The following is a 57671-nucleotide window of genomic DNA, read 5'->3' as shown; positions in this document are numbered from 1 at the left end:
CTGTCCGACCCGCAGCTCGTCGAGGCGCTGCGGGCCAGCCACGCCGCGCTGGGCTTCCACACCGGGGTCAGCCACACCGAGTTCCGGCTCACCGCCGACGGCCCGCGCCTGATGGAGGTCAACGCCCGCCTCGGCGGCGACATGATCCCCTACCTCGGCGAGCTGGCCACCGGCGTCGACATCGCGATGGCGGCGGCCGACGTCGCGGCGGGCCGGCGCCCCGAGACCACGCCGACCCGGCGGCGGGCCGCGGCGATCACGTTCCTGTACCCCGAGCGGGACACCGAGATCGAGTCGGTGACCGTCCACGAGGACCGCTTCCCGGCCGGGATCCACGGCGCCGACCCCATGGCCGACCCGGGGGCCGTGCTGCGGCTGCCGCCGCGCGGTTACATCTCCCGGTACGCCCGGGTCATCGCCCTCGCCGACGCGATGGAGCAGGCACGGGCGGCCCTGCTGAAGGCACCGGAGATCGTGGAACTCGCGGGCCGCCCGGTGGAGGAGCCGCCCCGATGACGACCGGACAGACGTCCGCCGGGCCGGGCGGGGCGGGACGGCCGTCGGTCCTGGAGACCCTGCGGGGGATCCCGGGCCCCATCTGGCTCGTGCTCGTCGGCATGCTGGTCAACCGGCTCGGCAACTTCCTCCAGATCTACCTGGTGCTCTATCTGACCGCCAAGGGGTTCTCCGCGACCGAGGCCGGGTTCGCGCTCGGCGCCTACGGCGTGGGCTCGGTGGTCGGCGTGCTGATGGGCGGCGCGGCCTCCGACCGCATCGGCTACGCGTGGACCATCGTCGGGTCCATGGCGCTCGCCGGACTGGGCACGCTGAGCCTGCCCCACCTCGGCAGCCTGCCCCTGGTGATCGCGGTCGCCGCGGTCATCGGCCTGCTGGCGCAGATGTACCGGCCGGCCTCCTCGGCCCTGCTGGTGGAGCGCACCCCCGAGAGCCACCACGTGATGGTGTTCGCCGTCTACCGCATGGCGTTCAACCTCGGCACCACGGTGGGCCCGCTGCTCGGCGCGCTGCTCATCAGCCACTCGTACAACCTGATCTTCTATCTGGAGGCGGGGGCGCAGCTCGGCTTCGCCGCGTTCGCCCTGGTCCTGGCGCGCTCCGGGGGCATGGCCAAGCAGGCCGAGCGGCACGCCGACGCCCCGGCCCGGTCGTACACCGCCGTGCTGCGGGACACCCGGTACGTGCTGTTCCTGCTGGCGCTCTTCCTCAACGCCGTCGTCTACATCCAGCACACCTCCGCGCTGCCGCTCCAGATCAAGGCCGACGGACACAGCGTGGCGTTCTACTCCAGCCTGCTGTCGCTGAACGCCGTCATGGTCATCTGCCTGGAGCTGCTGTTCACCAAGTACGTGCAGCACCTGCCCGGCAAGCTCGCCGTGGCGCTCGGCGTCGGCCTGGTCGGCGTCGGGATGAACCTGTACGTGGCCGGGCCCGGCATGGCCATGTACGTCGTGGCGACCGTGGTGTGGACGGCCGGCGAGATGATCGGCACGCCGACCGCCTCGGCCTGGCCGGGCAAGGTCGCCCCCGAGCACCTGCGGGGCCGCTACATCGCCGCCGCCGCCTTCCCCATGCAGATCGGCTACGCGGTCGGCCCCGTGCTCGGCGTCGCCGCCTGGCAGCTGTCGCACGCGTCCGTGTGGTGGCTGTCCGGGCTGCTGACCGTGGGTGCCGTGGCGGCGGCCCTGGCCGGCATGAGCGAGCGCCGCGCGGATCCCGGTGCCGACCCCGCCCCGGCCGGCGAGGAGCCGGCCGGGCGCGGCGGACCGGTCGCCGCCGACACTCCCTGACCCGCCCCCACCGCACCCCCTGGATTCGGAAGCGAGCGAGCTGCGCATGGCCTACGCAGAAGGCATAGAGAAGTTCGTGGAGACGGTCAACGGCGCGTTGCCGCCGGACTTCTACACCTACCCCGTCGAACGGCAGCGGGTCCTGTACGACGCGCTGACCGAGGTCCTCCCCATCCCCGTGCCCGAGGGCGTCCGGCACCGGGACGCCACCGTGGAGCACGAGGGCCGCACGGCCCGGATCCGCGTCTACGAACCGGCCGCACGCACCGGCGACGCCGTGCTGTTCTACATCCGCGGCGGCGGCTTCGTCATCGGCTCGCTGCACAGCCACCACAGCCTGGTCGCCGAACTGGCCGACCGCACCGGCCTGGTGACGGTCGCGCTGGACTTCGGCATGGCCCCGGAGAACCCGTTCCCCGGCCCGCTGGAGGACTGCTACGCCGGACTGTGCGGCACCCTCGCCGCCCTGCCCGCGCTGGGCCTCGGCGACCTCGACCCGGACGGCGCGGTGATCTGCGGGGAGAGTTCGGGGGCCAACATGGCGGTGGTGCTGTCGATGATCGCCCGCGACCGCGGCGGCCCCCGGCTGCGCGGCCAGGCGGTGATCAGCCCGGTGCTGGACTTCACCCGCTGGCGCGACGGCGGCGAGGACGCGCCCCTGCTGTCCGGCGGCGAGATGGAGTTCTACACCGCCTGCTACTGCCCGAAGCCGGAACAGGCCGCGGACCCCTACGTCTCGCCGCTGCTCGGCGGGGCCTTCCACGACCTGCCGCCGGCCTACGTCGTCGGCTGCGCGATGGACTCCCTGTGCGTGGACGCGGAGAAGTACACCGCCCTGCTCAAGGAGCACGGCACGCCGGTCGCCTATGTGCGCGAGGAGGGCATGGTGCACGCCCCGGTGCGCGCCCGGCGGGTCAGCGAGCCCGCGGCGGACTTCTTCGCCCGCTACTGCGCCGCCGTCGCGGCGCTCGCCCGGAAGGAAACCGTCGATGGCGGGCGCTGACCCGCGCACCGGACCGGGGAACGGCCCCTGCGTCGTCGTCGACCCCTACTCCTCCGGTGCCCTCTTCGCCGACGCCCTGCGCGAGCGGGGCGTCCCGGTCGCGGCGGTGGTCAGCAGCGCCCGCCCGCCCGAGGCGTTCGCCTCCTCCTACCGGCCCGCGGACTTCCCCGGCGTCATCACCTACGACGGCGACCTGGACGAGGTCGTGGAGCGGGTGCGGGCGCTGGACCCGCGCTGCGTCATCGCCGGCTGCGAGTCCGGCGTGGAACTGGCCGAACGGCTCTCCCCCCGGGTACTGCCCGCCCTGAGCAACGTACCCGCCCTGGCCGGGGCCCGCCGGGACAAGAGCCGGATGGCCGACGCCGTGCGGGCCGCCGGGCTGCCGGTCATCCCGCAGCTGTGCACCGCCGACGTCGAGGAGGCGGCCGCCTGGCTGGAGAGCGAGGGCCTGGCCGGGGCCGACCTCGTGATCAAGCCGCCCAAGAGCGCCAGCACCGACGGCGTGACCAAAGTGCCGGGCGGGGCGGACTGGCGGGCCGTGTTCGAGCGGCAGATCGGCCGGGTGAACCAGTTCGGCGAGGTGGACGACCGGCTCATCGTGCAGAAGTTCGTCACCGGCACCGAGTACGTGGTGGACACCTTCAGCCACGACGGCAAGCACTCCCTGGTGGACGTGTGCGCCTACGGCAAGGTCGACAACGGCCCGCACATGGCCGTCTACGACACCATGCGCTGGCTGCCCCCGGACGACCCGGCCGTAACCGTCCTGGCGGAGTACGTCTTCGGCGTCCTGGACGCGGTGGGCATCCGCTTCGGCTCCGCCCACGTCGAGGTGATGGGCACCGCCGACGGCCCGCTGCTCATCGAGCTGGGCGCCCGCCCGCACGGCGGCGGCCAGCCGCGGTTCAACCGCAACGCCACCGGCGACAGCCAGATCGACCGGACGGTGCGCTGGCTCACCGGCGGCGAACTGCCGCAGAGCTACGAACTGCTGACCCACCAGATGTGCGTCTTCCACATGGCCCGCCGCTCCGGGACGGTGCGCGGCACCGCCGTCCTGGACGAGATCCGGACCTTGCCGAGCCACCACTTCTCGGTGCGGAACCTGTCCGACGGCGACCGGGTCCCCGTCACCAAGGACCTGGTCGACAGCCTCAACTTCGGGTTCGTGATCCTCGCCCACCCGGACGCGGAGCAGATCGAGCGGGACTACCGGGCCGTGCGCGCCCTGGAGCAGCGGCTGGCCATCACGGAGCCATGATCCACGCGCTCGCCTTCCTGACGAGTTCCCTGGTGGTGATCATGGCGCCGGGCCCCGACCTGGCCCTGATCACCCGCCTGGTGCTCACCGGCTCCCCGCGCACCGCGACTCCCGCCGCGCTCGGCATGATCACGGCGGGAGCCCTCCAGGCGGCCCTGGGCGCCCTCGGCCTGAGCGCGCTGCTCGCCGCCCGCCCCGATCTGTTCGCCGCCTTCCGCTGGGCGGGCGCCGCCGTCCTGCTCGTCTGGGGCTACCGGGCGCTGCGGGCGGCCCTCACCGCACCGGCCGCCACGGCGTCCGGCACGGCGGCGCGGGCGGGTGAGACCCCGCACGGCAGGGGGCGGGCCTTCGCGCTGGGGCTGCTGTGCACCGGCTCCAACCCCAAGGTCGGCATCTTCCTGATGGCGTTCCTGCCCCAGTTCGTGCCGGCCGGCGTGCACCCGGCCACCGGGGTGGCGGTCCTGGCCTGCTGTTACCTGGCCCTCGTCCTGGCCTGGCTGCTGGCGTGGACCAGGCTGGTGCACCGGCTGTCCCGGCACCTGCACTCGGCGCGGGCCCAGCGTCTGGCCAACGGGCTGACCGCCGTCGTCTTCGGCGTCTTCGCGGTGCGTCTGGCCGTGGGCGGATGAGCACGCCCGGCGGCCGGACCGGTGCCGGACCCCCGGCCCACCGCTCAGGCCGTCCGGACCGGCTCCGCCCCCTCCCGGCCGTGCAGCGCCCTGGCGTACCGCAGCAGCGGGGCGGGCACGTCGAACCGGCCGAGCGCGTGCTCGCGCACCATGCTCGCGTCGGCCAGCCGGCACAGGGCCCACCGGGCGTCGCCCGGTGTCAGGCCGGACAGCTCCGCCATGGTGTACGCGGTGACGTCGGTGCCCCTGGTCCGGCCGAGCAGCCGGAACACCCGGCGGGCCGGCTCGGGCAGCGCGGTGTAGGACGGCTCGAAGGCCCCCTGGACCGAGCACAGCAGGCTGTCCCGTGCGTCGGAGGGCTGCCGGAACAGCCCTTCGGCCTGCAACTCCGCGTAGTACTGGGCGATGCCGAGACCGGGGTGCTGCACCAGCCGTGTCGACAGGATCCGCAGTACCAGCGGCAGACCGCCGCAGTACTTGCCCAGCGCCAGGGCGGCCAGGGGTTCCCGGCCGACGCGTTCCGGCCCCAGCAGCCGGCCGAGCAGCGCCAGCGCCTCGTCGTCGTCCAGCCCGTCGACGGCGACCCGCTGGACGCCCTCCCGGGCCGTCAGGTCGGGCAGGGTGTTGCGGCTGGTGACGAGCACGGCGCAGCCCGCGTCCCCGGGGATCAGGGGCCGGATCTGGTCCTCGTCCCACGCGTCGTCGAGCACGACCAGGACGCGCCGGCCGGACAGCCGGGTGCGGTAGAGGCTCGTCGCCTCGCCGAGGGTGCCGGGGATCCGGTCCCCGGGAACGCCGAGGGCCCGCAGGAACGAGGCCATCGCCTCCAGGGTGTCCGGGGGGCGCTGCCGGGCGTGGCCGTGCAGGTCGGCGTAGAGCTGGCCGTCCGGGAAGCGGCCGAGCACCCGGTGCGCCCAGCGCAGCGCGATCGCCGACTTGCCCACCCCGGGCGGCCCGGTGATCAGCGCCGCCGGGACCTGACCGTCCCGCTCACCGGGGGCTAGGAGCAACCGGTCCAGCTCCCGGAGCTGGGCGGTGCGCCCCACGAAGTGACGATTCAGCCCCGGGAGTTGGGACGGCCGGACCTCGGACTGCCCGGGCGGGGCCGGCGGCGCGGTCTCCCGGCGGACCGGCGCCGGCCGCCGGGGCGGCGCCTCGCCCGCAGGACCGGTCAACTGCTGTTGCAGGACCTGCACATGGGCCTCGCGCAGCTCCAGGCCGGGCTGGAGGCCGAGTTCGGCGTCGAGGCGCCGGCCGACCTCGGCGAACACCCGCAGCGCCTCGGACTGTTCGCCGCAGCAGGCCAGCGCCAGCATCAGCCGGGCCTGGAGCCGCTCGTTCAGCGGCTCGTCCTCCGCGGCGATGTACAGCGCGGGCACCACCAGCTCCGGCTGCCCGAACCGCAGCGCGAGGTCCGCGTACAGCAGCAGGTTCTCGGTCCGCTGCCGGGTCGCGGCCGTGGCCGCCGGGTGCAGCGCCAGCTGGGGTTCCTCGGTCAGGATCGGGCCGCGCCAGCAGTGGTGGGCCCGGCTCGCGAACTCGTAGGCGGCCGTGGGGTCGCCGTCGGCGTGGGACCGCCGCGCCATGTCCGCCAGGTCCTGGAAGCGGGTCAGGTCCACCTGGTCGCGCCCGAGCGACAGCGCGTAGCCGACGGGGGTGCGGATCAGGGACGTGGACACCTGGTCCGCCGGGCCGGAACCGGGGGAGCGCAGCAGCCCGCGCGCCTGGCTCACATAGGTGTGGATCAGGTTCTGGTACGAGCGGGGCGGCTCCTTCGGCCAGAGTGTACGGCCTATTTCGTCCAGGCTGGCGGACTCCGGATGACACAGCGCCAACAGGGACAATAACCTCCGCAGCTTGCAGGCGCGCACTTCGGTCACCGCACCGCCGCGGTCGATGGTGAGGGCGCCGAGAATACCGATACGCAGGCCCGATTCGCCCTGGGCCAGGGGTTTCCGGCTCCGTGACACGGAATGCCGGATGTCGTCGACCTCGAGCCCGAGGACGCCGGCCAGCCGCCGCAGGGTGCGGGCCTGGGGCTGTTCCACCCGGCCGCTCTCGATGTCGCGCAGGGCCCGCACGCTGATCCCGGCCAGTTCGGCGAACTCCCGCTGGGTCAGGCCCGTCCGCTCCCGGAACGTCCGGACCTGGATGCGGAAGGGAAGCGATGGCCTCGGGTGGATCGGACGGTCTGTGACGATTCCGGTGCTGCGAAGGTCCGGCATGCCCCCCCCGGTGCCGAGTGGTGATTCAGCCCCCTGGCAGTGCTCGATTGCAGGCGATCGTAAGTCGAATGGCCCGGTGGCGCAATTTACGCGGCGTGAACTCCGAATAGCGCCACCGCATATTCCCTGTGGCGCAAAACTATGCACGGAAGTCGTTGACCGAAAAGCGCTGTTGACAGGTGCGGGCCGGGCGGGATGCGAAGGGGCACGGACGAGGGACGGAACTCCGGCCCGCCGGCCCCCGCCCACCGGCCCCGGCCGACCGTGCCGGAGGGCCGGTTTCCGTCATCCTGGTGGTGTGCGGGGGCGGCCGGATCCGGGGTGCCGGGGCCGGTTGGGGTCTGTCCGGCCGGTGGCACGGTCCCTACCGTGGGGGGAACCCGCGCGCCGACCGGTTCCGGGAAGGAGAACGGCCGTATGACATCCACCCCCAGGGCCGCAGGCGGTTCGCCGGGCGACCCCGCCCCGTCCCGGCCGACGGCCACCGCCACCGCCGGGCCGGCCCTGCTCGAGGAGGCGTGCCGGCTGGCCCCCGGGGCGGTCGCCCTGCGCCGCGCCCTGCACCGGGGCCCCGAGCTGGGCCTCGACCTGCCGGCCACCCAGCGCCTGGTCCTGGACGCGCTCGACGGCCTCGGCCTGGACATCCGCGCCGGGCGCGCCCTGTCCTCCGTGACCGCGACCCTCACCGGGGCGGACGACGGCCCGGCGATCCTGCTGCGCGCCGACATGGACGCGCTGCCGGTCACCGAGGCCACCGGGCTGCCGTTCGCCTCGCGCGGCGCCGGGCTGATGCACGCCTGCGGGCACGACGCCCACATGGCGATGCTCGTAGGGGCGGCGCGGCTGCTCGCCGGGCGGCGCGACACCCTTCCCGGGCGCGTGGTGTTCATGTTCCAGCCCGGCGAGGAAGGTCACCACGGAGCCCGCCTGATGATCGAGGAAGGGGTGCTGGAGGCGGCCGGGAGCCGGGTCGGCGCCGCCTTCGCCCTGCATGTGCACCCCAATCTGCCGGCCGGCGCGGTGCGGCTGCGGCCGGGACCCCAGATGGCGGCCTCCGACCTGTTCCGCGTCGTGGTCCGGGGGCGCGGCGGGCACGCCTCGGCGCCGCACACCGCCTGCGACCCGGTGCCGGTGGCCTGCGAGATCGTGCTCGCCCTGCAGACCGCCGTCACCCGGGGCGTGGCCGCCGACGACAGCGCCGTGCTCAGCGTGACCCGGCTGACCTCGGGCACCGCGACCGGTGTCATCCCCGACACCGCCGAACTCTCCGGCACCCTGCGCACGCTCACCGAGCCGACCCGGAGCCGCCTGCACGAGGCCGTCGCCCGGGTCGCCCACGGGGTGGCCGCCGCGCACGGCGCCACGGCGGAGGCGACCGTCGTCCCCGGCTACCCGGTCACCGCCAACGACCCCGGCTTCACCGCCCTGGCCCACCGGGCCGCCGCCGACGCGCTCGGCACCGGCGCGGTGGACGTCCTGCCCGCCCCGCAGATGACGGCGGAGGACTTCTCCTACGTGCTGCGGGCCGTCCCCGGCGCCCTGGCCTTCCTCGGCGCCTGCCCGCCGGACCTGGCCCCGCACGAGGCCCCGGCGCTGCACTCGCCCCGCATGACCGTCGACGAGGGCGTGATCGCCACCGGCATCGCCTGCCACGCCGCGGTGGCCCTCGCCTTCCTGGCCGGCCGCGGACGCGCGTCCCGCTGACTCCGGAGCGGGACGGCTGGGGGAGGGGCGGCGGGGTGTGCTCCGTGTACTCCCGGGAGGTCAACGCCCGCTGCCCGGCGGGCGGAGCGCGCGTAACGATGCCATGAAGTGTGCCCGTCCAGGCGTGAACAGGTCAGGTCCTGGGCACGGACCCTCTACCGGTGTGCCGGACCGGTCGATGCCGGCAGGAGGAGGGCGTCATGGACCGTCGCATCCGGGTACGTGTCAGCCGGCGGCCCGCCGCCCCGCGCGGGCAGGAGATCGACCGGAGGACTCCCTCGGGGCGCGTGCTGCCGTACTGAACCGGCGTACCGCGGCGGCCAGCGCGGACCCCAGCGGCTCCGGCGGCGGCGTGCCGTCCGGCGCCGCGCTCGCCGTGACCGCCGCCGCGACCTGCCGCAGCTTGGTGTTGGTCCGCTGGGACGCCTCCCGCAGGATCTCCCACGCCTGCTCCGCGGTGCAGGCGTGGGCCGCCATCAGGACGCCCCGGGCCTGGTCGATGACCGGACGGGAGTCGATCGCGTGACGCAGCTGCGCTATCTCCAGGCGCAGCACGTCCAGTTGCTCGGCGCGCTCCCGGGCCACCGCCGAGGCCGCGCCGCCGGGGCGGGCGGCGGGGGGACCGCCGCCGAGCGGGTCCACGGGGTCCAGGCCCATCAGCTCCAGCACCCGGCGCGGCTGCCCGCGCCAGCCGGTGGCACCGACCGGCACGTGGTGCCGGCGGCCGTACTCGCTCAGGGCACGCAGGGCCGTGAGCCCCGCCGTGTCCAGGAAGACCACCTCGCCGGCGTCCAGCTCGACCCGCGAGACCCCCGGCGGCAACGCGGCCAGGGCCTCGGCGAGGGCGTCGGCGCAGCCCTGGACCAGCTCGCCGCGGGCCCGGAGCAGGGCCCGGTCGCCCTCCGCCCGGACGCCGACGGTCAGGGGTGCCGGCCGCCCGCCGTGGGGTGCGCGCGCCGCTGTGGTCATGTCTCCCCTCCCGGGCCGCTCGGTCCTCCGTGATTCCCCGCCTGCCCCCCGCGCCGCGCCCTACACCCGCCGCGCGGGCCCGGCCCCCGTCCCCGCCTGCGCCCGTGCGGCACGAACGGTGGGCGCCGGGCGGGGAGCGGAGGGCGCATACTGGGCAGCTGTGTATCTGTGCGACTGGGAGATGGCATGAGCGCGGCCGAGCCGGTCCGATTGCCGCAAGCCGCCGCCGTTCCCGAACAGGCGGCGCCGCGGCTCGACGTGTACCCGCTGACCGGGCGGAGCGGATTCCGTGCGGTGGGTGAGGTGATCCTGCCCACGCGTGACATATGGGAGCGCGCGCTGGAGCGGGTCGTGCGCGAGGCCGAGGACGTCGGGGGCGAGGACGTGTATTACTTGGAGCTATCCGCGGTGACCTTCGTCGATGTGGCGGGAGCCGGCGTGCTGGCGGACACCGCCCGGAGCCTGGACGGGCGGCGCCGGCTGGTGCTCGACCGGCCGCCGGACACGCTGCCGCGGATGCTGGGGCTGCTGTGGCCCGGCCTTCCCGGGATCGAGGTGTCGGCGTCATGACCACGGTGAGCGAATCCGCGGAGCCGTTCGTGCACCCGGCGCTGTTCTACGGCGACACGGACCAGTACCTGTCCGGCACCGTCCCCTTCGTCCGCGAGGGCCTCGCGGCGGGCGATCCGGTCGCGGTCGCCGTACCGACGGAGAACCTGCGGCTGATCCAGGACGCGCTGGGCGCCGACGGCGACGGCGTGCGGTTCCTGGACATGCGCGAGGCCGGACGCAACCCCGGCCGGATCATCCCCGGCGTGCTGCGCGCCTTCGCCGACCGGCAGCCCCCCGGCCGGCGGGTCCGGATCATCGGCGAGCCGATCTGGGCGGGCCGCAGCGCCGACGAGTACCCGGCCTGCGCCCAGCACGAGGCGCTGATCAACGCGGCGTTCCGGGGCCGCGAGGTCACCATCCTGTGCCCCTACGACACCTCCCGGCTGGACGAGCGGGTGCTCGCCGACGCCCACGCCACCCACCCGGTCGTCATCCCGGGCGGCTCGGCCGACGGGCTGACCAGCCCGGAGTACGACCCCGACGGTGTCGTCGCCCGCTACAACCTGCCGCTGCCGCCCGCCCCCGGCGCCGGTTCCGAGGTGCTCGCCACCGCCTTCACCGAGGACTCCCTCTCCGCGGTCCGGCACCTGGCCACCGGCCACGGTGCCCGGCTCGGCCTGGCGGGGACGGCGCTGGAGAACCTGGCGCTGATCACCGCCGAGCTGACCACGAACAGCGTGGTGCACGGCGGTGGCACGGGCACGCTGACGGTGTGGGCGGAGCACGGGCACGTGCTGTGCGAGGTCCGCGACAAGGGCCGCCTGGCCGACCCGCTGGCCGGCCGCCGCCCCGCCGCCCGCGACCAGCGCGGCGGACGCGGACTGCTGCTGGTCAACCTGCTGTCCGACCTCGTACGCGTGCGCACCGGGCCGGAGGGCACCACCATCCGCTGCTACCTGGGCCGCTGAGCCTCGGGACCCGGCGCCGGCCTCCGGGGCGGCCCCGCGCGAAAGCGCGGGGCGCCCCCGGCCCGGAGTGCCGGCGGCCGGACGGCGGCGTGCCGTTCGTCAGGCGGCCAGCGGGTCCAGCTGGAGCGGCTCGATCCGCCCCTCCAGCATCGCGCCGAGCCCCTGTGCCACGCACACGTCCGGGCGTTCGGCGATGTGCACCGGCATCCTCGTGGCCCGGCGCAGCATCTGGTCGAAGCCGGGCAGCAGGGCCGAGCCGCCGACCATCACTATCCCGCGGTCGGCGAGGTCGGCCACCAGGTCGGGCGGGCAGTCGCGCAGCACCTTCCCGATGCCGTCCAGGACGGCCGTCAGCGGGGTCTGGATCGCGTCGCGCACGGCCGCCGTGTCCACCCGTACGCTGCGGGCGAGCCCCGTGGCCACGTCCCGGCCGTGGATCTCGGCCGACTCCGGGCCCCCGGAGGTGAGGCCGTTGCCGGACAGGGCCAGGTGCAGCGGCCGTACCGACTGGGTGGGCAGCATCAGTTCGTGCCGGTGCCGCAGGTGCTGCACGATCGCGTGGTCCACGGCCTCGCCGCCCACCGGGATCCGCTCGGCGGCGACGATGGAGCCCAGCGAGAGCACCGCGACCTGGGTCGCCGCCGCCCCGCACACCATCACCATGGTGGCCTCCGGCCGCTCCACCGGCAGCCCGCACCCCACCGCGGCGGCGATCAGCGTGTCCACCAGCTCCACCCGGCGCGCCCCCAGCCCGGCCAGCGTCTCGACGGTCGCCCGCTGCGCCAGCGGGTCGGCGTCGTGCGGGGCGCAGGCCGCCGCCCGCAGCCGGGGCTTGCGGCGCAGCATGCGGCGCATCTTGTCGCCCAGCAGATGCCGCAGCATGCGCTGGGCCATCTCGATGTCCACCACCGTGCCGCCGGAGACGGGCCGTACGACCTTGATGTAGTCGGGGGTGCGGCCCGTCATCCGCTCCGCGAACTCGCCCACGGCGATGAGCGCGCCGCTGCGGGTGTTCACGGCGGCGGCCGAGGGCTGGTCCACGACCAGACCGGCGCCCTTCACGTACACCCGGGTACGCGCCGCGCCCAGGTCGACGGCGAAGTGGCAGCGGCGCAACTGCTCCAGGCTGACGGTCACGGCGGATCCTCCCGAGTGCACGGACCTTGGGGCGCCCGGCCGACCGCCGGGCCCACTGGCATCCTGACGCGCCGCCGGGAGCGGGCGCCCGCTGGGCGCGGCCGGGCGGGGCGCCGCCGAACGGGCGTAATTCCCGGCCGCACCGGTGTGTCGCCGGGTCACAGGGCGTGCGCGGCCTCCAGCAGCGGTTCCAGGGAGGCGACGGTGACCTCGCTGCCCTCCCCGCGCAGCCGCCGCCGCCCGGCCGCGGTGGGCGCGTAGCCGATGAAGCGGACGCCGAGCTGCTGGGCGGCGGTGAGTTCGGCGACCGAGGAGCTGATCAGCACCCCGCTGCGGGCGGGCGTGGAGCGGGCGTCCAGGGCGCGCAGCAGGCAGTCGGGGTGCGGCGTCAGCAGGCCGAGGTCGTCGCGGCGGCCGTGGACGCCCGCCAGCGGCAGCCGGTGGGGCCGCAGGCAGTGGTGGACGGCCGCGGTCGACACGTCCGTCACCACGCTGACCCGGCGCCCGGAGCGGTACAGGGCGCGCACCAGCGACAGGGAGCGGTGCGTCAGGGGCGCGTCCGGGACGGCGGCCAGCTCCAGGTCGTCGAGGCGGGCCCGCAGCAGGGGCCCGAGCCGGTCGTGCGCGAAGGCCCGCAGCAGGTCCAGCGGATGGGTGAACGCCTCCCTTCCGGCGGCGCTCGCCACCGGCAGCGACCGGCCCGACAGCGCGTCGTGCGGATCGCGGTGGTCGGCCACCACCGCCAGCAGGTCGAGCACCGCCTCCCGCGCCGAGTGCGCCGTGAACAGCCGGGCGAGCGGCCCCTCGAAGCCGATCAGCACCGTCTCGGCGTCGTCGAGCAGGGCGGACAGCCGCCGCCGGGACGGCACGGGCGGCTCCGCCGCCGGGACCGGCGCCCACTCGGGGACCAGCTGCACGGTGTACGTCACCGCGAGCCCCGGCACCGGCCAGTCGGCCACCCCCGCGTTCACCGCCCGCTGGGCCGCGCCCGCCCGGCGCAGCGGATGCCGGCGGGTGAGGGGGGCCGCCGCGGCGCACAGGTGGCGCAGCAGCCGCCCGGGGACGCCGGTGGCCTCGGCGCGGACGAAGGCGACCGGGTCGGCCACCCGCCAGGACAGCATCACGGCGGCCTGGAACGCGCCCTTGCCGGAGCTGGGCAGGGACACGATCCGGCGCGTCTCGTGCGGGGTGAGGTCGACCGAGTAGTACGTCTCCGGGCGCGGCGGGCGCGTGCCGTAGGGCTGGATCGGGTCGAGCAGTCGCAGCGGGCCGTCGGGGCGGGTGTGCACGACGGCCGTGCGGCCCGGGGTGGGGACGCCCAGCTCGCGCAGGTCGGGCGTGATGAACGGGCCCTGGACCAGGTCGCGTTCGCCGGGGGCGGCGGCCTTCGGCCCGAGCAGGCAGTACCAGGCGGCCGGCGGGCTGTCCGGGGCGCTGTCGGCGAACAGGGGCCTGAAGCGCTGGGCGCGCTGGGCCGCGGAGCTGGCGGCGAACTCGTCGTACAGCGCGGGCGGCACGACGACCGTGACGTCCGCGGCCGTCTTGGGCGGGGCGGCGGACGGCCGTCCGAACGTCACCGTGAGCCGTGGCGGATCGGTCAGCCGGCCGAGCGCGTGGGGGAGTTCGCGCAGGGCGGCGGCGAGGACGGGCAGCAGGTAGGCACTGGGTCCGGTCCGCACCAGGTAGCCGTCCGGGCGGACGGTCACCTCGTACTGGCGGGGACTGACGAAGCCGCGCGCGAGGATCTCGTGCACCGCGGCCTCCAGGGCGACCCGGGCCTCCGGGCGCCCGGTCAGCTCGTCGGCCGCGAAATGGATCCCGGGGTGGTCCTCGGCCGCCTCGCCGGCCAGGACCGTGAGCGTACGGCGCAGCGTCTCCAGGTCGGCCCGGGCCGCCTCGGCGGCCGGGCCCGGGATCCCGCGCAGCGGCTCGCCCCGCCACAGCGCCAGTGCCTGCCGGGCCGCCTGCCGGCCGCCGTCCGGGTCCCCGGCGGCCCGGGCCCGTTCGGCCTCGGCGGCCAGCCGGCGGGCGCGGAGGACGTCGACGCCGTCGTCGGCGAAGCCGCCGCCGGGGCGCAGGGCGTGGCCGTCGGGGGTGGTGGACAGGCCCGGGCCGAGGAGCCGGCCGAGGCGGTCGAGACCGCGCCGCAGGAGCGGACGGCCGGACGCGGCGTCGTCCGCGAGCCCGGCGGCCAGTTCCTCCTCGGTGGCGGGCGCGCCCCCGCGCAGCGCCAGCATGCACAGCACGGCCCGGTCGTGGGGGTCCTCGATGTCGAGGGGGCGGCCGTCGCGGGTGACCCGGAGCGGGCCGAGGAGGGAGAAACGGAGCGGGCCGTGGCGTTCGGCCAGGCGCAGGAGCCGCTCGACGCCGTCGCGCCGGCCCTCCGGGGTGCCGGAGAGCAGACCGCCGGCGGCGGTGTCCAGTTCCGCCCGCAGCGCGTCCGAGCCGGAGTACAGGGAGCGCGCGATGTCGCCGAGTGCCCGCAGCGAGCGCTCGCGGTCCCCGGGGACCAGGGGTGCGGCGTCCAGACAGGTCAGGACCGGCCCGTCCGGGCCGAGGACGACGGCCCCGGCGTCCGGCACCCCGCGGGGCCCCTCCTGCGCGTGCAGGGCGAGGACCGCCTCGGTCAGCCTCGGCAGCAGGGCGACGACCTCGTCGGAGGGCAGCCCGTCCGGAGCGTCGTCCAGGCGCCGGCGCAGCGTGGGGCCTATGACGAACTCCCGTACCAGGTAGGGGATCCCGTCGGCGTGACCGTGGTCGAGGACGCGCGCGATCCCCGGGTGGACCGGTTCGCGCAGCCGTCCGCACAGGTCCGCGAACGCGGCGGGGGAGGGCCCCGGCGGATACCGGTGCAGCACGACCAGGGCGTTCCCCTCCCGTGTGTCCTCGGCCAGCCAGCCCGTGCCCCTGCCCGGCCCGACCAGCCGGTACCGCCCCGCGAACGGCCCCTCGGCACCGTCCGCCGTCAGCCGCCGCACGCTGTCCTCGCGCACCGTGGCGAACGGATCGTCCTCGACGGACGTCCCCGCGCCCCGCGCGGACGGCACCGACGCCCGGAACTCGCCCGGCGCCCGGCCCGCCCTGCGGTCGATCAGCCCGCCGATCCGGCCGAGGAGTTCGGTGGTGCGGTGGCGCTCGGTGCGGGGCAGGCCGAGCAGCAGCAGCTCGCGGACGCCGTCCCGGAACGCGTAGGCGCCGGGCGGGGCGCCGGGCACGGCGGCGAGCATGCCGCTGAGGACGACCTCGGCCAGGTGCCGCGGCCGCGGCTCCGGCTCGACCGCGGCCTGCACCAGGCGCATGACCGGCAGATCCGGTCGCCCCAGCGCGAGATGCCCGGCCAGCCGGACCGCCTCGGGCGAGGCGGTCGCCCGGAACCGCAGCACCAGTTCCTCGGCGGTGAGCCGCCCGACGTCGGTGCGGTCCTCGGCGTCGGCCGGCAGCGGACGGCCCAGCTCGGCGACCGCGGCGGGGAACTCGGCGCCGCCCGGCGTGGCCAGCAGCCCGGCCCAGTGCGCCAGCCACCGCGGTTCCGGCTCCAGCACGGGCAGCGGCACGGCCCCGGGTGCGCGGGCCCCCTCGTCCGGCCCGGGCCCGGAGCGGTGCTCGTACGGCGTGAACGTGAGCGCCGCCGAGGGCGCCGCGGGGTGCGGGGCCGACAGGGTGCCGGGGCCGGCGGGCAGGGCCGTGTCCCGCCACAGGTGCTCCGGCAGCGGCTGTACGACGGCCAGCGGCATCCGGCGCGCCCAGCGGTGCAGGGTGGCGTACCAGCGCTCCCCGGCGGGGCCCTGCCGCCACTGCGGGCCCATGCAGTCGCTGAGCAGCAGCGTGACGGTGCGGCCGTCGGCGGGGGCGGGCACGCCGGGGCCGCGCACCCGGCCGTCGGCGTCCGCGCGGTACAGGCCGATCGTGCGGAACGCGCCCGACTCGCCCAGCACCGTGTGCAGTTCACGCACCAGCGGGCGCCAGAGGGGCATGGTCGGCCCGGCGTCGTACACCAGGTTCAGCCGCAGCCAGCGCTCCCGGGCGGGCCGCAGCACCGGCAGCCACCACGCGGGGTCGGCGCCCAGCCGGGCGATGCGGTCGGCGGTGGCCCGCTCGTCCAGCTCCCGGCCCACGGGCGCGTCGGTCCGGCGGGCCAGCGGACGCAGCGCGCGGTGCAGGGCCAGCCGGTGGCGCAGCATCGGGGGCGCCGGGGCGAGGAGCGTGGCGTGCGGCCGGGCCGCCGGGGCGGGCCGCCGGGCGGGCAGGTGCAGGGGCACCCGGGCGGGCGGCGCGGGGGGCCGGACGGGTTCCGGCGGCGGCCCGGGCGGGGGCGCCGCCGGCCGGCGCGGGGGCGGCGGCTGCGCGGGCGGGGAGGGGGAAGGGGCCGGCGGGGTGCGCTCCCCGTCCTCCTGCCCGGCGGTGCCCGTCTCCTGCCCGGCGGTGCCGCCCGCCGGGCCCGTGTGCCGGGCCAGCCACAGCACCTCGGCCAGTTCCAGCGGGGTGGGGCGCACCCCGTGGGCCACCCGGGCCAGCACGTCGGCCAGGCGGACCACGGGGTCCGGGGCGCCGGCCGGCTCAGAAGACATCGGACTGCGCGCTCTGCCCCAGATACGGCATCAGCTGCTCGGCCAGCCGGTCCAGCGACTCGGCGTCCAGGTCGGCGGAGCGGGCCAGGTAGATCGCGTTCAGCAACTGGTCGGTGGCCAGCTCGCCGGCGCCCGAGCGGGCCAGGAAGCGGTCGATCAGGGTCCGCGCGTAGGCGTCGGGCTCGCCCAGGTGGGCGCGGACGATCCCGGCGAGGTGCCGGTCGTCCGGCTGCCTGAGGTGCAGCGTGACACAGCGGCGCAGGAAGGCGGGCGGGAACTCGCGCTCGCCGTTGCTGGTGAGGACGACGAACGGGAAGGCCCGGCAGCGCACCCGGCCGCGGACCACCGGGACCCGCTCCTCGGTGCCGTCGGCCAGCACCTCGGCGACACCGCCCGGGGTCAGCCGGGAGGCGCGCACCAGCTCGGGGATCTCGTACTGGCCCTCCTCCAACACGTTCAGCAGGTCGTTGGGCAGGTCGAGGTCGCTCTTGTCGATCTCGTCGATGAGCAGCGCGCGGGGCCGGGCGTACGGCAGCAGCGCGGTGCCCAGCGGGCCGAGCCGCAGGTGGTCCTCGATGCCCGACCCGTCGGCCGTGCCGTCCGTCCGGCCCTCCCCGGCCGCCTCCTGCCGGGCCGCGTAGAGCCGGGAGAGCGGGTCGTACTGGTAGAGGCCGTCGTGCAGGGCGCTGCGGCTGGTGATGTTCCAGCGCAGCACCGGGCCGAGCCGCAGCTCCCGGGCGACCGCGTACGCCAGCGAGGACTTGCCGGTGCCGGGCGGGCCGGTGACCAGCAGCGGGCGGCGCAGGTACAGGGCCGCGTTGACCAGCTCGACCGTCTCCTCGGTGGCCTGATAGGTCTCGGCGCGGTGGGCGCGGTCGGGGGAGACCGCGGCGGTGTCCGCGGCGGCGTCCGGGGACGGCAGCACCGGTCCGCCGTCGAAGGCCCGCCAGGGCGGCGGCGCGGGCAGCTCGGTGATGCCGTCGTGCGGCGCGTTCGTACCGGTGTAGACGGGCCACAGGGGCATGGGTCTTCTTCTCCGTGGGGGCTCGGGCGGTCAGGCGACGGGCGAGTGCAGGCTCGCGCCGGTCCCGGGGAAGCAGCGCGGGTCGTCCCAGAGCAGCTGGAGGTCTCTCGCCCAGTGCCGCTCGGGATCGTCGGCGGCCTCTGCGGTCATCCGCAACTCCATGACATGGCGCGGGAGTTCGCCGGGCGGGACGTCGGCGATGGAGGCGGTGAGCTGGTCCAGGAACGCGGTGCCGGGGCAGGACGCGTCCGGGCCCCCGCCACCGGGGCAGGACGCGGCCCGGCCCTCGCCGTCGGGAGGCTCCCGCCGTGCGGCCCCGGTGCGGGGCGCGTCCCCGTGCACCGCGCACGCGGTGCCGCCGCGGGGCCACAGCAGGACCGGCACGGGCACGGTGAGCCCGACCTCGAAGTGCGTCCGGGCCACCGTGGGCGGGGCGGCGAAGCCCGCCAGCCGGGCGTCGCCGTCCCACAGCCTCTTGCGCAGGCTCGGCGGGCGCTCCCGGGTGCCGCACTCCACGCGGTGCACCTCGGCCCCGCCCCCGGTGTCCAGCTTCTGCCACTTCTTGCGCAACTGGTGGCGCAGCCGTCCACTGTGGTGCCGGGCCCGGTCGGTCACCACCAGGGGGTAGGCGCAGCCCAGGGGTGTGCTGTCGTCCGCGCCGCACTCCCAGTGCGCCACCGCCTCGTTGAGCCACTCGCGCGGCAGCACGAACGTCACCAGCTCGTCGGCGTCCGGGGCGAGATGGGCGACGGCCTCGTCGATGCGGCTCTGGACGTAGGCCCGCACTCCGGTGCGGGGCAGCCGGCGGGCGCCCACCGGCCGGCGCCGGCCGTCGCGGTACGCGGACACCTCCACGGTCACCTGGTCGGGGCCGGCGCCGCTGTGGTCGATCTCCACGACCACCGGCGACCAGGCGGGCCCGGCCGGGGCGTCCGGCGCCACCGGCGGCGGTGACACCCGCTCGCCGTCCAGCAGTTCGCCGAGCCGGTCGGTGAACCGGCGCACCGCGTCCGTGTCCGGGACCTCCCAGCGCACGTAGTCCGCCGCCGCCCGCAGGGACGCGAAACCGCCCGGCGGCAGGGGCGGACCGAAGGGGCCCACCGCGTCCAGGTACAGCCGGTCGGGGTCGCACACCCCGCCGCCGGGACCGGCCGCGGCCCGGCGCAGCAGGTCGTACAGGCGCGGGCGGCCGTCGTCCCCGGCTCCCGGGCCGGGCACCAGCTCGCCCAGGTCGGGCCAGTACCGGGCCAGCACGTCCAGCGGCAGCATCCGGCCCTTGCGCACCTGTGGCGACGTGCCGAGGGCCGCGGTGATCATGCCGGCCACCCTGCCGTCCGGCAGCGTCGCCGCCGCCCCGCTGAACCCGTCCGCGATCGGCTGCCCGTGCCCGTGCCAGGCCACCAGCTCCAGCCACTCGCCCGCGATCAACTGCGGGGAGACGGCCCGGTATTCGGCGAGCGTGCCCTCGTCGTAGCCCTCGGGGAAGCCGTAGGCGACCAGTTTCGGGTACGGCTCGGCGCACGCGGCGTCAGGCGGGGCGAAACGGGCCGGGGCGAGCGGGATGTCGTGGTCCACCGCGAGTTCGAGCACGGCCACGTCACCGGGGTCGGTGACCCCGCCCGCCCAGCCGCCGTGGGCGACGACCGTCGCGGGCACCTCGCCCAGCTCCCTGGCGTGCGGGAAACCGACCGTCACCGGGGCCCGGTCGCCGGCCCGGACGACATGGGCGCAGGTGAGCACCCGGCGGCCGGTCACCAGGAAGCCGGCCCCCACCGCGTTGCCGCAGGCGATCCGGGCGTGCCAGGCGGCCCCGCCCATCACCGGGCCCCGGGCTCGGACCCCGACGCGCTCTGCCCCGGCACGGCGGGCGCCGGCGCGGCCCGTTCCGGGGACCAGCTGAGCTTCACCACCAGGTGGCCCTCCGCCGACCCCTTCGCGATGACCGCGCCGGCCTCGGCGGACAGCCGCACGCCGAACTCGATCTCCACCGCGTCGGGGCGCAGGCTGCCGTCCCGGAAGACCCGCAGCGCCGCTGCCGCCGCCGCCCGTACGCCGTCCAGGGCGCCCTCGAAGGTGCGCGCGGCCTGTGCCGGGCCGTCGCCGCGCGCGACGAGGCGGGCACCCGACCTGGCGTTCACGCCGTCCACCACGACGAGCGCGCCGTCCTCGGTTCTGAACTCGACCAGTCCGTCGTCCATGGCGCCGCCCGCTCCCCCTCGTGTCGTGCGTGATCCGTGCAGCAACCCCCATGGTACGGACGGTGCTTGACCCGTCACACCACCGAGCGGGCCCGGCGGGGCGGCGGGCGCCCTGGCGAGAACCCGCCAGGGCGCCTTTCCGTCAGCGGCGGCCGGCTCCCGCGCCCGGCCGCCCCCACCACACTCGTCCCAGCACACGACGGGCGCGACGCACACGAGATGAGGCGTGGATGAGCACACGACCAGTCAGACGCGGGACGGCGCTGCTGGCGGCGGCGCTGGTGGGCGCCCTGCTGCCGGCCGGCCCGGCGGTCGCCCGGGCGGCCCCCGCCGCCGCGCCCGCCCCGGGCTCCGCCGCCCCCGCGACCGTCACCCTGGTCACCGGCGACCGGGTGACCGTCACCGACCTCGGACACGGCAGGCAGACCGTCACCGTACGGCGGCCCCAGGGCGCCACCGGGGCCGTCCGCACCCAGAAGAGCGACGGGCACCTGAGAGTCGTACCGGACGAGGCGCTGCCGTATCTGCGGGCCGGCACCCTGGACCGGCGGCTGTTCGACGTCGGCGGGCTGATCCGGCAGGGGCTCACCGACGCCGAGGCGGACGCGCTGCCGCTGATCGTGACCTACGGCAAGGGCGTCCGGGCCGCCACCCCGGCCGGGACCAGGCGGACGCGGGCGCTGCCCAGCCTGCGCGGGGCCGCCGTGGCCGCCGACCGGAGCCGTGCCTTCTGGCGGTCGTTCACCCGGGGAGGCGGCCTCGGCAAGGTGTGGCTGGACGGACGGGTGACGGCCGACCTCGCCCACAGCAACGCCCAGATCGGCACGGCGGCGGCCTGGGAGACGGGGCTGACCGGCGAGGGCGTCACCGTCGCCGTCCTGGACACCGGCGCCGACCTCGGCCACCCCGACCTGGCCGGCCGGGTGGGCACCAGCCGCAGCTTCGTCGAGGGGGAGGAGGTCGCCGACCGCAACGGGCACGGCACCCACGTCGCCTCCACCGTCGGCGGCAGCGGCGCCGCCTCCGGCGGCACCGAGAAGGGGGTCGCGCCCGGCGCCACGCTCGCCGTCGGCAAGGTGCTCGGCGACCAGGGCTCGGGCAGCGAGTCCCAGATCATCGCCGGGATGGAGTGGGCCGCCCGGGACGTGCGGGCCCGGATCGTCTCCATGAGCCTCGGCTCCCCGGAACCGAGCGACGGCACCGACCCGATGGCCCAGGCGGTGAACACCCTCTCGAAGGAGACCGGGGCGCTGTTCGTGGTCGCCGCCGGCAACACCGGCGCGCCCTCCTCGATCGGCTCGCCCGGCGCCGCCGACGCCGCCCTGACCGTCGGCGCCGTCGACTCCGCCGACCAGCCGGCCTCCTTCACCTCCGCCGGACCCCGCTCCGGCGACAACGCCCTCAAGCCGGACCTGGCCGCGCCCGGCGTCGACATCCTCGCCGCCCGCTCCCGGCTCGCCCCCGGCACCGGCGACTACACCTCCATGAGCGGCACCTCCATGGCGACCCCGCAGATCGCGGGCGTGGCCGCGCTGCTCGCCCAGCGGCATCCCGACTGGAGCGGCGCCGAGCTGAAGGACGCGCTGCTGTCCACCTCCCGGCGGCTCGACACCTCCGCCTACGTCCTGGGCGCGGGCCGGGTGAGCGTCCCCGACGCGGTGCGCGCGGGCCTCACCGCCACCGGCAGCGCCGACCTCGGCTTCCACCGCTGGCCCCACGACACCGACCGGCCCGTCACCCGCACCCTCACCTACCGCAACACCTCCGGCACGGACCTCCCGCTGAAGCTGTCCGTCCAGGGCGCCCCGGACGGCGTCGCCACCCTCGCCCGGGACACCCTCACCGTGCCCGCGCACTCCACCGCCTCCACCACCCTCACCGGTAACGCCGCCAAGGCGCCCGCCGGCGAGACCAGCGGCCGGGTCGTGGCCTCGGCCGAGGACGGCACGCCCCTCGCGCACACCGTGTTCGGGCTGGTCAAGGAGGAGGAGCGGTACACGCTCACCGTCCATGTGAAGGACCGCGACGGCGCCCCCGTGCCCGCCGACCTCACCGTGCAGCGGCTCGCGGAGGGCGAGGACGCCCGGCCCGCGCACGTCGACGGGTCCGGCACCCTGGAGCTGCGCTTGGAGCCGGGCACCTACTCCCTCGCCACCTTCCTCGACGTGCGCGGCGCCCACGGCGCCGACTCGCTCGGCCTCGGCTTCCTCACGGCCCCCGAGATCCTCCTCGACCACGACCAGGACGTCACCCTCGACGGCCGGACGCTGCGCGAGGTGAGGGCCGCCGTCGACCGGCGCACCGAGACCCGCCAGCTGCTGATGGAGTACGACCGCCGGGCCGGCGGCGCCGACCTGTTCGGCGCGGTCCAGGTCCCCCTCGCCTACGACAGCGTCTTCGCCGCGCCCACCCGGAAGGTCACCCGGGGCACCTTCGAGTACCGCACCGTGTGGCGGCTGGCCAAGCCCCGGCTTCAGGTGAAGGGCGTCGGCGAGGCGACCGTCCAGCCGGGCGGCACCCTCGTCGAGGGCCGCACCCGGCTGCCGCTGGCCGACGTCGGCGACGGCCCCCCGACCGGGGTGTCCGGCAAGGCGGTCCTCGCCCGCCTCGCCCCCGGCGCCGACCCGGCCGCGCTCGCCCGGGCCGCCCAGGACGCGGGCGCCCGGGCCCTGTTCGTCACGGACGACACGCCCGGCCGGCTGATGGCCTGGTGGGGCACGGACGACAACGCCGACCGGCCGCTGACGATCGCCACCGTGAACCGCGCCGACGCCGCCCGGCTGCGCGCGGCGGGCCGGGTCGACATGACCGGCACGGCCGACTCGCCGTACGTCTACGACCTGTCCGAGGGCCACCCGGGCGCGATCCCCGACCGGGACCTCACCTACGCGCCCGGCAAGCGCCGGCTGGCCGCGGTACAGGCCAGGTTCCACTCGCCCGAGGCGACCTCCGGCGGCGAGTTCCGCTACTCCCTCACCGGCACCTTCCCCCTCGGCATCGGCTTCCAGGAGCGCGTCTTTCTGCCCGCCGAGCGCACCGACTACGTCTCCACCGGCCCCGGCCAGCTGTGGCACGAGTCCGTCACCGTCCGCGACGGCGCCCTGGAGGAACGCGGCGGGCTGGCCCGGTACGCCGGCGGCACCCGGCCGGAGCTGGACTGGTTCCGCCCGGTGTGGCACCCGTGGCTGGGCACCGGGCTCGGCTGGGGACAGCAACGCGCCGGTGACCGGCTCCGGTTCAACACCCCCGGCTGGGGCGACTCCGGGCCCGACCACACCGGCTTCGGCGACGTGTGGAGCGAGGACGGCGGGCTGAGCCAGACCACCTCCGTCCACCTGGACGGCACCCTCGTGGACGAGAACACCGGCTCCACCGCCTACGTCTTCGGCGCGCCCGCCGACGAGCACACCTACAAGGTCGTCACCGACACCGCCCTGGACGCCGCCCGGTGGCGGCCCGCCACCCGCGGCCACGCCGAGTGGACCGTCCGGTCGGCGGCCGGACCGGAGGACAGCTGGACGTATCTGCCGATGATCAACGTCGCCTTCGACCTCGACACCGACCTGGCCGGCCGGGTGCCCGCGGGCCGGCGCGTGCCGGTCGGGATCGCCGCCGGGTACGTGGCGGGCGCGACCGGCACCGGGACCCTCGGCGGCGGCCGGCTGGAGGTGTCGTACGACGACGGCACCACCTGGCGGACGGTCCCGCTGACCGCCGGCCGGGGCGCCTCCTGGCGCGGGACGCTCACCGTGCCGCGCGGCACCGCCCACCTCTCCCTGCGTGCCTTCGTCCGCGACGACCGGGGCGGCTCGGTCACCCAGGAGATCATCCGGGCGGCGGCCGTCGGGTAGCCCGGGGACGGGGGTGGTCCGCGGGCTCCACGATGCCCCGGACCACCCCCAGCTCCACCAGGTCCTGCGGCCGGATGCGCAACTGGCCGGCGGTCGCCTCCGCCTCCCCCGGCGGACGCTTGAGGATGGCCGCCGCGAGTTCGGGGGCGATCACCGAGAAGTAACTGTCCGGGGTGGCCCACGTGTTGCCCGGCGCGGCCAGCGCGAGGGCCCCGCCGGAGCCGCCCTCGCCGATCACCAGGGTGGTCAGGGGCACCCGCGCGGCGGCCACCGCGCCGAACACCTCGGCGATCGCGGCCCCCGCCCCCTGCCGCTCCGCGTCCGCGTCGTTGGCGGCGCCCGGGGTGTCCACCAGCGTCAGCACCGGGATGCCGAGCCGGTCCGCGAGCCGGATCAGCCGGGCGGCGGTGCGGTACCCGGCGGGCCGGGTCGCCGTCCCGGTCTGCGCCGCGAACGCCACGCTCCGGCCGTCCCGTTCGCCGAACCCGCACAGGATCCCGCCGGGATCCGTGCCACCGCACCGGTCGCCGCCGATCAGCACCCGGCGCTCGAAGCAGTCGTCCAGATAGGCGTGCGCCCGGGGCCGCCCGGGGTCCCGGGCGCGGACGACGGCCTCCCAGCCGGTGGCGGGCAGCCCGGCCCCGCCCAGGGCCCGCGGCACGGGAGCCCCGGCGGCCGGGGCCGTCAGCAGCCGCAGCCAGGTGCCGAGCACCTCCCGCAGCCGGTCCGGCGCCACCACCGCGTCCGCCGCGCCCGCCGCCACCTGCGCCTCGGCCGTGTACGCGGCCGGGTCGGCGTCCGGCGGGCGGACCCGGGAGCCGGCGAAGCCGACCTGGGCGCCGGGCAGGGCCAGCACCACGTCCGCGCCCGCGCCGAGCGTGGCCCAGCCGCCGCCGGTCGTCGGGTCCCCGAGGACCGCGATCTGCGCCAGCCCCGCCTGCCGGGTGAGCGCGGACTCGCGGGCCACCCGCTGGAGCTGGGTGAGCGCGAGCATGCCCTCCTGCATCCGGCTGCCGCCCGTCGCGATCAGCACCACCACCGGCAGCAGGTGCGCCCGGGCATGGCGGTACGCCGCCACCAGCCGGTCCCCGGTGCGTTCGCCCAGCGAGCCGCCCAGGAAGCCGAACTCGAAGGCGATCAGCACGGCCTCGGTGCCCGCGACGCGCGCGGTGCCGCAGACGACCGACTCCGCCTCGCCGGTGCGCTCGGCGGCGCGGGCGCGCGAGGCGTCGTAGCCCTGCCAGCCCAGCGGGCCGTCCGGCGCCGGACGGCCGGCGGGCGCGGGGAGTTCACGGAAGCCTTCCGGGTCCGCCAGCAGCGCGAGGACCTCCCGCGCCGAGCGCCGGTCAGGCATCGGCCAGGGCCCTCTTCATGATCTTCCCCATGTCGTTGCGGGGCAGCGCGTCCCGGTAGCGGACGACCCGGGGGCGCTTGTGCGGGGCCAGCCGCCGGGCCACGTGGTCCGCCAGTTCCTCCGCGCCGGGCGGGGAGGCCGGGTCCGCCGGGACGATCCAGGCCACGATCCGCTCGCCCAGGTCGGCGTCCGGCTCCCCGGTCACCGCCGCCTCCCGCACCCCCGGGTGCTCCAGCAGCGCGTTCTCGATCTCCCCGGCCCCGATCTTGTAACCGCCGCTCTTGATCAGGTCGGTGGCCTTGCGCCCGACGATGCGGACATAGCCGTCGGGCTCCCGTACGGCCATGTCCCCGGTGCGGAAGAAGCCGTCGGCGGTGAAGGCGGCGGCGGTGGCGTCGGGCCGGTTCAGGTACTCGGTGAACAGGTTCGGACCGCGCACCTGGATCTCGCCGACGCTCTCCCCGTCCCAGGCGGTGATCTCCGTGCCGTCCTCCTCCACCAGCCGCAGGTCCACCCCCGGCAACGGCACCCCGACCGTGCCGGCCCGGGCCTCGCCGTCGGCCCGCACACTGGTGTTCATCAGCGTCTCGGTCATGCCGTACCGCTCGACGACCCGCCGCCCGGTGGCCGCCGCGATCCGCTCGTGGTCGTGGACCGGCAGCGCGGCCGAGCCCGAGACCAGCAGCCGGGCCCGGGCCAGCGCCCCGGCCAGCTCCGCGTCGCCGGGCAGCGCCTCGGCGATGCGGTGGTACATCGTCGGTACCCCGAACAGCATGGTCGCGCCGTCGTTCAGCTCGCGGGCCACGCCCTCGGGGGAGAACCGGCCCAGGTGCCGCACGCTCCCGCCGCGCCGCAGCGGGCCGAGGACGCCCAGCACCAGCCCGTGCACATGGAACAGCGGCAGTCCGTGCACCAGCACGTCGTCCCCGGTCCACCCCCAGGCGTCGGCGAGCGCGTCCAGAGTGGTCGAGACGGCCCGGCGGGGCAGGACCGCGCCCTTGGGCGGGCCGGTGGTGCCAGAGGTGTACACGATCAGCGCCGGGTCGCCGTCCGCCGCCCGCTCCTCGGGGAGGGAACCGGTGGCGGAGGCGTCCACGTCGATCCGGGGCAGGGCGGCTGCCACGGGCGGCAGTTCGGCACCGGGGGCGGCGAGGACCAGGGACGGCGCGCTGTCGGCGAGGATGTGGGCGAGTTCCGTCTCGCCCGACTTCGGGTTGAGCGGCACCGCGGCCACCCCGGCGAGCAGCGCGCCGGTCACCGCGACGGCGGTCTCCAGCTCGGGCGTGGCCCACACCGCGACCCGGCCCGCCCCCTCGATCCGGGCGGCGAGGGCACCCGCGGCGCCCGCGAGGGAGCCGTACGTCAGGGTCCGGGGCCCGAACCGCAGGGCGGCCCGTTCCCGGACTCCGTCCGGGGGGACCCCCGTCCCGCTGCGCTCGCCGGGACCGTCCGCCAGGGCGGGGAAGAGAGAGGACACGCGGCGCACTCCTTACTGTCGACGCTGCCGACTGCCGGGGACGACAGCACCCTTCCTACACCAGCGGGACGGTGTGCGGCGGGCCTTGTTAGCCTCGCCACCGCACCCCTCATCGATCCCGCGTACGACAGGGAGTCAACCGTGCCCCGCATCGCCCTCGCCACCTACGACCCCGCCCCCGGACGCAGCGAGGACACCGACCTGCCGGTGCTGGTGCGGGCGCTCGGGGAAGCGGGCGCCGACGCGGAGGCCCGGCACTGGGACGACCCGGCGGCCGACTGGGCCGGCTACGACCTCGTGGTGATCCGCTCGACCTGGGACTACAGCTGGCGGGCCGCCGAGTTCGCCGCCTGGGTGGAGCGCACCGCGTCGCTGACCCGGCTGGCCAACCCGGCCCCCGTCGTGCGCTGGAACACCGACAAGCGCTACCTCGGGGAGCTGGCGGCGGCCGGGGTGCCCACGGTCCCCACCCGCTACATAGCGCCCGGCGAGCCGGCCGGCCTGCCCGCCGGCCACGAGTTCGTCGTCAAGCCGACCTCGGGCGCGGGCGCCCGGTTCGCCGCCCGCTACACCCCCGCCGAACACGGCACCGCGCTGCGGCAGCTCGCCCGGATGCACGCCGAGGACCTCACCGCGATGGTGCAGCCGTACATGCCGGGCATCGACGTGCGCGGGGAACGGGCCCTGCAGTTCTTCGGCGGACGGCTGCTGCACGCCAGCCGCAAGGCCGCCGTGCTGACCCCCGGCACCCCCTACGACGCCGACAAGGTCGCCCACCCCGGCCTGGAGCGCTGGCGGCCCACCGAGGCCGAACTCGCCGTCGCCGAACGCGCGCTGGCCGCCGTGCCCGGCGCGTCGGGGCTGCTGTACGCGCGCGTGGACCTGGTCGACGGCGACGACGGCGAACCCCGCCTGATGGAACTGGAACTGGTCGAACCGAACCTGTTCCTGGGTCTGCACCCCGAGTCGCTGCCGCGGGTGACGGAGGCGATCCTCGCGGCCGCCGGGGACGCCTGAGCCCCGTCCGGCCGGTGGACGGTTCGCCGACGCCACTGGACGGCGGAGGGTCCCGTGACGCAGGCTGACCCCGTCAAGATCACTACACGATGGGGGAGTTGACGTGTCCAAGGTATGGCTGGTGACCGGGGCGAGCAGCGGATTCGGCCGGTCGGTCACCGAGGCCGCCGTCGCCGCCGGGGACCTGGTGGTCGGCGCGGCCCGCCGCCCGGAGGCGCTGGAAGACCTGGTGGCCGCCCACCCGGGCAAGGTGGAGGCGCTGCGCCTCGACGTGACGGACGGCGCCGCGATCGAGGCGGCCGTGGCGGACGTCGTGGCCCGGCACGGCCGGATCGACGTGCTGGTCAACAACGCGGGCCGCACGCACGTCGGCGCGGTCGAGGAGACCACGGACCAGGAGCTGCGGGAGCTGTTCGAGCTGCACGTGTTCGGCCCGACGGCCCTGGTGCGGGCGGTGCTGCCGCACATGCGCGAGCGGCGCACGGGTGCGATCGTGCAGATGAGCAGCATGGGCGGGCAGATGTCCTTCGCGGGCTTCGGCGCCTACAGCGGCACCAAGTTCGCCCTGGAGGGCATCTCCGAGGCGCTCGCCGACGAGGTGGCGGAGTTCGGCATCAAGGTGCTGATCGTGGAGCCGGGCGCGTTCCGGACCTCCCTGTTCGGCGCCGGGCGAGCCGGGGCCAGCCCCGACAGCGGGGTGTACGCCAAGGTGAGCGAGACCCGCGGGTTCATCTCCGGCGGCGACGGCACGCAGCCGGGCGACCCGGCCAAGGCGGCGGCCGTCATCCTGGCCGCGCTGGAGGCCGAGCGCACCCCGCTGCGCCTGCCGCTGGGCGACGACGGGGTGAGCGCGGTCCTGGGCCACCTCGACCAGGTCCGCGCGGAGGTCACCGAGTGGGAGAAGCAGACCCGGGCGACCGGCTTCGACGCCTAGGAAGTCCGCGCCCCGCCGCGCGCCGCACGGCGGGGCGACGGCCCCCGCCTCCATCCGCACGACACCGACCGCCCGCCTGCGGGGCCTTGCGGGCTGGGATGGCGCGGGGCGTCCACCGGAGCGGTTCCACGGGGCGAGCGTTGGGGTGGCGCGGGCTGTCCGCCGATGCCGCCCCCGGCGCGGGCGCTCAGGCGGCGGCGGCCGTCCGCCTGAGCGGTCCTGCGGGGTGGGGGGATGGCGCGGGCCATCCGCCGCAGTGGCCTCGCGGGGTGGGTGCCGGGGCGACGGCGGCTGTCCGCCTGCGGGGCCTCGCGGGGCGAGCGTCGGGATGGCGTGGGCCGTCCGCCGATGCCCCCCGGCGCGGGCGCTCAGGTGACGGGCGCCGTCCGCTGGAGCAGTCCCCAGGTGAACTCGGCGACCAGCTCGTGCCGTACGCCCTCCCGGTCCGGGGCGGTCAGGGCCAGCCCCGACCGGGTGGGGGCCGAACCCTGGAGCGGCCGGGCGGGGGCGAAGGCGCGGGCGGCCTCGTCCACCGTGCACGACCAGGGCGTCAGGTCCTCCAGGGTGGCCAGGCGCGGGCCCGGCGCGTCCGGCGCCCGCACCAGCCACTCGTGCCAGACCCCGCCCTCCGGCCCGAGCAGCACCTCGAACCGCAGGTCGGGCCAGAGCGGCAGGGCCCACCGCCGGGCCTCGCAGTCCAGGTCGCCGACCCGGCGCGGCGCCACGGACTCCGGGGCGCCGAGGACCGCCCGGTACCGGGCGGCGGCGCCCCGGCCGCGCGGCGAACGGGCCATCGCCTGCCACCGCTTGTTGGCCTCCCGCATGTCCGCCGCCGACGCGCCGAGCCGGCGCCGCGCCTCGTCGACGAGGTCCGGGTTGTGGTCGGCCATGCGACGCAGCAGCACCAGCTGGAAGTCGGGTCCCATGAGGTCCATGGTGCACGGCTCGTGCCCGCCCATTGCCCGCGCAACCTTCCCTGACTAGCCTGTGTTCGTCATGCCGATCGCCTGTTGATATCTCGAACATCTCGACGCGGATATCGCCGACGGGCGCCTAACACCCAAGGGAGGGGGCCGGACGTGGGACGCCTCGTGCCTGCCGTGACCCGGGCTCTCGACATTCTTGAGCTGTTCCTCGACGGGGACGGGACGCTCTCCGCCCCCGACATCGTGCGCAGGCTCCAGCTGCCGCGCACCACCGTGCACGAACTGGTCACCACGCTCGCCGCCCGGTCGTACATCGTCCAGGTGCCCGGTCAGCCCGGACGGTACCGGCTCGGCGTACGCCCGTACCAGCTCGGCAGCCGCTACGCCGAGCAGCTCGACCTCGCCGCCGAGGGCCAGCAGGTGGCCCGCTCGGTCGCCGAGACCTGCGACGAGACGGTGCACGTGGCGATCCTGGAGGGCACCGACGTCATCTACATCGCCAAGGTCGACTCCACCCACGCCGTCCGCATGGTCTCCGCCGCCGGCCGCCGGCTGCCCGCCCACTGCACCTCGGTCGGCAAGATGCTGCTGGCCTCGCTGCCCGGACCGGAGCTGGCCGCGCGGATTCCCGACGACGCCGAGCTGGCCGGGATGACCCCGAACAGCATCACCGACCCGGCCGTGCTGCGCGAGGCCCTGACGGAGATCCGGCAGCGCGGGATCGCGGTGGAGAGCCGCGAGTCCAACCCCGACGTCTCCTGCGTCGCCGCGCCGGTCCGCGACCGCACCGGGCAAGTCGTCGCCGCGTTGTCCATTTCCGTCCCTATGATTCGCTGGAGCGACGAGCGCCGGGCCGAGCTGGAGCAGCTGGCCGCCAAGGGCGCGGCGGAACTGTCGGAGCGGCTGGGACACAGGAGCGCGGCATGACGGCGTACGAGGTGGCGGTGGCGGCGGAGGCGACGCTCGGGGAGGGCCCGACCTGGGACCCGGTGACCGGCCGCCTCCTCTGGCTGGACATCCTGGGCATGCGGCTGCACACCTACGACCCGGTGACCGGGCGTCGTACGGTCCGCACGACGCCCCAGCACGTCGGCGCCGCCAAGCCCCGCGCGGGCGGCGGCCTGGTGCTGAACCTGCGCGACGGCGTCGGGCTGCTGGACCCCGACGACACGTTCCGCTGGCTGCGCCACGAGCCGGTCCCGGGCCGCCGCGGGAACGACGCGGCCGTGGCCCCGGACGGCTCCCTGTGGGCGGGCACGATGCGCTACGACGAGGCGGCCGGCGGCGGCACGCTGTCCCGGCTGACCGGGGACGGCACCACGCGCACGGTGCTGGACGATGTCACGGTCAGCAACGGCACGGGGTGGAGCCCCGACGGCCGCCTCATGTACTACGTCGACACCCCCACGCGTCGCGTGGACGTCTTCGACCACGACGCCGACGGCGTCCGCAACCGCCGCCCGCTGGCCGAGATCGAGGAGGGCGCGGGCTACCCGGACGGCCTCACGGTCGACGCCGACGGCTGCGTGTGGGTGGCGCTGTGGGACGGCGGCGCGGTCCGCCGCTACACGCCCGACGGCACCCTGGACCGCGTCATCGACCTGCCCACCCCCCGGACGACGGCCTGCGCGTTCGGCGGCCCCGCCCTGACCGACCTCTACATCACCACGGCCCGCACGGGCCTCGATTCCCCCCACCCGCTCTCGGGCTCCCTCCTGGTCGTCCCGGACGCGGGCAAGGGGCTGCCGCAGCCGGCGTTCGAGGGCTGAGCGCCCCAGGGGGCGCGCGGACGAGGCGCGGCCGGGGCGGTGCGCGGCCGGGGCGGTGCGCGGCCGGGGCGGTGCGCGGCCGGGGAACGGCCGGCATCCCGCGCCGTCACACCCGGGTCTCCACCCGCGCCCCCGCCATCCGGGCCCGCACCGCCTCGATGTCGGCGGACCTCCGCAGCGCGCGCGAGACGGCCCCGATCTCCCGCAGCAGATCCGTCGCGTCGGCGCCGTCACCCGGTCCGGGCCGCGCGGGCGCCCCCGTCTCGACGGCGTCCAGCACGCACACCGCCGCGGCCAGCGCCCGGGCCCACTCGGGCGGATGGCCGAGCCCGAGCGCCGCGTCGTAGGCGCGCCCGCCCAGCCCGGTGTCGATGCGCCGCGCCAGCGGCAGCAGAACGTCCCGGATGAACGTCTCGCGCCGGGTGAGCCGCAGTTCGGGCGTGGCGCGCAGCACGAACGGCAGCCCCGCCCCGCTCACCGAGCGCAACAGCCGGTACAGCGGCCGTAGTTCACTGTGCGCGAGCCGGACCCGCCACCGGTCGCGCAGATACTGGCCGGCGTGCGGCAGGACGAACCCGGCGGCGACGAGGATCGCGGCGACGGCGGCGAAGGCCGGCGCCAGGTCGGTGCTCAGCCAGTCCGCGTCCCGCCCGGTCCAGCGCGTGCCGACGGCGGTCAGCTTGGCCACGCTGTACACCAGGTCCAGCGCGTACCCCGCGCCCAGCAGCCTGAGCCCCCGCCGCAGCCAGGCGTCCAGGCCGGCCACGCGCACCCAGGCCCGGATCAGCCGGGAGCTGACCAGGCAGGCCACGGCGTGCGCGACCAGGTAGAGCAGGATGCCCTCGCGGATGAACGGCGTGGTGGCGTAGTAGGTATCCAGGTCCCGCAGCCGCTCCGCGGGGGCGTCGGCGAGCGGGAACAGCACCCACAGGGCGGCGATCACGCCCGAGTACACCGAGAGCACCCAGCGCCGCGCCCGGCGGCTGCCGGCCGAGCGGCCCGGGGGGCCGTTGCGCCAGGTGATGAGCAGCAGCAGGCCGTTCGCGCACAGCGCGGTGATCAGCGAGTAGCACCAGGGCGCCGAGATGTTGGGCACCCCGGCCAGCCGGTTGACCAGGGCGACGGTGGACGGGGCGCTGAAGACGAACACCGCGCAGGCGAGCAGCAGCAGCGTGCCGACCGCGCGCAGCAGCGGGTCCCGCCACAGCCGGATGATGGTCGGCAGCTTGATCGCCAGGGCGGTGACCAGCACGGCCGCGGGGATCCAGAAGGCGACGGAGACGTCGCAGAGGAAGCCCGGCGGTGTCACCGCGCGGCTCCCCCCTCCCCGGCGGGCCGGTCGGCCGCCGGCGCGGCGCGCCCCCCGGGGCCGCGCGCCCGTTCGCGCCCGCGGTAGCCGAGGGAGCGCTGGACGGGGTCCGGCGGGGCGGGCCGGGCCCCGGACAGCTGGTCGCGGAACAGGGTGGCCAGACGGTGCCCGAAGTCGTCCGCCTCGGCCTCGTCGGTCTCCCGGGAGCCGTTGCGGGCGGCCACCGTGAGGGCCGCCTCCCGCCAGCCGGGCGCGTCGGCGAGGGCCCGGGCCGCGGCGGCACCGGCCAGGTGGTGGTGCCGGTGGCCGGCGTGCAGGTGCCACAGTTCGTGCCCCAGGATGACCAGTTGCTGCATGTCCTGCGCCCGCTCCTCCACGATGACGAGGTCGAAGTCGGCGAACTCGACCCACAGCCCGGTCACTTCGATCTCGTCCGGGAACCGTTCGAACCGCAGCTCCACCGGCCGTCCGGCGCGCAGCGCGCTCATCTCCTCGCACAGCGCGCGGCACAACTGCCGTACGCCGACCGGTGGTTCGGTCCGGGCACGGACGGCGGCGGCGAGGTCGGCGGCCAGCGTGCGCATGGCCGGGCCGGAGCGGGGGCGGCGCAGCCGTGAGGCGAGCCCGGCGAGCCGCCGACGCGTGTCCGCGATGCCCATCCGGTCCCCCCTCCGTGCCGTGTTCCGCCCAGTCGTGGCTGGTCCGAGGGTACGCGCACGCATGTGCCCGCGTCATGCGTTCCCCCGGCCGTCGTTCAACACGAAACGACCTATGAGGTTTGTCCAACCCATTGACGCACGCGCGCGGGGAATCTACGGTCCCGTTCGAAGTTACGGGCAGCATTCGACATATCGAACGTAGGGGCAAGGTATGGGACAACCTGGCCTGAACCGCAGGCACTTCCTCGGGGCCGCGGGCGGGTTGGTGACGGCCGCGAGCCTCGGTTTCGCGGCCCTCGGCAGCGGGGCCGACGCACTGGCCACCGACGCCCGCGCCCGGGTGCGCTACTGGAACCTCTTCCAGGGGGGTGACGGTGCCAACCAGGTCGCCATGGTCGACGCGTTCCGCAGGACGCACCCCGGCACCGCGGTGAAGGACTCCACCCTCACCTGGGGCGGCCCCTACTACACCAAGCTCGCCATGGCCGCCGCCGGCAACCGCGCCCCCGACCTCGCGGTCATGCACCAGGGCCGCATCCCCGGCTTCGCCCCCGGACGGCTGCTGGACCCCTGGGACACCGGTCTGCTGGCCAGGTACGGAGTGCGCGAGGCCGACTTCAACCCGGTGCTGTGGAAGCGCGGCATCGTCGACGGCAAGCTCTACGCCCTGCCCCTGGACATCCACGTCCAGCTCTGCTTCTACCGCAAGGACGTGTGCCGCGAGGCCGGACTGCTCGACTCCGCCGGCCGGCTGCCCGCCGCCACCTCCACCGACGACTGGTTCGCCCTCCTCAAGGAGGCCAGGAAGCGGCTGCGGAAGGGGCAGCAGACCCTCGGCCTGCACGCCAACGACCAGAACTTCTGCTGGTGGTTCTTCGTCGCCTTCTACCAGCAGCTCGGCGGCACCTACTTCGACGCCGCCCAGACGGACCTGACCTTCGACACCGACAAGGCCACCCGGGTCCTGGAGTTCTTCCGCAAGCACGTCACCGACGGCTACGTCACCCCGGGCGAGACCGACGCCGAGGCGTTCCTCGCCGGCTCCCCCTTCACCTGGGAGGGCAACTGGTCGGTGCCCTACTTCAACGACGAGAAGGTCGACTACGGCGCCCAGCCGCTCCCCCCGGTCTTCGGCACCCCGGCCACCCACGCCGAGTCCCACTCCTTCGTCCTGCCCCACCAGGCCGGCCGCGGCGGCGCCGCCGACGAGGGCGCGTACCGGCTCGCCGCCTACATGGTCACCCACGCCACCACCTGGGCCCGGGGCGGTCACATCCCCGCCTACCTGCCCACCTTCGAGGACCCGGGCTACCGCGGGCTGACCCCGCAGAACGAGTACTCCCGGCCCGCCATGGACCACCAGGCCAACGAGCCGCACATCTGGTTCGCGGGCTCCACCGGCATCCTCGCCCAGCGCCTCGGCCCGGTCATCGCCTCCTCCAACCTCGGCTCCACCGCCCCCGGCGAGGCGGCCCGCCGCATGAAGTCGCTGCTGGAGCGGCTGCTCGCGGCGAAGAACCCGATGACCGGGCGCACCGCCGCCCAGGAGCTGAAGGGAGCCGCCGCATGAGCAGTACGACGCTGACCACGGCCGGCCGCACGGTGCGCCCCCGCGCCGTCGCCGGCACCGGCTCCGCCCGGCTGCGCTGGTCCCGCCGCCTCCAGCACGGCGGCTGGTTCGTCGCCCCGTTCCTGGTCCTCTACGGCCTGTTCGTCATCCTGCCCGTCGTCCGCGGCCTGTACCTCAGCTTCACGGACGCCAACATCTCCGGCGACCACACCGGCTTCGTGGGCCTCGCCAACTACCGCGAGGCACTGCGGGACCCGCTCGTGTGGGACTCCCTGTGGCACAGCACGCAGTTCACGCTGTACGTCGTCCCGCTGATCGTCCTCGTGGCCCTGCTGATGGCCCTGATCGCCCACCACACCGTGCACTTCAAGTGGCTGTGGCGGCTGTGCTTCTTCGCGCCCTTCCTGCTGCCCTCGGCCGTCGTGGGCAACCTGTGGTGGTGGCTGTTCCAGCCCACCAACGGCATGGTCAACCACGTCCTCGGCCTGGACACGCCCTGGCTCACCCAGAAGTCCACGGCCATGCTCGCCGTCGTAGTCGCCACCCTGTGGTGGACGGTCGGCTTCTCCTTCCTCCTCTACCTGGCCGCCCTGCAGAACATCCCGCAGCACCTGTACGAGGCCGCCGAACTGGACGGGGCGAACGCCCTCCAGCGGATGCTGTACATCACCGTGCCCAACCTGCGCTCCATCACCGGCCTGGTCGTCGCCCTCCAGGTCCTCGCCTCCCTCCAGGTCTTCGACCAGGCCGTGGTCATGTACCAGTTCGGCCCCGGACCGGAGGAATCGACCCGCACCTTCGTCCAGTACACCCTCGAACAGGGCTTCACCACCTACCGCGTGGGCTACGCCTCCGCGATCTCCTTCGTCCTGTTCGTCATCATCGCGGCCGTGGCGCTCGCCCGGATGTGGCTGCTGAAGAGCCGCGAGGAGGCCACCCGATGACCACCCGCTCCGCCCGCCGCTGGCCCCCCGCCCAGATCGCGCTGACGGCCGTCGCCGCCACCCTCTCCCTGATCTGGCTCGCCCCCCTGGCCTGGGCCCTGTCCACGTCCCTGAAGTCCCCGACGGAATCGGTCACCTCGCCGCACTGGATACCCGACCACGTCACCCTGGACTCCTGGAGGAAGGTCCTGCGGGCGGGCGACATCCCCAACTGGTTCGTGAACTCCGTCGTCGTCTCCGTGTGCGTCACGGTGATCGTGCTGCTGGTCGCCTCCCTCGCCGGATACGGCTTCGCCCGCACCGAGTTCCGCGGCAAGGGCGCCCTCATGGGCCTGACCATGGCCGGCCTGATGTTCTCCCCGGCGATCCTCGGCGTCCCGCTGTTCACCACGGTCCAGTCGCTCGGCATGGTCGACACCTACTGGGGCATGATCCTGCCCCAGTGCGCCCCGGCCGCCATGGTCTACATCCTCTACAAGTTCTTCCAGGGGCTGCCCAGGGAGCTGGAGGAGGCCGCGTTCATCGACGGCGCCGGCCGCTGGCGGATCTTCTTCACCATCGTGCTGCCCCTGTCCAAGCCCTCGCTGTCCGCGGTCGGGATCTTCACCTTCATCGCGTCCTGGAACAACTTCCTGTGGCCGTACATGGTGACCAACAACCCCGACCTGATGACCATGCCCAACGGCATCGCCACCGTGCAGAACGCCTTCGGCATCGTCTGGCCCCAGCTGATGGCCGGCGGCCTGGTCGCCGGGCTGCCGCTGATCATCGTCTTCGTCTTCTTCCAGAGCCAGATCGTGCGGGGCGTGGCCCACACCGGCCTGGCCGGCCAGTGACACGAGGAGCCCCCGCGAGATGAGATACGACGCCTGCCGCGCGGGCGTGCACTCGACGTACGAGATCCGCGTGAGCCGTTCGACGTCCGTGACGGGCCCGCACACCGACAGCACCGGCCCCCCGGTGCTGAACGGCGGCCTCCTCCTGTCCGGCCACGGCCGCTGCGCCGGTCCCGGCGGCGGGTCCACCTCCCGCACCCACGGCAAGACCCGGCCGGCCTCCCACTCCTGCGACGCGACGGACGGCGGCGCCCCGAAGCCGGGGCCCGACGAGCTTCGCCGGCACGAGGGTCGGCCCGCTTTCAAGCAATCCGGAAGGAACCCATGAGCAAGAACACCGCCCGCTTCACCCTCGACCCCGCCTTCACCGTCGGCGAGGTCGACCCCCGTCTCTTCGGTTCCTTCGTGGAACACCTCGGGCGCTGCGTGTACACCGGCATCTACGAGCCGGACCACCCCGCGGCCGACGCCGAGGGCATCCGTACCGACGTGCTGGAGCTGGTCCGCGAACTCGGCGTCACCGCCATCCGCTACCCCGGCGGCAACTTCGTCTCCGGCTACAAGTGGGAGGACTCCGTCGGCCCGGTGGAGGACCGCCCCCGCCGGCTCGACCTGGCCTGGCACTCCACCGAGACCAACCGCTTCGGCCTGTCCGAGTACATCGCGTTCCTGAAGAAGGTCGGCCCCCAGGCGGAGCCCATGATGGCGGTGAACCTCGGCACCCGGGGCGTCGCCGAGGCCCTGGAACTCCAGGAGTACGCCAACCACCCCGCCGGCACCGCCCTGTCCGACCTGCGCGCCGCCCACGGCGACAAGGACCCCTTCGGCATCCGGCTGTGGTGCCTCGGCAACGAGATGGACGGCCCCTGGCAGACCGGCCACAAGACGGCCGAGGAGTACGGCAGGCTCGCCGCCGAGACCGCCCGCGCCATGCGCCAGCAGGACCCCCGGGTGGAACTGGTCGCCTGCGGCTCCTCCACCCAGGCCATGCCCACCTTCGCCGAGTGGGAGGCCACCGTCCTGAAGGAGACGTACGACCTCGTCGACTACATCTCGGTGCACGCCTACTACGAGCCCGTCGACGGCGACGTGGACTCCTTCCTCGCCTCGGCCGTCGACATGGAGTCCTTCATCGAGAACGTGGTCGCCACGGCCGACCACGTGGGCGCGCTGCTGAAGTCGAAGAAGAGGATCAACCTCTCCTTCGACGAGTGGAACGTCTGGTACCTCACCAAGTGGGTGGAGTTCTCCGAGTCGCGCGACCTGACCGACTGGCCCGAGGCACCCCGCCTGCTGGAGGACAACTACAGCGTCACCGACGCCGTCGTCTTCGGATCGCTGCTGATCGCCCTGCTCCGGCACGCCGACCGGGTCACCGTCGCCTGCCTCGCCCAGCTCGTCAACGTCATCGCCCCCATCATGACCGAGCCGGGCGGCCCGGCCTGGCGGCAGACGACGTTCTTCCCGTTCGCGCAGGCGTCCAAGCACGGCCGCGGCCAGGTGCTGGACGTCCGCGTGGAGTCGCCGACGTACGAGACGAGGAAGTACGGCGAGACGGACCTGCTGCACGCCACCGCCGTCCGCGCGGACGACGGCACGGTCACCGTGTTCGCGGTCAACCGGGGCCGCACCGAGCCGCTGCCCCTCGAGGTCGCCCTGAACGGCCTGGAGCTGACCACCGTCACCGAGCACACCGCCCTCGCCGACGCCGACCCCGACGCCCGCAACACCCTGACCGACCCCGAGCGCGTCACCCCGCACCCGGTCGAGGGCACCGCCCTGGTGGACGGCACCCTCACCGCCGTACTGGAGCCGCTGTCCTGGAACGTGATCAGGCTGGCGTGATCACACCGGCCGGACCGGGATGCCGCCCGCCGCCTTGCCGAGCAGCGTCAGCCGTACCGACCCGGGGCCCGACAGCGTGGTGAACTCCGACAGGACCGCCAGCGCCAGGGTGTTGGTGCCCCGGGTGCGCAGGATGCCGTTCGGCAGCACGAACGTGTGCTGCGGGCCGACGTCGTTGATGTACTGGCCCAGGTTCCAGCCGTTCAGGAAGATCTGCGCGCGGTAGGCCCGGTACGGGTCGTCGTCCAGGGTCAGGCCGATCGACGCGTCGACATCGGCCGGCACCGACAGCCGGAACGTGGTCCGGTACCAGGTCACGCCCTGGTACCGCTCCGCGCGCGGGAACGCCGTCCGCTCCCAGTCCCGGTCCCGGAAGCCGGGCAGGTGCCAGCCGTGCCGCTCGCCGTACAGGCCGCCGTTGTTCAGCGGCCCGCGCACCGGGTCGGCCGGGCCCTCGCCCTGGATGCGCCAGCGCACCCGCGGCGACGCGCCCTCGAAGGTGACCGCCGTCAGACCGCGGGCCACCTTGTGCGTGTCGAGCGCCCTGCCGTCCTGGTCGTGCTGCATGCGCCGGACCAGCACGGACAGCACGTGCCGGCCGGGGGAGCGCAGCCGCTCGCGCACCGGGAGGACGGCGGTGTCCGCCCAGCTGCCCTGGCGCACCGTGCTCTTGTCCGGCACGGGCATCCGGTGCGTGCCCAGCGGCTCGCCGTCCAGCCATGCCATCAGCAGGCCCTGGGTGCCGGTGCTGTAGGCGAGCGCGACCTCCTCGACGCCGGTGCTGTCGTCGAACGTGCCCCGGTACCAGACGTCGCCGTAGTGGAAGCCGTAGTCGTCGGCGAACAGCACCGGCTGCCCCTCGGGGACGGGCGTGGTGGAGAACGAGGAGGTCTTGTCGGCCTTCTTCCACGAGGAGTCGTCGAAGCCCGGGCCCGCCTCCGGGTTCTCCCGCCGCGTCCGCCAGCCACCCAGCCGCGGCAGCCGCACCTCGGGGGCCCCCGGCAGCGGTCCGGTGGACATCAGGCTGCCCGACAGGGTCGCCCGGGTGGGCACCGGGCGCCCGTTCCACACCACGGTGTCGATCCCGCGCGGCGCCCACACCTCCAGGCCCGCCGATTCCCTCAGGTCGCCGGTGAGGTGCACCCGCGAGCCGCGCAGCTCGGCGTGGCGCAGCAGCGCCGGGCCGTACACCAGGAGGGTCCCGGACGGGGTGTCGTACGGGAAGAGGCGTACGGCGGTGGCGTCATCGGCGAAGAGCAGCACCAGCGGGGTGTCGCCGCCGCCCTTGCGCACCAGCACCCGGGTCAGCCCGGCCTCTCCCAGGGGCGCGTTGACGTGCAGCTCGCCCCGGTCGTAGGCCCAGCCGCCCTCCGGGTCCAGCCGCTGCACCGACGGCTCGTCGGGACAGTCCAGCACCAGCTCGGCCATCTCGCCGCGGCGCCCGGTGAACACGGCGATGTCCTGCCGTCCCGCCGTCAGGCACAGCATGGGCGAGGCGGTGGAGTACTTCAACTTCCGCCCGCCCAGCGCCAGTCCGGTGGTCAGCAGCCTGGCGTCCCGGCCGGGCACGGTGACGCGCAGGCTCCCGGCCTCGGTCGGCAGATCGGTGGTGACCGCCTCCGTGCCGTCGTTGCGCGCGACGTACACGTGCGTACCGGTGTCCTGGTTGGCCAGGTGGTAGACCTTCAGCCCCTCGGCCGAGACGTCCGCCGCCCGGTCCAGCTTGGCGAAGTCGGGCACCCGCTGGAGCAGGTGACCGAGCTGGTGCATCGGCGCGATCTTGCCGGTGACGTTCCGGGCCTCGTCGATGGCCGCGCCGTAGTCGTACGACGTGTAGACGACCGGCGCGGGCAGCCAGCCCCACGAGGTCCCGCCGAACGTCATGTACACGTTGTGCAGGGTGAGGCCGTTGGCCAGGTTGGTCAGGTAGAAGCGGCGCTCGTAGGCCGCGTCCCGGGTGCGCCGCGACTCGTCGTACCCCTTGCCGTCGAATTCCGCCCCGCCCCACGGGTCGAACCAGCCGCCGCCGAACTCGGGCACGAACCCGGGCGTGGTCGGCGAGGCGGTGGCCCCGCCCTTCGGCCCGCCGGGCCCGTAGTGCCCCCAGTCGGGCGGGGTCTTGAAGGGAGAGGGGTACCCGTCGAACCCGTACAGCCAGCCGCCCTTCTCCCCGCCGGTGTCGAAGGAGCCGGGGACCCAGTGGCCGTTCCTGCCCTTGTCGTTGTGGAACAGCGGGACGTCGATCCCGTCGGCCCGGACCTTCTTGTACAGGTGGGACATGTACGCCCGGCCGGTCGCGTCGGCGGGGTGGGCGTCGTACTCGTTCTCGATCTGGTACAGCAGCACCGTGCCGGCGCCCCGGGTGAACAGGTGCCGGCGGACGATGCGGTTGACCTGGGTCAGCCACTCGTCGACGTGCGACAGGTACACCGGGTCGTCGGTGCGGGCCGTGCCCCCGGTCGCGGTCAGCCAGCCGGGGAAGCCGCCGCCGTCGACCTCGGCGTTGATGTACGGGCCGGGCCGCAGGATGACGTACAGCCCGGTCTCGGCCGCCGTGCGCAGGAACAGGTCGAGGTCCCGGACGCCGGAGAAGTCGTACCGGCCGGGCGCGGGGGAGTGGTAGTTCCAGGCGACGTAGACGCTGACGGTGTTGTAGCCGTGCGCCCGCATCTTCTGCAGGACGTCCCGCCACAGGTCCGGGCTCGGCAGCCGGAAGGGGTGCAGTTCGCCGGACCACACCACCAGCCGCCGCCCGTCCACGAGCAGCGAGTAGCGGTCGTACCCGATGGTGTGCCGCGCGCCGTCGGCGCCCGGCGGGGCCGGCGCGGGCCCGGTCGGCGCGCTGCCGCCCGCGTACGCCGAGGGCGCCCCGGGGACGCCGCTGCCGCCCAGGGCCAGCCCGAGCGCGGCGCAGCCGGCCAGGGCACTGAAGGAACGTCTGCTGAGCGCCAAGGTGGATCCTCCCGGGCGGTCCTAGGGGGCGCGGGTCCGGCCATTCTCCATGGCGGGACGCCCCACAATGGATCCATGAGGATCTCGGCGCGGGCGGATTACGCGGTACGGGCGGTACTGGAGCTGGCCGTACGGCAGGGTAACGGCCCCGTGAAGGCAGAGGAAATCGCCTCCGTGCAGGACATCCCGCACAAGTTCCTGGAGGGCATCCTGGGCGACCTCAGGCGGGCCGGGATCGTGGACAGCCGGCGTGGCGGGGGCGGCGGCTACCGGCTGGCGCGGGCGGCGGCGTCCCTCACCGTGGCCGACGTCATCCGGGCGGTGGACGGCCCGATCGTGTCGGTACGCGGCGAACGCCCGACGGGTCTCGCCTACACGGGCACGGCACGGCCGCTGCTGCCGCTGTGGATCGCCCTGCGCGCGAACGTCCGCCGCATCCTGGAGGGCGTCACCGTGGCGGACCTCGCGGCGGACGCCCTGCCGGAGCCGGTCCGGGCGCTGGCGGCGGAACCGGGGGCGTGGGAGAACCCGTGAGGGGCGGCACCGGCCGGGCGGACTCGGCCGACCGGGGGACCGGTGCGTTTCCCCCCGCGCGTGCCGTTCGTTAGGGCGGGCGTGATCAAGAAGCTCACCTGTGCCTCCGTCCTGGCCGCCGCGCTGCTGGCCTCCGCCGCTCCCGACGCCCCCGCCGCCGAGGCCGCCGGCGCCGCCGGGTCCCCGGTCCCCGCCGCCGGCGCCCCCGGCGCCTCCTTCCTGTCGGGCCTGCTCGAATCGCTGGGGGCGGGCAACCCGGCCGCCTCCCTGAACACCCTGCTGCCGCCGGGCATCCTGGGCGGCTGACCGGGTGCCCCGGCCGGTGCGGGACGAGGCGAGCGGGCTCCTCCCGCACCGGCCGGCCGTCAGCCCGCCACGCCCAGCGTGAGCGTGCCGGTCCAACCGGACGAGGCGGAGCCGCCGAGGGCGGTGAGGGCGAGCAGCCCTGAACGGGTCCCCCGGTCGTCGTAGACGGAGTCCTGCGCGAGAGTGGTGCGGGCGACGGTGTTGGTGGCATACGGCGAGACCTTGGCCACGGCCGCCGTGACCGCCTCGTCGAAGAAGAGCTGGCCGGTGTGGACGGTCGAGCCGCCGGTGAAGTGGCCGTCCGGTGTCACGGTCACGCCGGTGTGCACCTTGACGTGGACGTGCACACAGCGGCCCCGGTACCACCCCGGGTAGATCGTCGTGATCCTGGCGACCCCGTTCGAGTCCGTGAGTACGCCGCCGCGCAGGAAGGTGCGGTCGTCGGGCTCGTGGTGCCCGTTGTTGCCGACGTAGCCGGAGTACTCGCCGAGCGCGTCGGCGTGCCACAGCTCCACGAGGGCGCCGGCGAGCGGGGCACAGGCGGCGTCGACCACGGTCAGGGCGAGCTTCAGGGGGACGCCGGGCTTGCCCTCGGTGATGTCGGCGCGGACGAGCGCGCCGTCGAGGTAGTAGGGGCCTTGGGTCATCTCGGTGGTGAGCGTGCACACCGCGGCGGTGTTCTGCACGCCGGCCGCGTCCTTCGGGGGAGCCGCGGCTCCCATGGTCAGGGCCGCGGCGGCACCACCGGCGGCGGCGAGCACGGTGCGGCGCCCGATCTTCCGGGCATCAGAGGTGTCTGTCATGAGCACGGCACCGTAAGGACGCTTCCTGTCGGCAAGCTGTCAGTTCGGCAAAGAGCGGAGCCGTCAAGCGGGCGGTTTGGCCGACCTGTCGGCATCGTCCGCCGTGCCGGGTACGGCTCGGGCACGACCGGCGCGGTCATCGCGGGGTGTCGTCGGTTTTCCAGATCCGGATCATCCCGTCCTCGTCCCCGGAGACCAGGAACAGGCCGTCGCGGCTGAAGTCGAGGGAGCGTACGGGTGCGATGTGCCCACGCAGGGGCGGGCCCGCCTCGGTGAGACCGGTCTTCGAGTAGCGGTAGAGACGGATGTCGCTTCCGTTGGCGTCGGGGGCAGCGAGCAGCGCTTCCTTCGTCGGGTGGAAGGCTGCCGCCTGTTTGCCGGGGAAGGTGCAGTAAAAGCGATGGTGATCGTGCTCCGGGAGCCACAACTCCGACGTCTCCGAGTTGAGGAAGACCAGTTCGTCCCGGGGAGACGCGACAAGTAGATTCCCGAAGGCCGTGTACTCCTCGCGATTCTTCTTCGACTTCGCTCCTTCCAGCAGAGGACGACCAGTCGCGTCGGAAAGCGAGAATCGGCGTGCGCTGTCGAAGAAGAGCACCGCCAGGCTGCCGTCGGAAAGGAAGGTCATTCCCAGGACGGGCCCGTAGTTGCCGGCGAGCCGGACCCATTTCCCGGCGGTGGGTGACGAGTCGCCACGGCCGTCCGCGACCTTCGACAAGACGATGCCGGAGCTCTCGTCGATGACGGCGGCCAGGAGTCCACGGCGGGAGTCGAAGGCGATGAGGGTGGGCCTTCCGATGGGCCGGCCGAGCAATGTCGGCCCGCTGCCCGGCGGCCGTCCCAGGTTCTGGGCCGCCACACCGTCCGGGACGGGCAGAACAAGGGTGTCGCCGTCCGCCGAAAGCTCAAGTGACACCGGAGACTCCTGCTCGCGCACGTCTCGGGACGGGACGTGCACCGGACGCGCTTCCTGGTCGTTCGGCCGGCCGCTCCACAATCCCACCTTGCCGTCGTCGAGCAGGAAGACCACCTCCCTGTCCCTCCGGGGCCGGAAGCGGACCGCCTGCACGGGCTGCCGGTGGGGGACGGCGAAGTCGGCGATGCTCGTGGCGCGGGAGCGCCATGCCGCCACACCCACACCTGCGGCCACGGCCCCGGCGCCGACGGCCAGAACGGTTCTGCGGCGGACCGCCGTGCGCGAGCTCTCAGTCCCGTCCCTGTACAGGGGTTCTCCGGCCAGTGTCTCCTGAAGACGGATGTGGCGGAACTGGTAGGCGCCGCCGGCCTGGCGCAGGATCTCACGGCGCCGTGCGTCCGCGAGGAACGCCATCAGCCGCCAGGGGAGCTTGCCGCGGAGCGCGAGCCAGGTCCTCACGATGACGAAGCGCGGCCAGGCCCGGCTCATGAGCAGGAGCAGGGCGAGGAGGACGCCGGGCAGCAGGAAGGCGACACCCAGTTTGATGCGCCAGTTGCCGAACGCGTTGTTCACGGAATGCCATTGGAAGGCGGCGAGTGCGCTCGTCGTGTCCGCGTGTCCGGGCCAGCCCGATCCGCCGGTCAGGAGGCGGATCGTCAGGTCTCCGGACAGGAATCCGGCCCACACGGCGGGCAACCCGGCTGCGGCGACGAGTGTCCCGGCCACCATGGCGCTGACGATCGACGACCGCCGGTCCTGGACGAGCGTACGGATGGGGCTCACCTGGGCCGCGCGTGACGGTGGCGCGTCGAGCCAGTTGTGGGTCGCGAGAGCCAGACCGGCTGCCACGCTGAGGGTGACGCAGATGCCGAGCCCCTCCAGGCACAGTTCCGTCTTCCGTGTCCCCCAGCCCGGTGTATACAGGTTGAGAACCTGTGCGATGGTCATCACGGTCATGATCGGTGTCACGAGTAGCGACGCCAGGCCCGTTCCGGTCGTGAATCCCCGGAACAGGCGCTCCGCCGACCCCCGCGGCTTCCAGGTGAGGCGGCCCGGCGGCCTGGAGGACGAGGCGTTCCAGACGAGGGCGTTGAGGAGCGCGAAGGCCACCCCGAGGATGAGGGGCATCATGACGGTGTTGTTGGTGTCGCTCCGGTCGGCCGCCGCTGTCACCCGGACCCACGCCATGGCGGCGGCCGCGACCACCGCTCCCAGGCCGAAACCGACCACGAGGCCCGCCCAGGACGGCAGCAGCCGTGTGCTCAACTGCCACCAGGCCAGATCACGTTCACGATGGTCGTGCAGATGCCGGGCGAGAAACGTCAGCCAGCGCCGGGCCTGTTCGGGAGTCCAGCGTTCCCGGGGTGCCGTTCCCGGGGGCAGGGCCGGGTCCGGCGCGTAGGCGGCGTCGAGCATGCCGTGCAGGAGGTGGTCCGCGACGGCGTACTCGCTGCCGAAGCGGGTCTCGTCCAGGAGTTCGGTGGGGTCGCCGCCGCCCTTCTGGTAGACGAGGCGTGCCGAGGTGACCATCAGGGGTGTGGAGAGCGCCCTGGCCAGCGGGCTCTGCGGCTCGGTCCGCAGGCGGGCGAAGACGGGGGCCCAGTCCACTCCCGGGGGCCAGTTCACGTCCCGCAGGTACCTGATGGCGTCCTGCGGGGTGACCGGAAGGACTTCGACGACCGCCGCCTGCCGCAGGGCGGTCGCGCTCGCCCGGATCAGTTCCTCGTACTCGACCGACCGGCAGGTGACGACGAGGGGACGGTCCGGGTGTTCGTTGATCTTGCGGATGGCGCCGCGGCGGGCGGACTCGGGGATCTCGTCGAGGCCGTCGAGGACGGGGATCACCAGTCCGTGGGCCAGGAGCGTGCGGGGGATCTCGGGGCGGCCGTTGTAGTACGGCTGGGCCATGGTGCGGACGATCCAGTCGTCGAGCGGCTCCAGGACGGGGTCCCAGGAGGAGACGGGCAGCAGGACCGGTACGGGACCGCCCGCCTCGCGTGCGGCGAGGAGACCCAGGGTGACGAGTATGGCCAGGACCGTCTTGCCCGAGCCGGGTTCGCCCACGACCACCAGGCGGCGGTTCGGAACGCGCGCGAAGCCTTCGGCGAGGCGGTTGGTCACGTCCTCGAACCGTCCGTCGAGGCGGCCGTCCAGGCGCAGCCGCAGCACGGGGGAGCCGGTGGGGCCGGTCCGCAGCCCGTTGTCGGTGAGGTCGCTCGACGTCGTTCTCCAGGCGAGGGGCAGCACCCGGGGGGCTTGCAGCCGGCGGGCGCGGGCCTCGTCCAGCCACTGTGCGCGGAGCTGACGCGTGAGGTCGTCCGCGAGGGCGGCGGGGTCCGGGGGTGTCTCCGTGCCGCGGAACACGTCGACGACCGCGACCAGCAGCGAGGCCAGCGAGGCGAACAGCCCGGCGATGGTGGCCACGCTGTCGGGGTCCTGCCCGGACCTCCACATCCACAGGGTGAGCCCGAGGGTCACGGTCCCCAGAGCCGTCAGGCAGAGATTACGGACGGTCCGCGCGCTCAACCGGACCGGGGTTCTCTGTAACATGCGCCGAGTCTGCCGGTCGGCCCTGACTTCCGTCGAGACGACCGGTCCCGGGGCGGGCGGCTGCCGACCGTGTGCCGCTCGGCGCGGACCGGAGGGCGCCGGCCGCGAGGTTCAGTAGGCCACCGGCCAGCCCGAGGACCAGTTCAGCAGGTTGACGCCGAGCTTCGGGGTGCCGCCCGCGTTGCCGTCGTAGTAGTGGTAGACGATCAGGTCGCCGTCGCTGTCGTGCGTGATGGACTGCCCGCCGGGTCCGATGACGCTGCCGTGGGACTCCAGGACCGGGGTGCCGCCGTTGTTCGTCATCGCCACACCGTTCTTGTCGTAGTACGGCCCGGTGACCGAGGTCGCCCGGCCGACCTTCACCTTGTACGTCGAGCTGGTGCCCTGGCAGCAGACGTCGTAGGAGGCGAACAGGTAGTAATAGCCGTTGCGCTTGACGAGGTACGGCGCCTCGACCGCCTTGCTGCCGGTGGGCCGGGCGGCGAGGGAGTAGCGCCTGGTGTCGCCCGCGTACTGCTTGCCGGTCGCGGGGTCGATGCGGATCATCTTGATGCCGGTCCACCAACTGCCGAAGGACAGCCACCACTTGCCGTCGTCGTCCACGAAGAGGTTGGGGTCGATGGCGTTGTAGTCGCTGGCGGCGGTGGAGGTGTGGACGACGCCGTAGTCGGTCCAGGAGCCGGGCAGTCCGGTGCTGGAGCCGGCCAGGCCGATCGCCGAGGTGTTCTCGCCGAACTTGGAGACGGCGTAGTACATCAGGTACTTCCCGCCGGCGTACGAGATGTCCGGCGCCCATGCCTCGGTGGCGTACGACGACCACCAGGCCGGCTTGGTGGCGAAGGCGTCGGCGCCCGCGGTGAAGGAGATCCGGTCGGTGGAGGTCCGGTAGGCGAGCCCGCCGCCGGTGGCGTAGAGCAGGTACCGGCCGCCGGGGGTACGGATCATCGTCGGGTCGTGCACGACGGTGCTGCCGGTGACCGTGCCGGGGTTGGGGTACGCGGAGGCGGTGCCCGGCACGAGCGCGAGCAGCAGGGCGGCGGGGACGGCGAGGAGTGCGGTGCGCTTCATTGCGGCTCCCTCTTCCTGGTGTGTTCGTGATACCGAACAGCGATCGCAGGTTCGGACGGGACCGTAGAAGCGAAGGGTCGACGAGTCAACGGTTCCGGCAGGAACTCGCCCGCGGGGCCGCCCCCCGACCGGGCTCCGGCCCCTAGCCGGCGGGCGTGGTCTCCTCGTCCAGCCACGCCAGGTAGGCCGCGCTGCCCGCCACGACCGGAGTCGCGATGATCTCGGGGGTGTCGTAGGGGTGCGCCCCCTTGAGGTAGGTCTCCAGGTCCTCGTAGCGCGCCGTGGTGGTCTTGAACAGGATCTGCCACTCCTGCTCGGTCCGTGTCGCCCCCTCCCAGCGGTACACGCTGGTGACGGGGGCACTGACCTGTGCGCACGCGGCGACCCGCGCCTCCACCGCACCCGCGGCGAGGGCCTGCGCCTTCTCCTCGCTGTCCGTGGTCGTCAGCACGGTCAGGTGACGGTGTTCTGCCATGGTCGGTGTTCCTTCCGGGACGGGGCCTCTGCCGTACGGACGGTACCGAAAGGGACACCTCCGTACCCGAGCGCGGCCGGGTCGGCCGTTCCCGGACACGGAGGTGACGGCGGGCGCGGTCACTTCACCTGCGGGACAGGCGGAACTTCACGCGCCGAAACGGTGGATCGTCGTCGTCCGGTACGTCCGGCCGGGGCGCAGCACCGTCGACGGGAACGCCGGGTGGTTCGGCGAGTCCGGGAAGTGCTGGGTCTCCAGGCACAGGGCGTCGCCCTGCCGGTAGGTGCGGCCCGACGTGCCGGTGAGCGTGCCGTCGAGGAAGTTGCCGGAGTAGAACTGGAGGCCCGGCTGGTCGGTGGCGATCTTCAGGGTGCGGCCGGAGCGCGGGTCGCGCAGGGTCGCGATGTGCTCGGGCCGTGCCGTGATCCCCTTGTCCAGCACCCAGTTGTGGTCGAACCCCTTTGCCAGCACGAGCTGCTCGTGGCCCGCCCGCAGGTCTTGGCCGATGGGCTTGGCGTGCCGGAAGTCGAACGGGGTGCCCGCGACCCGGGCCAGCTCCCCGGTGGGGATGAGGCCGGCGTCGGTCGGGGTGTAGCGGGCGGCGGCGATGGACAGCTCGTGGTCCTCGATGCCGCCGCTGCCCTCGCCGGCCAGGTTCCAGTAGACGTGACTGGTGAGGTTGACGACGGTGGCCTTGTCGGTGGTGGCCTCGTAGTCGATGCGCCAGTCGCCGTGCCGGGTGAGGGTGTACGTCACCTCGGTGCGCAGCGTGCCCGGGTAGCCCATCTCGCCGTCGGCGCTGGTGCGGCGCAGCCGCAGGCCCACGTCCGTGCCGTCGGCGAACGGCTCCACGTCCCACACCCGCTTGTCGAAGCCCTGGGCGCCGCCGTGCAGGCTGTTGTCGCCGTCGTTCACGTCGAGCTGGTACGGCTTCCCGTCCAGCGTGAACCGGCCCGCGTCGATGCGGTTGCCGTAGCGGCCGATCAGCGCGCCGAAGTACGGGCTCTTCGCCGCGTAGTCGGCGAGGTTGTCGAAACCGGCGACCACGTTGGCGTACCGGCCGTGCCGGTCGGGGAGTTCCAGGGTCTGGACGACACCGCCGTAGGACAGCACCTTCATCCGGGTGCCGCCGTTCTCCAGCGACCAGCGGTGGACCTTGGTGCCGTCGGCGAGCGTGCCGAAGAGTTCCTTCACCGGCTTCCTTCCCGAGGCCGCGTGTGCCGTGCCGCCGAGCGTGGTGGCGGCCAGGCCCGCCGCGGCTGCTCCCGCGATGACCGTGCGTCTGTTCAGTTCCATGGTGCGGCTCTCGCTTTCTGGTGCTTACGAACCGGACTTGCGCTTGTTCCACACGTCGAACCCGACCGCCACCAGCAGGGCCAGGCCCTTGATGACCTGCTGCCACTCGGTGCCGACGCCGAGGAGGTTCATGCCGTTGTTCAGCACGCCGAGGACCAGACCGCCGATGATGGCGCCGAGGACGGTGCCGACACCGCCGCTCATGGACGCGCCGCCGATGAACGCGGAGGCGATGGCCTCGAGTTCGAAGTTGACGCCCGCCTTCGGCGAGGCCGCGTCCAGCCGGGCGGCGACCACCAGACCCGCCAGGGCCGCGAGCACGCCCATGTTCAGGAAGACGTAGAAGGTGACCTTCTTGTCCTTCACGCCGGACAGCTTGGCCGCCGGCAGGTTGCCGCCGATGGCGTAGATGTGCCGGCCGAAGACCGCGTTGCGCATGACGTAGCCGTAGCCGACGACCAGCGCGCCGAGGACGATCAGCACGATCGGGGCGCCCTTGTAGCTGGCGAGCAGCAGGGTGAGGACGAGGATCGCCGCCACCATGGCCGTCAGCTTGAGCAGGAACAGCCGGACCGGTACGACGTCCAGGGAGAACTCCTGCTGGCGGCGGCGGTCCCGGAACTCCTGCCACACCACGGCCGCGATCAGCACCAGCCCGAGCAGCAGCGTGAGGTTGTGGTAGTTGGTGTTCGGGCCGGTCTCGGGCAGGAAGCCGTTGCCGAGTTTCTGCAGGCCGTGCGGGAACGGGCCGAGGGTCTGGCCCTTGAGGAGGATCTCGGTCAGGCCGCGGAAGATCAGCATCCCGGCGAGGGTGACGATGAAGGACGGTATGTTGAAGTAGGCGATGAGATAGCCCTGGATCGCGCCCGCGACGGCGCCCATCACCAGGCACAGCACCAGCGCGACGGGCCAGGACACCCCGTGCTGCACGGTCAGTACGGCCGCGAAGGCGCCGGTGAACGCGGTGAGCGAGCCGACCGACAGGTCGATATGCCCGGCGATGATGACCAGCATCATGCCGATCGCGAGGATCAGGATGTAGCTGTTCTGGAGTACCAGGTTGGAGACGTTGCGCGGCAGCAGCAGATTGCCGTCGGTCCAGATCGCGAAGACGACCACGATCAGGCCGAGCGCGATCAGCATGCCGTACTGGCGCATGTTGCGGCGCAGGCCGGTCAATACCAGGCCGAGCAGCCCCCCGTCGGTCCCCGTTCCGCCGCCCGGCGGCGCGGGGGCCGGGCTCTTGGCGGTCACATCCGTGCTCATCGCGTTACCTCTTTGTCCTTCGTCATATGGCGCATCAGCACTTCCTGCGTGGCCTCGGCCCGCGGCACCTCACCGGTCAGCCGTCCGGCGGCCATCGTGTAGATGCGGTCGCACATGCCGAGCAGCTCGGGCAGCTCGGAGGAGATGAAGACGACCGCCTTGCCCTCGGCGGCGAGCTGGTCGATGACCGTGTAGATCTCGTACTTGGCGCCCACGTCGATGCCGCGGGTCGGTTCGTCGAGGATCAGCACGTCCGGACCGGCGAAGATCCACTTGCTGAGGACGACCTTCTGCTGGTTGCCGCCGGAGAGCTTGCCCACCGGCTCGAACACCGTGGGCGCCTTGATGTTCATGGACTTCCGGAAGCCCTCGGCGACCTGCCGTTCCTCGTGCTCGTCCACCACACCCCGCTGGGCGACCTTGTCCAGCGCGGTCAGCGAGATGTTCCGGTTGATGGTGTCGATGAGGTTCAGGCCGTAGTGCTTGCGGTCCTCGGTGACGTAGGCGATGCCGTGCCCGATCGCCTCCGGCACCGTCCTGGTACGGATCTCCCTGCCGTCCTTCAGGACCGTGCCGCCCGCGTACCGGCCGTAGGCCCGCCCGAAGACGCTCATCGCGAGTTCGGTGCGGCCCGCGCCCATCAGGCCCGCGATGCCGACGATCTCCCCGCGGCGCACGGTCAGCGACACGTCGTCCACGACCTTGCGCAGCTGGTCGACCGGGTGGAACACGGTCCAGCCGCGGATCTCCAGCGCCGGCGCGACGCCCTGCTCCGGCCGGTGCGGGGTGCGCTCGGGGAAGCGGTGGTCGAGGTCGCGGCCGACCATGCCGGCGATGATCCGCTCCTCGGTGGTCTCCGGCGCCTTCACATCGAGGGTCTCGATGGACCGGCCGTCCCGGATGATCGTCACCGAGTCGGCGACCTTGCGGATCTCGTTGAGCTTGTGGGAGATGATGATCGAGGTGATGCCCTGCTTCTTCAGCTCCAGGATCAGATCGAGGAGCTTGTCGCTGTCCTCGTCGTTCAGGGCCGCCGTCGGCTCGTCCAGGATCAGCAGCTTCACCTGCTTGGACAGTGCCTTGGCGATCTCCACCAGCTGCTGCTTGCCCACGCCGATGTCGGCGACCCGGGTCTCCGGGTGCTCGTCCAGGCCGACCCGGCGCAGCAGTTCGGTGGCGTGCCGCAGGGTCTCGCGCCAGTTGATCAGGCCGCGGGTGGCGTGCTCGTTGCCGAGGAAGAGGTTCTCCGCGATGGACAGGTGCGGCACCAGCGCCAGTTCCTGGTGGATGATGACGATGCCGTGCTGCTCGCTGGCCCGGATGTCCTTGAACCGGGAGACCTCCCCCTCGAAGAGGATGTCCCCCTCGTAACTGCCGTACGGGTGGACGCCGGAGAGCACCTTCATCAAGGTGGACTTGCCGGCGCCGTTCTCCCCGCAGATGGCGTGGACCTCGCCCCGCCGGACGGTCAGGGTGACGTCCGACAGCGCCTTGACACCGGGAAAGGTCTTGACGATCGAGCGCATTTCCAGGACGGGTCCCGCCATGGTCGTGCCTTTCACTCCGTAGGAAAAGGGCGGGTCACTTCAGCTGGGACTCGGTGTAGTAACCGCCGTCGACCAGCACCTTCTGGTAGTTCGACTTGTCGACGCTGACCGGCTGGAGCAGATAGGCCGGCACGACCTTGGCGCCGTTGTCGTACGTCTTGGTGTCGTTGACCTCGGGCTTCTTGCCCTTGAGGGACTCGTCCACCATGGTGGCGGCGACCTCGGCGAGCTTGCGCAGGTCCTTGTAGACGGTCTGCGTCTGCTGCCCGGAGATGATCGACTTCACCGAGGCCAGCTCGGCGTCCTGGCCGGTGATGACCGGCAGCGGCTTGCTGCCCGAGCCGTAGCCGTCCGACTTCAGGGCGGACAGGATGCCGATGGAGATGCCGTCGTACGGCGCCAGGACCGCGTCGACCCGGCCGCTCTTGTACGACGAGGTGAGGATGTCCTCCATGCGTTTCTGCGCGGTGGTGCCGTCCCAGCGCAGGGTGACGACCTGGTTGAGCCGGGTCTGCCCGGACTTGACGACCAGCTGCTTCTTGTCGATGTACGGCTGGAGCACCTTCATCGCCCCGCCGAAGAAGTACTTCGTGTTGTTGTCGTCGTTGGAGCCGGCGAACAGCTCGATGTTGAACGGGCCCTTCTCGCCCTTGTCCAGCCCGAGCTTGTCCACGATGTAGGTGCCCTGGAGCCTGCCGACCTTCTCGTTGTCGAACGAGGCGTAGTAGTCGACGTTCTTGGTGCCGAGGATCAGCCGGTCGTAGGAGATGACCGGGATGTTCGCGTCCGCGGCCTGCTGGAGCACGCTGCTGAGCGACTTGTTGTCGATCGCCGCGATGATCAGGCCCTTCACGCCCTGCGTGATCAGGTTCTCGATCTGCGAGACCTGGGTCTCCGGGTCGTCCTCGCCGTAGACCAGCTTGGTCTCGTAGCCCTTGGCCTTCAGGTCCTTGACGACGTTGTTGCCGTCGTTGATCCAGCGCTCGGAGGACTTGGTCGGCATGGCGATGCCGATGGTGGCGCCCTTGGCGTCACCGGACTTCTCCTTGCTGCCGCCTTCGCTGTTCTGGCCGCAGGCGGTGAGGGCGAGCGCGAGCGAGGCGGCTGAGGCAATGGCGGCTAGGGCGCTTCTGCGAGTGCGCATGGTGTTCGTCCCTGTTCTTCTCTTCGCTGAGATGTCTGTCGAGGTCGTTGAAGCGCCCTGAAGGGGCGCGGGGAACCGCGCGACCGGCCACACACGGCCCGCGGCCCCGATCGGTCATCCAGTGGCACTCTCGGCGGGGAACCGGTTCAAGGGACCCGGCAGCCGGGAGCCGAGCGGCGCCATGTCGCCGTCCGCGCCGTGCCGGGCGAGCAGGTCCAGGGCGAGCCGGCCGCGCCGCACCCGCTCCCGGGCGGTGTCCAGGGTCACGTCCCGCAGGTGCCGGCCCCACGGGTAGATGCCGGGCGCCTTGGACAGGCCGAACTTCAGGTAGAGCGGCGCGCCGCGCCGGATCAGCTCGGCGACCTCGTACATCCGGATGTAGCCGCCGAGGTCGTCCGGGGCCTCGATGTACATGTCCATCGGGGCGCCGGACACCCGGCGGATCTCCGTGAGGTGGTCCAGCGTCAGATCGCTGGGCACGTTGACGGAGTCGGCGCCGAGCCGCTCGTAGACGGCGTACGAGGCGGGGTTGACCGGGCCGATGAGCGCGGAGACCTTCAGCGTGGTGTCGGCCGGGATGATCCCCGCGCCGCGGGCCCGGTGCAGGGTCCACAGCACGCCCTCGTCGGCGACGAGCAGGCACTTGACGCCCAGTTCGGTGGCCCGGACGGCGTCCTCCACGCAGCCGGCGACCGCGTCGTGGCCCCGGGCGCGCAGCCCGGCCCCCCGCGAGTCGGAGCGTACCGAGCCGCCGATGTCCCAGGTGCCGCGCGGGCCGGTGAACAGGCACAGTTCGATGTCGCGCTCGCCGGCGGCCTCGACCATCTCGGTGATCTCGGCGTCGGTGAGCATCCACACGCCGCTGCCCTGGCTGATCCGGTGGATCGGCACGTCCAGGCGTGAGGCCTCCTTGAGGACGACCGCCAGCGCTTCGGGACCCTCGCACGAGGGGATCTCGGTGCGCCAGCGGCCGCCGCCCGGGAAGGTGTGGACGGAGGCGTCGGCGGGGTCGAGGGCGGGCGCGCCCAGGCCGAGTGCGGCGAGCACCTGCTCGCCGGGCCTGCGGGCTGCCGGGGCGGAAGCGTCGGTCACAAGCTGTCCTTCGTGTTCGGTATTTCGGACGAGGTTCGCGGCTCTGGGTAGCGAAAACGTGGGTGTACGCCGGTCAGGGCGACGTCAGGGCCCACCCTGACCGGCGTACGGTCAGGGGCGGAGCAGCACCTTGCCCACCGTGGGATCACCGGCCCCCACCAGCTCGATGGCGCGCGGGAACTCGGTCAGCGGCAGCTCGTGGGTGACCAGCGGCAGCGGGGTGAGCAGTCCGGCGCCGAACACCCGCACGGCGTGCGCCCAGGCGTCCGGCGGCGCCCCGAAGACGGTGTGCACCTCCAGTTGCCGTACGACCAGATCGGTCGGGTCGAGCCCGTCCGCGCCCGGCGCCGGGATCCCGGTGAGGACCAGGCGCCCGCCGCGCCGCAGCAGCGCGGCGGCGGTGCGCGCCGCGGACGCGGACCCGGCGGTCTCGATCACCACGTCGAAGCCGCCGGGCAGCTCCTGGTCCCTCAGCCGGAAGTCGCTCGCCCCGAACCGCCGGGCCAGTGTCCGGCGGTCGTTCCGGGTGCCCACCACCAGCAGCTCGGCCGGCGAGACGGCCGCGAGGAACTGCACGGCGAACATCCCGAGGGTGCCGGTGCCGACCACCGCGACCCGCTCGCCCGGCAGGGCGCGGGCCTTGAGCGCGGCGGCGGCGACGCAGGCGGCCGGCTCCAGCAGCGCGGCGGCGGTGAGGTCGGCGTCGTCCGGCAGGACGTGCAGCAGCCGGGCCGGCAGGGTGAGGGTGGCCGCCATGGCGCCCGGCCGGGTGAACCCGGTCTCCTCGTACCCGGCGGTGCACAGCGTGGTCTCGCCCGCGTGACAGCGGTCGCACACCTGGCAGTTGCGGAAGCCCTCGCCGACCACCTTGCGGCCGGCCAGCGAGCCGGGCACCCCGGGGCCCACCGCCGACACCGTCCCCGACCACTCGTGCCCGGGGACCAGCGGGTACGTCACGTACCCCTCGGGCCGGTTGCCCTGGTACACCTCGCGGTCGCTGCCGCAGATGCCGACCGCGTGCACGGCCACCAGCGCCTCGCCGGGGCCGGGCTCGCGCGGCGTGTGCGCCTCGACCCGGTGTGCGCCGGGCGCCTCGACGAGGACCTGGGAACTCACGCGCCGTCCTTGGGGTTGCGCTTCTCCCAGCCCTCGGCCCACAGGTCGAAGTGGGCCCGCTGCTGCGGGAACTCGGCCGCCGCGTCGACGTCCAGCTCGACGCCGAGACCGGGCGCGTCGGACAGGTGGAAGTAGCCGTCCACGACCTGCGGGGCGCCCTTGACCACCTTCTTGATCTCCGCGTCGGCGAAGTCGTTGAAGTGCTCGAGGATCTTGAAGTTCGGGGAGGTGAAGCCGACCTGGAGGGAGGCGGCGGTGAGCACGGAGCCGCCCACGTTGTGCGGGGCGACCAGCATGTAGTGGGTCTCGGCGGTGGCGGCGAGCTTGCGGGTCTCCCAGATGCCGCCGATGTGGCCGACGTCGGGCTGGATGATGTCCACGGACTGGCTGTCGAACAGCTCGCGGAACTCGATGCGGTCGTGGATGCGTTCGCCGGTGGCGACCGGGATGTCGACCTTGGCGGCGACCTTCTCCAGCGCCTTCAGGTTCTCCGGCGGCACCGGCTCCTCCAGCCACGCCGGCTTGAACGGCGCCATCTCCTTCGCCAGCCGGACGGCGGTGGCGGGGGAGAAGCGGCCGTGCATCTCCAGCATCAGCTCCGCGTCCGGGCCGATGGCGTCCCGTACGGCCTCGATGAGCGAGACGGCGTACAGCGTCTCCCGGTGGTCCAGCTCGAAGTGTCCGGTGCCGAACGGGTCGATCTTCAGCGCCTGGTAACCCCGCTCCACGACCCCCTGGGCGGCCTTGTGGTAGGCCTCCGGCGTCCGCTCGGTCGTGTACCACCCGTTGGCGTACGCCTTGACCTTGTCGGTGACCTTTCCGCCGAGCAGCTGCCACACCGGCACGCCCAGCGCCTTGCCCTTGATGTCCCAGCACGCCATCTCGACCACCGCGATGCCGGACATCACGATCTCGCCGGCGCGGCCGTAGTCGCCGTACTTCATACGGCGGACCAGGTCCTCGACGGCGAACGGGTCCGACCCGAGGATGTGGTTGGTCTCGGCCTCCCGCAGATAGCCGATCAGCGCGTCGGTGTGACCGAGCATGCGGGTCTCGCCGACTCCCGTGATCCCCTCGTCGGTGTGCACCTGGACATAGGTCAGGTTGCGCCACGGCGTGCCGACCACGTGTGTGCTGATTCCGGTGATGCGCACGGCAGTTGCCCCTCAGCTGTTCGGTATTTCGTCGCACGTTCGAAATGCTGGCGTGACAGTAAGGACGGGGCGGCGGGGGTGTCAATGGGTCGAACAGGTAACGGTTTCGGCAAGGCTTTCGAGAACTCTTTCGCTCCCGCACGGAACCTTCACAGCCGCGCCTGGTACCCCGGCCCGCGCGGACTCTAGTCTTCCCGCGTCATGGACTACTGCCACCCCTGCCGACGCCACCTGAACGGCGCCCTCGCCTGCCCCGGCTGCGGCACACCCGCCTCCGGCGAGCCGGGCGCCGGGGCGGTGTCTTCGGGAGGTGGCGGCGTGCCCCCGGGGGGGTGGCCCCGGGCCTGCCGGTGACGGCTACGGAGCCGCCGGCGGCGACCGGGACGGCCGGGCGTCCGCCGGGGCCGGGTACGCGCCCGCACGGGGCGTCCACGGCCCCGCCGGGACCGACCGCGAACCGGCCGGGAGCGGCCCTCAACCGCCCGCGGATTCCCGGCAGTTCGCCGGGAACGATCACCTCCGACCCGTCGGCGACCGCCTCATACCCGGCGCGGGCGCCTCCGCGTTCGCCGCCGGCCGTCACCCGCCCGCCGGCGCGGGTGTTTTCCCCGGGGAAGGGGGCCCCGGCGGAAGTGCCGCCGTCGGTGACCGCCTCGCACCCGGCGCGGGCGCCTCCGCGTTCGCCGCCGACCGTCACCCGCCCCCTGGCGCGGGTGTTTTCCCCGGAGAAGGGGGCCCCGGCGGGGAAGGGAACGCTGGCGGAAGTGCCGCCGTCGGCGACCGCCTCGCACCCGGCGCGGGCGCCTCCGCGTTCGCCGTTGACCGTCACCCGCCCCCTGGCGCGGGTGTTTTCCCCGGAGAAGGGGGCCCCGGCGGGGAAGGGAACGCTGGCGGAAGTGCCGCCGTCGGCGACCG

The 57671-nt window shown here is 74.1% G+C and carries 44 protein-coding genes (1 of these 44 cut by a window edge); 20 read left to right on the top strand and 24 right to left on the bottom strand.

Features of this window, described 5'->3' with window-relative positions:
• The 5 genes in view from ACZ4W9_RS25540 to ACZ4W9_RS25520 are tightly spaced (at most 46 nt apart) and all read left to right on the top strand, a layout consistent with a single transcriptional unit that may run on beyond the window.
• A protein-coding gene (locus tag ACZ4W9_RS25540; RefSeq protein ID WP_467939646.1) for an ATP-grasp domain-containing protein crosses the window boundary here: on the top strand, positions 1-516 show its end. 735 nt of this gene lie to the left of the window's left edge; the window shows 516 of its 1251 coding nt (coding positions 736-1251); its start codon lies off the left edge, out of view; the stop codon is at positions 514-516.
• Complete coding sequence (locus ACZ4W9_RS25535) at positions 513-1808, top strand: MFS transporter (protein ID WP_467939644.1); 1296 nt, start codon at positions 513-515, stop codon at positions 1806-1808. Before ACZ4W9_RS25540 ends, ACZ4W9_RS25535 begins: the two co-directional genes overlap by 4 nt.
• A gap of 46 nt (positions 1809-1854) precedes the next feature.
• Positions 1855-2811, top strand: coding sequence for an alpha/beta hydrolase (locus ACZ4W9_RS25530; RefSeq protein ID WP_467939642.1), 957 nt, complete (start codon positions 1855-1857; stop codon positions 2809-2811).
• The gene (locus ACZ4W9_RS25525) at positions 2798-4072 is read left to right on the top strand and encodes an ATP-grasp domain-containing protein (protein WP_467939640.1); all 1275 of its coding nucleotides are present in this window, start codon (positions 2798-2800) and stop codon (positions 4070-4072) included. Before ACZ4W9_RS25530 ends, ACZ4W9_RS25525 begins: the two co-directional genes overlap by 14 nt.
• Complete coding sequence (locus ACZ4W9_RS25520; protein ID WP_467939638.1) at positions 4069-4701, top strand: LysE family translocator; 633 nt, start codon at positions 4069-4071, stop codon at positions 4699-4701. The genes ACZ4W9_RS25525 and ACZ4W9_RS25520 overlap by 4 nt, the downstream gene beginning before the upstream one ends.
• A gap of 44 nt (positions 4702-4745) precedes the next feature.
• Here ACZ4W9_RS25520 and ACZ4W9_RS25515 read toward each other — a convergent pair whose 3' ends face one another.
• Positions 4746-6926: a BTAD domain-containing putative transcriptional regulator gene (locus ACZ4W9_RS25515; protein WP_467939636.1), complete on the bottom strand. Its 2181-nt coding sequence runs from the start codon at positions 6924-6926 to the stop codon at positions 4746-4748.
• Positions 6927-7343: 417 nt separating this feature from the next.
• On the opposite strand from ACZ4W9_RS25515, the gene ACZ4W9_RS25510 reads away from it, so the two are divergent.
• On the top strand, positions 7344-8630 hold the full coding sequence (locus ACZ4W9_RS25510; RefSeq protein ID WP_467939634.1) for a M20 metallopeptidase family protein: 1287 nt from the start codon (positions 7344-7346) through the stop codon (positions 8628-8630).
• 225 nt (positions 8631-8855) lie between these two features.
• Here the strand turns inward: ACZ4W9_RS25510 and ACZ4W9_RS25505 are convergent, their stop codons facing one another.
• A complete protein-coding gene (locus tag ACZ4W9_RS25505) occupies positions 8856-9599 on the bottom strand; it encodes an ANTAR domain-containing response regulator (RefSeq protein ID WP_467939632.1) in 744 nt (247 codons plus the stop codon).
• Positions 9600-9785: 186 nt separating this feature from the next.
• On the opposite strand from ACZ4W9_RS25505, the gene ACZ4W9_RS25500 reads away from it, so the two are divergent.
• Entirely contained in the window at positions 9786-10169 is a 384-nt protein-coding gene (locus ACZ4W9_RS25500; RefSeq protein WP_467939630.1) for an STAS domain-containing protein, read from the top strand.
• Entirely contained in the window at positions 10166-11119 is a 954-nt protein-coding gene (locus ACZ4W9_RS25495; protein WP_467939628.1) for an anti-sigma factor RsbA family regulatory protein, read from the top strand. Before ACZ4W9_RS25500 ends, ACZ4W9_RS25495 begins: the two co-directional genes overlap by 4 nt.
• A 99-nt stretch (positions 11120-11218) precedes the next feature.
• Here the strand turns inward: ACZ4W9_RS25495 and ACZ4W9_RS25490 are convergent, their stop codons facing one another.
• From ACZ4W9_RS25490 to ACZ4W9_RS25470, 5 genes are all read right to left on the bottom strand, one after another.
• Positions 11219-12256, bottom strand: coding sequence for a rod shape-determining protein (locus tag ACZ4W9_RS25490; protein WP_467939626.1), 1038 nt, complete (start codon positions 12254-12256; stop codon positions 11219-11221).
• Positions 12257-12414: 158 nt separating this feature from the next.
• Positions 12415-16824 carry an SAV_2336 N-terminal domain-related protein gene (locus ACZ4W9_RS25485; RefSeq protein WP_467939624.1) on the bottom strand — a complete coding sequence of 1470 codons (4410 nt, stop codon included), beginning with the start codon at positions 16822-16824 and terminating at the stop codon, positions 12415-12417.
• The gene (locus ACZ4W9_RS25480; protein ID WP_467939622.1) at positions 16814-17848 is read right to left on the bottom strand and encodes an AAA family ATPase; all 1035 of its coding nucleotides are present in this window, start codon (positions 17846-17848) and stop codon (positions 16814-16816) included. Before ACZ4W9_RS25480 ends, ACZ4W9_RS25485 begins: the two co-directional genes overlap by 11 nt.
• 30 nt (positions 17849-17878) lie before the next feature.
• A complete protein-coding gene (locus tag ACZ4W9_RS25475) occupies positions 17879-19666 on the bottom strand; it encodes a VMAP-C domain-containing protein (protein WP_467939620.1) in 1788 nt (595 codons plus the stop codon).
• Positions 19666-20046: a CU044_2847 family protein gene (locus ACZ4W9_RS25470; RefSeq protein ID WP_467939618.1), complete on the bottom strand. Its 381-nt coding sequence runs from the start codon at positions 20044-20046 to the stop codon at positions 19666-19668. The genes ACZ4W9_RS25475 and ACZ4W9_RS25470 overlap by 1 nt, the downstream gene beginning before the upstream one ends.
• Before the next feature lie 230 nt (positions 20047-20276).
• On the opposite strand from ACZ4W9_RS25470, the gene ACZ4W9_RS25465 reads away from it, so the two are divergent.
• Complete coding sequence (locus ACZ4W9_RS25465) at positions 20277-23897, top strand: S8 family serine peptidase (protein WP_467939616.1); 3621 nt, start codon at positions 20277-20279, stop codon at positions 23895-23897.
• Here the strand turns inward: ACZ4W9_RS25465 and ACZ4W9_RS25460 are convergent.
• Complete coding sequence (locus ACZ4W9_RS25460) at positions 23872-25251, bottom strand: carboxyl transferase domain-containing protein (RefSeq protein WP_467939614.1); 1380 nt, start codon at positions 25249-25251, stop codon at positions 23872-23874. The genes ACZ4W9_RS25465 and ACZ4W9_RS25460 overlap by 26 nt on opposite strands.
• Positions 25244-26728, bottom strand: a complete 1485-nt coding sequence (locus ACZ4W9_RS25455; RefSeq protein WP_467939612.1) for an acyl-CoA synthetase — start codon at positions 26726-26728, stop codon at positions 25244-25246. Before ACZ4W9_RS25455 ends, ACZ4W9_RS25460 begins: the two co-directional genes overlap by 8 nt.
• 141 nt (positions 26729-26869) lie before the next feature.
• Here ACZ4W9_RS25455 and ACZ4W9_RS25450 point away from each other — a divergent pair, with 141 nt between their 5' ends.
• Positions 26870-27745: an ATP-grasp domain-containing protein gene (locus tag ACZ4W9_RS25450; protein WP_467939610.1), complete on the top strand. Its 876-nt coding sequence runs from the start codon at positions 26870-26872 to the stop codon at positions 27743-27745.
• A gap of 103 nt (positions 27746-27848) precedes the next feature.
• Positions 27849-28679: an oxidoreductase gene (locus tag ACZ4W9_RS25445; RefSeq protein ID WP_467939608.1), complete on the top strand. Its 831-nt coding sequence runs from the start codon at positions 27849-27851 to the stop codon at positions 28677-28679.
• A gap of 368 nt (positions 28680-29047) precedes the next feature.
• Here the strand turns inward: ACZ4W9_RS25445 and ACZ4W9_RS25440 are convergent, their stop codons facing one another.
• Positions 29048-29605 carry a hypothetical protein gene (locus ACZ4W9_RS25440; protein ID WP_467939606.1) on the bottom strand — a complete coding sequence of 186 codons (558 nt, stop codon included), beginning with the start codon at positions 29603-29605 and terminating at the stop codon, positions 29048-29050.
• A gap of 153 nt (positions 29606-29758) precedes the next feature.
• Between ACZ4W9_RS25440 and ACZ4W9_RS25435 the strand changes: the two genes are divergently transcribed.
• Both ACZ4W9_RS25435 and ACZ4W9_RS25430 read left to right on the top strand, forming a co-directional pair.
• Positions 29759-30532, top strand: a complete 774-nt coding sequence (locus ACZ4W9_RS25435) for an IclR family transcriptional regulator (protein ID WP_467939604.1) — start codon at positions 29759-29761, stop codon at positions 30530-30532.
• A complete protein-coding gene (locus ACZ4W9_RS25430; protein WP_467939602.1) occupies positions 30529-31374 on the top strand; it encodes an SMP-30/gluconolactonase/LRE family protein in 846 nt (281 codons plus the stop codon). The genes ACZ4W9_RS25435 and ACZ4W9_RS25430 overlap by 4 nt, the downstream gene beginning before the upstream one ends.
• Before the next feature lie 106 nt (positions 31375-31480).
• Here ACZ4W9_RS25430 and ACZ4W9_RS25425 read toward each other — a convergent pair whose 3' ends face one another.
• Both ACZ4W9_RS25425 and ACZ4W9_RS25420 read right to left on the bottom strand, forming a co-directional pair.
• Positions 31481-32683, bottom strand: a complete 1203-nt coding sequence (locus ACZ4W9_RS25425; RefSeq protein WP_467939600.1) for an MAB_1171c family putative transporter — start codon at positions 32681-32683, stop codon at positions 31481-31483.
• Positions 32680-33342 (bottom strand): toxin-antitoxin system, toxin component family protein, encoded by a 663-nt coding sequence (locus ACZ4W9_RS25420; protein ID WP_467939598.1) that lies wholly within the window; start codon positions 33340-33342, stop codon positions 32680-32682. The genes ACZ4W9_RS25425 and ACZ4W9_RS25420 overlap by 4 nt, the downstream gene beginning before the upstream one ends.
• A gap of 211 nt (positions 33343-33553) precedes the next feature.
• On the opposite strand from ACZ4W9_RS25420, the gene ACZ4W9_RS25415 reads away from it, so the two are divergent.
• The 4 genes from ACZ4W9_RS25415 (at position 33554) to arfA (ending at position 38537) form a co-directional block, all read left to right on the top strand.
• Positions 33554-34912, top strand: coding sequence for an extracellular solute-binding protein (locus ACZ4W9_RS25415; protein ID WP_467939596.1), 1359 nt, complete (start codon positions 33554-33556; stop codon positions 34910-34912).
• The gene (locus tag ACZ4W9_RS25410) at positions 34909-35856 is read left to right on the top strand and encodes a carbohydrate ABC transporter permease (protein WP_467939594.1); all 948 of its coding nucleotides are present in this window, start codon (positions 34909-34911) and stop codon (positions 35854-35856) included. Before ACZ4W9_RS25415 ends, ACZ4W9_RS25410 begins: the two co-directional genes overlap by 4 nt.
• Entirely contained in the window at positions 35853-36692 is an 840-nt protein-coding gene (locus ACZ4W9_RS25405; protein ID WP_467939592.1) for a carbohydrate ABC transporter permease, read from the top strand. The genes ACZ4W9_RS25410 and ACZ4W9_RS25405 overlap by 4 nt, the downstream gene beginning before the upstream one ends.
• 324 nt (positions 36693-37016) lie before the next feature.
• The gene (arfA, locus tag ACZ4W9_RS25400) at positions 37017-38537 is read left to right on the top strand and encodes an arabinosylfuranosidase ArfA (RefSeq protein WP_467939590.1); all 1521 of its coding nucleotides are present in this window, start codon (positions 37017-37019) and stop codon (positions 38535-38537) included.
• On the opposite strand, the gene ACZ4W9_RS25395 is transcribed toward arfA, so the two are convergent.
• The gene (locus ACZ4W9_RS25395; protein WP_467939588.1) at positions 38538-41489 is read right to left on the bottom strand and encodes a glycoside hydrolase family 35 protein; all 2952 of its coding nucleotides are present in this window, start codon (positions 41487-41489) and stop codon (positions 38538-38540) included. It lies immediately after the preceding gene.
• 75 nt (positions 41490-41564) lie between these two features.
• Here ACZ4W9_RS25395 and ACZ4W9_RS25390 point away from each other — a divergent pair, with 75 nt between their 5' ends.
• Together ACZ4W9_RS25390 and ACZ4W9_RS25385 are read left to right on the top strand one after the other, a co-directional pair.
• Positions 41565-42023, top strand: coding sequence for an RrF2 family transcriptional regulator (locus tag ACZ4W9_RS25390; RefSeq protein ID WP_467939586.1), 459 nt, complete (start codon positions 41565-41567; stop codon positions 42021-42023).
• Positions 42024-42083: 60 nt separating this feature from the next.
• Positions 42084-42329: a hypothetical protein gene (locus ACZ4W9_RS25385; protein ID WP_467939584.1), complete on the top strand. Its 246-nt coding sequence runs from the start codon at positions 42084-42086 to the stop codon at positions 42327-42329.
• A gap of 59 nt (positions 42330-42388) precedes the next feature.
• Here ACZ4W9_RS25385 and ACZ4W9_RS25380 read toward each other — a convergent pair whose 3' ends face one another.
• The 11 genes from ACZ4W9_RS25380 to ACZ4W9_RS25330 all read right to left on the bottom strand — a co-directional run bounded on the left by ACZ4W9_RS25380 (position 42389) and on the right by ACZ4W9_RS25330 (position 56756).
• Entirely contained in the window at positions 42389-43132 is a 744-nt protein-coding gene (locus tag ACZ4W9_RS25380; protein ID WP_467939582.1) for an intradiol ring-cleavage dioxygenase, read from the bottom strand.
• 136 nt (positions 43133-43268) lie between these two features.
• Complete coding sequence (locus ACZ4W9_RS25375; protein WP_467939580.1) at positions 43269-46598, bottom strand: NACHT and WD40 repeat domain-containing protein; 3330 nt, start codon at positions 46596-46598, stop codon at positions 43269-43271.
• 111 nt (positions 46599-46709) lie between these two features.
• Entirely contained in the window at positions 46710-47666 is a 957-nt protein-coding gene (locus ACZ4W9_RS25370) for an arabinan endo-1,5-alpha-L-arabinosidase (protein WP_467939578.1), read from the bottom strand.
• Between the two features lie 142 nt (positions 47667-47808).
• The gene (cutA, locus tag ACZ4W9_RS25365; RefSeq protein ID WP_467939576.1) at positions 47809-48141 is read right to left on the bottom strand and encodes a divalent-cation tolerance protein CutA; all 333 of its coding nucleotides are present in this window, start codon (positions 48139-48141) and stop codon (positions 47809-47811) included.
• A gap of 147 nt (positions 48142-48288) precedes the next feature.
• Complete coding sequence (locus ACZ4W9_RS25360; RefSeq protein ID WP_467939574.1) at positions 48289-49437, bottom strand: aldose epimerase family protein; 1149 nt, start codon at positions 49435-49437, stop codon at positions 48289-48291.
• Positions 49438-49461: 24 nt separating this feature from the next.
• Complete coding sequence (mmsB, locus tag ACZ4W9_RS25355) at positions 49462-50703, bottom strand: multiple monosaccharide ABC transporter permease (RefSeq protein ID WP_467939572.1); 1242 nt, start codon at positions 50701-50703, stop codon at positions 49462-49464.
• Entirely contained in the window at positions 50700-52250 is a 1551-nt protein-coding gene (gene mmsA / locus ACZ4W9_RS25350; protein WP_467939570.1) for a multiple monosaccharide ABC transporter ATP-binding protein, read from the bottom strand. Before mmsA ends, mmsB begins: the two co-directional genes overlap by 4 nt.
• Positions 52251-52284: 34 nt before the next feature.
• Positions 52285-53394, bottom strand: a complete 1110-nt coding sequence (chvE, locus tag ACZ4W9_RS25345; RefSeq protein WP_467939568.1) for a multiple monosaccharide ABC transporter substrate-binding protein — start codon at positions 53392-53394, stop codon at positions 52285-52287.
• A gap of 114 nt (positions 53395-53508) precedes the next feature.
• The gene (locus tag ACZ4W9_RS25340) at positions 53509-54486 is read right to left on the bottom strand and encodes a hypothetical protein (protein ID WP_467939566.1); all 978 of its coding nucleotides are present in this window, start codon (positions 54484-54486) and stop codon (positions 53509-53511) included.
• A 111-nt stretch (positions 54487-54597) separates the two neighbouring features.
• Positions 54598-55602 (bottom strand): zinc-dependent alcohol dehydrogenase, encoded by a 1005-nt coding sequence (locus tag ACZ4W9_RS25335; RefSeq protein WP_467939564.1) that lies wholly within the window; start codon positions 55600-55602, stop codon positions 54598-54600.
• A complete protein-coding gene (locus ACZ4W9_RS25330; RefSeq protein WP_467939562.1) occupies positions 55599-56756 on the bottom strand; it encodes a mandelate racemase/muconate lactonizing enzyme family protein in 1158 nt (385 codons plus the stop codon). Before ACZ4W9_RS25330 ends, ACZ4W9_RS25335 begins: the two co-directional genes overlap by 4 nt.
• Before the next feature lie 201 nt (positions 56757-56957).
• Here ACZ4W9_RS25330 and ACZ4W9_RS25325 point away from each other — a divergent pair, with 201 nt between their 5' ends.
• On the top strand, positions 56958-57110 hold the full coding sequence (locus tag ACZ4W9_RS25325; RefSeq protein WP_467939560.1) for an SCO2400 family protein: 153 nt from the start codon (positions 56958-56960) through the stop codon (positions 57108-57110).
• Positions 57111-57671: the final 561 nt, after the last annotated feature.

The sequence above is a fragment of the Streptomyces sp. NPDC029296 genome, assembly GCF_055569255.1.
Note: the sequence above shows the minus strand (reverse complement) of the source record. Positions and strands in the feature narration are given on the sequence as shown.

Excerpts from the sequence above, each read along its gene's own strand:
- ACZ4W9_RS25370 (WP_467939578.1), bottom strand. The coding sequence starts at position 47,666 with ATGAAGCGCACCGCACTCCTCGCCGTCCCCGCCGCCCTGCTGCTCGCG.
- ACZ4W9_RS25525 (WP_467939640.1), top strand. The coding sequence starts at position 2,798 with ATGGCGGGCGCTGACCCGCGCACCGGACCGGGGAACGGCCCCTGCGTC.
- ACZ4W9_RS25510 (WP_467939634.1), top strand. The coding sequence starts at position 7,344 with ATGACATCCACCCCCAGGGCCGCAGGCGGTTCGCCGGGCGACCCCGCC.
- cutA (WP_467939576.1), bottom strand. The coding sequence starts at position 48,141 with ATGGCAGAACACCGTCACCTGACCGTGCTGACGACCACGGACAGCGAG.
- ACZ4W9_RS25440 (WP_467939606.1), bottom strand. The coding sequence starts at position 29,605 with ATGGGACCCGACTTCCAGCTGGTGCTGCTGCGTCGCATGGCCGACCAC.
- ACZ4W9_RS25410 (WP_467939594.1), top strand. The coding sequence starts at position 34,909 with ATGAGCAGTACGACGCTGACCACGGCCGGCCGCACGGTGCGCCCCCGC.
- ACZ4W9_RS25520 (WP_467939638.1), top strand. The coding sequence starts at position 4,069 with ATGATCCACGCGCTCGCCTTCCTGACGAGTTCCCTGGTGGTGATCATG.
- ACZ4W9_RS25485 (WP_467939624.1), bottom strand. The coding sequence starts at position 16,824 with ATGTCTTCTGAGCCGGCCGGCGCCCCGGACCCCGTGGTCCGCCTGGCC.
- ACZ4W9_RS25470 (WP_467939618.1), bottom strand. The coding sequence starts at position 20,046 with ATGGACGACGGACTGGTCGAGTTCAGAACCGAGGACGGCGCGCTCGTC.
- ACZ4W9_RS25505 (WP_467939632.1), bottom strand. The coding sequence starts at position 9,599 with ATGACCACAGCGGCGCGCGCACCCCACGGCGGGCGGCCGGCACCCCTG.
- ACZ4W9_RS25380 (WP_467939582.1), bottom strand. The coding sequence starts at position 43,132 with ATGACAGACACCTCTGATGCCCGGAAGATCGGGCGCCGCACCGTGCTC.
- ACZ4W9_RS25415 (WP_467939596.1), top strand. The coding sequence starts at position 33,554 with ATGGGACAACCTGGCCTGAACCGCAGGCACTTCCTCGGGGCCGCGGGC.
- ACZ4W9_RS25465 (WP_467939616.1), top strand. The coding sequence starts at position 20,277 with ATGAGCACACGACCAGTCAGACGCGGGACGGCGCTGCTGGCGGCGGCG.
- ACZ4W9_RS25405 (WP_467939592.1), top strand. The coding sequence starts at position 35,853 with ATGACCACCCGCTCCGCCCGCCGCTGGCCCCCCGCCCAGATCGCGCTG.
- ACZ4W9_RS25375 (WP_467939580.1), bottom strand. The coding sequence starts at position 46,598 with ATGTTACAGAGAACCCCGGTCCGGTTGAGCGCGCGGACCGTCCGTAAT.
- ACZ4W9_RS25325 (WP_467939560.1), top strand. The coding sequence starts at position 56,958 with ATGGACTACTGCCACCCCTGCCGACGCCACCTGAACGGCGCCCTCGCC.
- ACZ4W9_RS25475 (WP_467939620.1), bottom strand. The coding sequence starts at position 19,666 with ATGGGCGGGGCCGCCTGGCACGCCCGGATCGCCTGCGGCAACGCGGTG.
- mmsA (WP_467939570.1), bottom strand. The coding sequence starts at position 52,250 with ATGGCGGGACCCGTCCTGGAAATGCGCTCGATCGTCAAGACCTTTCCC.
- ACZ4W9_RS25430 (WP_467939602.1), top strand. The coding sequence starts at position 30,529 with ATGACGGCGTACGAGGTGGCGGTGGCGGCGGAGGCGACGCTCGGGGAG.
- ACZ4W9_RS25390 (WP_467939586.1), top strand. The coding sequence starts at position 41,565 with ATGAGGATCTCGGCGCGGGCGGATTACGCGGTACGGGCGGTACTGGAG.
- arfA (WP_467939590.1), top strand. The coding sequence starts at position 37,017 with ATGAGCAAGAACACCGCCCGCTTCACCCTCGACCCCGCCTTCACCGTC.
- ACZ4W9_RS25535 (WP_467939644.1), top strand. The coding sequence starts at position 513 with ATGACGACCGGACAGACGTCCGCCGGGCCGGGCGGGGCGGGACGGCCG.
- ACZ4W9_RS25500 (WP_467939630.1), top strand. The coding sequence starts at position 9,786 with ATGAGCGCGGCCGAGCCGGTCCGATTGCCGCAAGCCGCCGCCGTTCCC.
- ACZ4W9_RS25530 (WP_467939642.1), top strand. The coding sequence starts at position 1,855 with ATGGCCTACGCAGAAGGCATAGAGAAGTTCGTGGAGACGGTCAACGGC.
- ACZ4W9_RS25480 (WP_467939622.1), bottom strand. The coding sequence starts at position 17,848 with ATGCCCCTGTGGCCCGTCTACACCGGTACGAACGCGCCGCACGACGGC.
- ACZ4W9_RS25420 (WP_467939598.1), bottom strand. The coding sequence starts at position 33,342 with ATGGGCATCGCGGACACGCGTCGGCGGCTCGCCGGGCTCGCCTCACGG.
- ACZ4W9_RS25460 (WP_467939614.1), bottom strand. The coding sequence starts at position 25,251 with ATGCCTGACCGGCGCTCGGCGCGGGAGGTCCTCGCGCTGCTGGCGGAC.
- ACZ4W9_RS25360 (WP_467939574.1), bottom strand. The coding sequence starts at position 49,437 with ATGGAACTGAACAGACGCACGGTCATCGCGGGAGCAGCCGCGGCGGGC.
- ACZ4W9_RS25495 (WP_467939628.1), top strand. The coding sequence starts at position 10,166 with ATGACCACGGTGAGCGAATCCGCGGAGCCGTTCGTGCACCCGGCGCTG.
- ACZ4W9_RS25515 (WP_467939636.1), bottom strand. The coding sequence starts at position 6,926 with ATGCCGGACCTTCGCAGCACCGGAATCGTCACAGACCGTCCGATCCAC.
- mmsB (WP_467939572.1), bottom strand. The coding sequence starts at position 50,703 with ATGAGCACGGATGTGACCGCCAAGAGCCCGGCCCCCGCGCCGCCGGGC.
- chvE (WP_467939568.1), bottom strand. The coding sequence starts at position 53,394 with ATGCGCACTCGCAGAAGCGCCCTAGCCGCCATTGCCTCAGCCGCCTCG.